This window comes from Cytobacillus horneckiae (assembly GCF_002835735.1).
GTDB lineage: Bacteria > Bacillota > Bacilli > Bacillales > Cytobacillaceae > Cytobacillus > Cytobacillus horneckiae.
Window position 1 is genome coordinate 115,343 of the sequence record NZ_PISD01000007.1, and the last position, 57,671, is coordinate 173,013.

The window sequence follows — 57,671 nt, forward strand, 5'->3', positions numbered from 1 at the left end:
TTATTAGCTAGTACTTCGGCTTGAACAGGCTGTTTGCTCTCTGCTTGTTGATTACTGTTTTGCCAGACTGATTGGAACGTTTTATGAAGATATTCAAGTTTATTGAAATCGCTCACTGGCAATTTGGATGTCGAAGTCACACCACTATGTTTATACCATTCATTCATTTTCGTTATAAACTGCTGCAGCTTTTCTCCGGCTACAAGCAAACCATTTTGATTGCGATTTAATAATTCGTATAATTTTAATATTTGGAGTGCTGCCTTCATTTCATTTTCAAGTTTCATTTCTTTATCTACTGGAATGGTTGTTATAAGATTAATAATTGAAGCCAATGATTGTTCACGCAATGATTCAATATTAGAGTCTTCCATTGTCTCATTTGTCATTGAATCTAGTTTTAATTCAGCCTTTTCATTGTTTTCTTTTTCATTTAAAAGTTTCGCGGCAAGCTGAATGAGCGATTCTTTTGCTTCACTTTTGCTCATTCCTAATAATTCGGCAACATTACTTAAAAACAAATCTTCATCTCGCAAATCAACAAAAATGAGAGGCTGAAACTTTTCATCCATTGTCAATAAATCGGGTGTCTCCAGCAATTGAATCAGTTCATCATCTAACTCCATTTCCAATGACGACTCACTATTTACAGGTTCTGCAGCTTGAATATCAGCAATATTGACAAGCTTAGTAAACGTCTTAGAAAAATCGCCGCTTTCCACCTGATCCCCTGACTTTTCCAATTTCGGATTAGCTGGTGGTTTCATGCCGAGAAATCCAGAAATCTCCATATTTCACCTCTTTTCTTCAGGTTAATTTGACTCATCTGCCTGATTATTTTCCAGCGAAGCAGTTAATAAGTTAGTGAACTTTGCAGCTGTATCAGCTTCCATTTTTTCAAGAATACTGGCTAATACATCTGGTTTCACATCTGCTAGAATGCGAAGTGCATCTTGTTCATTCATTCCAGCTAGTATCAGAGCTGCTTTTTTAGGGGACATCGTCTCATAAGTTCTAACAATATCCTTAAATGCTCGTTTATTTTCAGCGTTCATTGCAATTAATTCGTCCATTTCTTCTTCAAGACGGCCATTGTCTAATTGGGATCGCTTAAGTTCGTCATCCTTGCTTTTCATTTGTCCCTCAAGCTGTGCTATTCTCGCTTCCCTGTCCTTCACCTCAGCTTCCATCTCGATTAGCTGGGTTTCCATTTCTGCTACTTTCTTTGACTGGTCCTCTTGGAAAAGACTTGATATTACAGGGATATTCTGACCATATTTTTTTGTCATATCAAAGATGTTATAGCCACTAATTGTAAGGATCAGTAGGACGATTGCAATAATGCCAATTATTGATATGGCTCCAATCATAAAAAATTTAGATAATGGTTTGCTGTTCTGCTTTTCATTTACTTTGACCATTTAGACCACCTAATGTACCCTGTTCATAAATTGTTGAATAGAGATATCATCCATTTGCCTGCCTTCTGACAGCTTCTCGGCTGCCATGTACTGCAGCTTACTTTTTTCTTTCATTTTTTCAAACTTTTTAACTTCAGTGTTAGTCTCCATCAGTTTATCCTGATAATAATTCATTTGATTACGGGCATTGATAACCATCTTTTGATAATGATCAATTGTTTTTTCCAGATTATGTACAAATTGCTGATGATGTCTAATTTCCAGGACTGGAAGCCCCACAACAAGTCTCTCTGATTGATAACTTTCTAAATCTTCCTTTTTCTTCAAAATCTCGTATAATTTATTTGCTGTTTCCTCAAATCGTTTGACAGATTGGTTATACATATCCAATGCTTCTTCCTTCTGCCTTTCCCTAACAGCCAGTAGCTTATCAAATTTATAATTAAAGGGCATTAATTCATCTCCCCTCTTCCTACAAGTGCATACAATTGCTGAATACTTTCTTCTATTGAAATTTGCTCGTCTGTCCTTTGCTTTAAAAAGGATATTATTTTCGGATAGATGGCAACCGCTTCATCAATCTCCTTTGAAGATCCTTTTTTGTAAGCTCCAATATTTATTAAATCTTCAGATTGAATATAAGTACTTAATAGTTCCCGCAGTTTCTCAGCCGCATGTATATGTTCTTTAACAGAAATATTATTCATTACACGGCTGATGCTTTTTAACACATCAACAGCTGGATATTGCCCTTTATTTGCCAGATTCCTATCTAGTACAAAATGGCCATCGAGTATTCCCCGTACCGTATCAGCAATAGGCTCGTTCATATCATCGCCATCTACTAGCACCGTATAAAAGGCAGTGATTGCACCGGTCTCATTTGTACCTGTTCTTTCAAGTAGCTTTGGCAAGGTAGAAAAAACCGATGGAGTATACCCTTTTGTTGTAGGAGGCTCACCGATTGCCAGTCCTACTTCCCTTTGAGCCATAGCGACACGCGTAACAGAATCCATCAACATCATTACATTCAGACCTTTTGCACGAAAATATTCCGCGATAGAAGTAGCAGTATAAGCGCCTTTTATTCGCATTAAAGGCGGCTGGTCAGATGTTGCAACAATGACAATCGAGCGCTCCAACCCTTTTGGTCCGAGATCTCTTTCAATAAATTCGCGAACCTCCCTGCCTCTTTCTCCAATCAAAGCAATCACATTAAGGTCTGCCTTTGTGTTTCTGGCAATCATGCCGAGAAGCGTACTTTTACCAACACCGCTTCCTGCAAAGATACCTACGCGCTGTCCATTGCCAACGGTTAGCAAACTATCAATCAATCTAACTCCTACTTCAATCGGGCTTGAAATTGGCGGTCTTGACAAAGGGTTAGGCGGATTTTCCTCTGTTGGAACTGCAGTAAGTCCATGCGGAAGCTTTGATCCATCCAACGGTTCTCCAAGTGGATCAATCACTTGGCCGAGCAAGGATGACCCAACCTTTATTTCCAGGGGTTTGGAGGTTGTTTCCACAAGACTGCCGGAAGAAATATCAGCTACAGTCGTATAAGGCATTAAAATAACATCCTCATCTCTAAACCCAACTACTTCCGCCTTTATCATCCTTTTTCTTTTGCCTTTGATATGGATAAAACATACATCACCAATCGAACTTTCCGGCCCTTGCGATTCAATCATTAAGCCAACAACCCGTTTTACTCTGCCGTATCTTTTATAGCTGTCTGCTGCTTCGATTTCTTCTATCAATCGCTCAATATTCATGCTTCTTCGCTCTCCAGTATTTCTAAAAGCTTTGTTTTTATCTCTTCAATTTGACTTTTTACACTGGCATCTATTCTGCCGGTGTCCGATTCAATTAAACAATCTTCCTCGCCAATTTCATCGTTAGGAAAGATATATAACGATTGTTCCTTTGGAAAAACAGCCAAGAGTTCATTCTTGTAAGAAAGCAAGGATTCATATTGGCTTGGATGGACATGAAGCTGAATATTTTTATAATGGCGTGCTTCTTTTAACCCTTTTTTAATAAAAGAACGGAATTGTGTGTCATCTTGCAAAATTTGCTCGCCGATAATTTTTTCCGCTACTTTCATGCTAATCTGGATTATTTCATTATCAGCAGATTGAATATGGGATTTATAATCCTCCTTCGCTGATTGCACTATATCCATTGCTTCCTTTATGGTCTTAGAATATTCCTCAAAGCCAGTCTGCCTACCTTCCTCCAGCCCTTTAAGATAACCGTCCTCTTCAGCTTTACGGAGTGCTTCATCACACTCCTTTTTCAGGGCTTCTTTCGCTGCAGCAATTTCTTTGTTTAAGTTTTCAGCTTCATTTCTCGCTGCATTGATTATTTCTTGTGCTTTATCATTTGCTTCCTCAATGATGGCTGTTACTTTTTCTTGGCTGTACAACTGCTCATGCTGTGCTTCGTTGTCAGTTTGAATATATAATGGTCTAACAGAAATCACTCGCTTATTGCTTGGCTCATGTGAAGAAGGTGACTGATACTTATACAATCTAGACAATGATGTCATCTCCTCCACCCCGGGCAACAATGATTTCGCCGGACTCCTCAAGCCTTCTAACAATAGCAACAATGCGTGACTGAGCTTCCTCTACTTCGCGCAAGCGGACAGGTCCCATGAACTCCATTTCTTCTTTAAATGTGTCAACAGTTCTTGAAGACATATTATTGAAGATAATTTCTTTTACCTCATCACTAGAAACTTTAAGCGATAGCATAAGATCATCGCTTTCACAATCTCGAATCACTCTTTGTATCGCTTTATTATCAAGCGTTACAATATCCTCAAAGACAAACATCCGCTTCTTGATTTCCTCAGCTAATTCAGGATCCTGTATTTCAAGAGAATCAAGAATGGTTCTTTCAGTTGAACGGTCAACTCCATTCAACACTTCAACAACTGCTTCCAATCCGCCTGTCTGTGTGTAATCCTGAGTTACAGTAGCAGAAAGTTTGCGCTCAAGGATTTGTTCCACTTCATTGATAATCTCTGGTGAAGTGCTATCCATCACCGCAATCCTTCTAGCAATATCAGCTTGTACTGCTTGCGGCAATTCTGAGAGAATTTGACCCGCCTGAGGCGGATCCAAATAAGATAGAATAAGAGCAATCGTTTGCGGATGTTCATTTTGGATAAAGTTCAAAATTTGAGCAGGGTCTGCCTTTCTAGCAAAATCGAAAGGCCGTACCTGTAGGGAGGAAGTAAGCCTATTGATAATAACTGATGCCTGTTCATTGCCTAATGCTTTTTCAAGGACAGTTTTTGCGTAGCCTATTCCTCCTTGTGAAATATAATCTTGAGCCAGAGCAATTTGATGAAATTCTTCTAATATCTCCTCTTTTTCTTCCGCTTCAACTTTTCTTACACCGGAAATTTCCAGCGTTAACTTTTCTATTTCCTCTTCACTCAAATGTTTATACACATTTGAAGCAATATCTGGTCCCATCGAAATAAGTAAAATGGTTGCTTTCTGTTTTCCTGACAACCCTTTTTTTCTCTTTTTTAGCCAATCCTCATTCCTCCTAGTCTTCCGTAATCCATGTTCTTAGGAGTTTCGCAAAATCTTCAGGTTTTTCTTTTGCCATTTTTTCAAGCTGTTTCGTGCGCAAGCTCGCTTCTGTTTCCTTTTCTTCATTCACGTCAGGAATATCAAAGGTCTGCTCCCGGACATACTCATATTCTTCTTCCTCTTCCATCGATGAGGACCTTCTTGCACGAACAAAAAGAATAATTAATACAAGTATGATTGCAAGCAATATCGCACCGATCATATATACCCACCAAGGAATGCCAGCAGCTTCTTCACTAGGGAATTCAACTTTTCCATTAAACGGCTGAACAGATACTACTACTTTTTCCTGGATTTCCTCATTTGTCAGCTCATCTTCGAGTGTTCCTTTATCAATCGATGTCCGAACAATCGTGCCTAATATTTGTGTAATGTCATTAATTCTCTCTTGCGGCAATGAGTTTGGATTATCTGCCTCTGGCGGTTCAACCATAACTTGAATGCCTAAGTCTCTAATTTTATATGGACTTTCCACAATTTCTTTTCTAATTTTATTTACTTCATTATTTATCGTTTCTTCTATTCTTTCATAATCGCCATTGGCGTTGTTTCCTTCTAAGTACGAAGATCCTAGAGCATCTGCTGAATCTTCGCCTTGTGGGATACCGCCGGCTTCCTCACCATTTCCAGTGAACGTTTCAGTTAGCTTTTGTGCACTAATCGCTATTCCTTCCATATTTTCTTCATCAACAGGCTCAATAAGATTTTCTTCTCGATTTTCTTGGGTAAAGTCTATGTCAGCTGTAACAGATACGACAACTTTATCTTGACCCATTAATGTTGCTAACATTGTCTGTACTTGACGTTGAACATCACGTTCAATTTCTTTCTTTATTTCATGTTGAGCAGTAAATTGACTGGCTGTTGAAAAATTTTCGGAATTTTTTATATCAAAGTACTCAAAATTTTGATTAGTTATGACGATATTATCTGTAGGCAGATTAGGTACACTTTTGGAGACTAAATGATATAGTGATTGAACTTGCTCGTCTTTAAATTGATATCCTGGTTTTGTGTTTAAAACAATAGATGCAGATGCAGTTTCAGCTGTATCGTTAACGAAAACACCTTGTTTTGGTAAATTAATCATTACCTTTGCATCGTTTATTCCATCTATTCCTTTAATTAAATTCGCGAGCTCAGATTGCATCGCATCTAATTTAAGAACATCAAATTCATTTTCAGTCATTCCTATACCTGCATTTTGACTAAAGAAGGAATAATCAATATTCCCGGAATTAGGTATCCCTTCCGCAGCCAGTTCGACTTTTAATGTGTCTACAGACTCTTCAGGAACCTTAATTGTTTTACCGCCGTCTGAAATTTCTGATTTGATTCCTCGAGAATCAAGATTTTCCTTAATGGAGCCAGTTTCAGAAGGGGTTAGATTGCTATACAAAGGCACTAATGTTGTTTTAGTCGCAGCTATTACTATTACTGATAATAAGATGACTAAAAATAGGGGTGCACCAACTAATATCAATTTTTGGCTTTTTTTACGTGTTCTCCAAAACTCTTTTATTTTTGCTATATAAGATTGCAAAGATTCTTTCATCTTCATCCCCCGATGATTCTGGTTAATGATCATCCATCATGCATGAAAGTAAATGAATTGTACTTTCATGCAAATAGACATATCATAATATGGAATATTAATTTGTTTTAATAGACTTTAAACCTATTAAAGCAAACAACTTAAAATATAAAATAAACAAATAATCTTAAGGGCATGAGGTCTTTACACTTGCATTCTCATGACTTCCTGATAGGCTTCGACAGCTTTATTTCTAACTTCCATAGTTAGCTGGACGGAAACACTCGCTTTCTGTGAGGCAATCATAACATCGTGTAGATCTACATTTTCACCTCGTGCCAATTTTTCCGTCATTTGATCTGACTTTATTTGTGCGTCATTCACTGTCTCGATTGAATTTTTCAAGTATTCAGCAAAGCTTGTATGTACTTCATTTGGAGTGACTGTTTTACTTACTTCTGTCTGCTTGACTGGATCTAACTTTTGGATGACAGGTGAGAAGGTTACATTATTCATCGATTAACTCCTTACTTCCCAATTTCTAAAGCTTTCATTAACATGTTTTTATTCGCATTAAATACGGTAACATTTGCTTCATACGACCTTGTAGCACTCATCAAATCGACCATCTCTCTTAAAGGGTCTACATTCGGCATTTCCACATACCCTTCTTCATTTGCATCGGGATGTGTAGGATCAAATACCATCTTAAACGGAGTTTCATCCTCAACGATTCTGGACACTTTCACACCATTTCCCGGATTACTCGCTTGGTTCATTGCCGTATTTAAAAAATTTGAGAATTGACCTTCCTTTGGCTCCAGAACGATAGATTTTCTGCGATATGGGTCATTTCCAGTTACGCTTCTTGTTGAATCAACATTCGCCATATTTGAAGAAATTACATCCATTCTCAATCTTTGCGCTGTTAAAGCTGAAGCGGTGGTATTCATACTATGAAAGACAGACAAATTACCTACCTCCCTTTATTACATTTTGCAAGCTTGAAAACTTCCCGCTCATGCGATCAATTAATGCATTGTACTTAATTTGATTTGCAGCTAGTTCAGCCATTTCTTGATCCATATCGACGCTATTTCCACTTTCATTAAATGAAACGCCTCTTTTTGCATACACTTCTGCACCATTTGGTTCTTGTCGATTAAGCTCGTAATGCCTTGAGTCGGTTCTAAATGTCTGCATATTATTTGCCAGTGCAGACTCAAAGCTATCCTTGAATTTAACATCCTTTGCTTTATATCCAGGTGTATCAACATTCGCTACATTTTGAGAAATAACTTTTTGTTTTAGCGATGTTTGATTCAAAGCCGTTTCTATTGTCGACATGGATTGTGAGAAGATTTTCACAAAAGCCACCTCATTTTTCTAAAGATCTAGATTCATTAAATCATCTATTAAAATCAATCTACCATCATTGTAAAGAATATGAAATAATAAGTCTATGTCCAGCAGGATATTTTTAATAATCCTTTTGACCTATTTTCGACATTTTCCGTAAATGGGAGTTAAGGTTTATTTTTTTCGTTCCTTAATAATATTACCACATAAATTCGACTGTCAATCAACAAAACAAGGGATTGTCAACATGACAATTTACTCATTTATTATTTTATTCAGTTATATTGGGTATTATTAACTATTCGCCATTCGTTTTTTAATGCGCTATCTGTTCGTAATAAAGTTGTAATATTATATTTAACATGTAAAATTGGCAATCGTTAAGTAATAATCGTTGTAGTATACATAGATTGACTAATCTTTACTGATTGTCTACATCAATCAAGACATTCAGCTGTTTAGGAAAAGGAGGTTAATATAAAACAGAAATGACACGCTAAGGTCAGTTAATAACGGCCTTAGCGTGTCATCTTAATATGATTATTGATTTATTGCATTACGGATTAGTTAGATTTTAATTTTTCTAACTCAACTAAGAACTTATCGTTTAATACTTTGATATAAGTCCCTTTCATTCCTAATGATCTTGATTCAATTACACCAGCACTTTCGAGCTTTCTTAATGCATTAACGATTACTGAACGAGTAATCCCTACACGATCTGCAATTTTTGAAGCGACAAGCAAACCTTCTTTGCCATCCAACTCTTCAAAAATATGCTCAATTGCTTCAAGTTCACTGTAGGATAGCGAGCTGATAGCCATTTGAACTACAGCTTTGCTTCTTGCTTCTTCTTCAATTTCTTCTGCTTTTTCACGTAGAATTTCCATACCTACAACAGTCGCGCCGTATTCAGCAAGGATTAAATCATCGTCACGGAATTGATCTTCAACACGAGCAAGAATTAGAGTCCCAAGGCGCTCTCCGCCTCCAATAATTGGAACAATCGTTGTTAAACCTTCCATGAACAAATCTTTGTTTTCAACAGGGAATGCAGAGTATTCGCTGTTAACATCTAGATTTGAAGAAGTTTCTTGGATGTTGAAAAGGTTTTTTGTATAATCTTCAGGGAATTGGCGATCCTCTAGCATTTTTTTCATTCTTTCATTTTCAATCTGTTGATTTGCTGCATAACCAAGTAGTTTACCACGGCGGCTTACAACGTAAATATTTGCTTCAATAACACCGCTTAAAGTTTCTGCCATTTCCTTGAAATTAACCGGTTTTCCGGCTGCCTTTTGTAACATTGCATTAATCTTTCTTGTTTTTGTTAATAAATCCATTCTTTCTTCCTCCTATTTGCTAGAACAATATTGTCATTCATTTTTTTTGAGCAGATATTACTGTGTCAGGAGTAAAACTGTTATCCTCTGTACTAAAAACCGCTGTATTTCTTAAAGAATAAATTGACTTAAATCTTTATCTTTAGAAATCGCTCCAAGTTTTTCTTCTACATATTGAGGAGTAATTGTAATCTTCTCCATCGTTACTTCAGGTGCTTCAAAAGATAAATCCTCTAACATTTTTTCCATGATTGTATGGAGACGCCTTGCGCCAATATTATCTGTATTTTGGTTTACGTCATACGCAAATTCTGCAATCCTACGAATAGCATCGTCAGAAAATTCTATTTGTATACCTTCTGTTTCCAATAATGCTTGATATTGTTTAATTAATGCATTATCTGGCTCAATTAATATTTTTACAAAGTCATCAACTGTTAGTTTTGTTAACTCTACCCTAATTGGAAAACGACCTTGTAATTCAGGGATTAAATCAGATGGTTTGGCAATATGAAACGCACCGGCTGCAATAAACAAAACATGATCAGTTTGTACTGTCCCATATTTCGTAGTTACTGTCGATCCTTCTACGACTGGTAAAATATCTCTTTGCACGCCTTCTCTGGATACATCTGCTGATGAGCCTCCAGAATTTTTGCTCGCTATTTTATCAATCTCATCGATAAAGATGATTCCCGATTGTTCGGCGCGGAAAATAGCTTCAGACCCTACTTCATCCATATCAATCAATTTCCCGGCCTCTTCATTCGTTAGCACCTTTCTTGCTTCACTAACAGTTAATTTACGCTTTTTGCGCTTCTTGGGCATGAGGCCGCTTAAAGCATCTTGCATATTCATACCCATCTGTTCCATACCCGAACCTTGCAGCATATCAAACATCGATGGCTGCTGTTCCTCTACTTCAACAGTAATTACTTCGTTCTCAAGTTCTCCGAGCTCAAGCTTTGATTGTAACACTTTTCGCTTTTCTTGTATATTCATATCTTCACTCGAGTTTTTTTCTTCCTCAGATTGGTCATTACCGCCTCCAAAAAGCATTTCCAGCGGATTTTTATAATTTGATGATTTCTTACTGCTTGGTACTAGTAGTTCAACAATTCTACGGTTAGCATTTTTTTCTGCTAACTCTTTCACACTCGCCATCTTATCTTCTTTCACAAGGCGAACAGAGGTCTCCACAAGATCTCTAACCATCGATTCAACGTCCCTGCCTACATAACCTACCTCAGTAAATTTTGTAGCTTCAACCTTTATGAATGGAGCGCCAACAAGTTTAGCAATTCTTCGTGCAATTTCCGTTTTACCAACGCCGGTTGGACCAATCATTAAAATATTTTTCGGATTAATTTCATCGCGCAATTTTTCATCGAGCAGGGCGCGGCGATATCTGTTTCTTAATGCAACAGCGACTGCCTTCTTTGCATCTTTTTGACCGATAATGAATTGGTCAAGCCGTTCTACAATTTGACGTGGTGTTAGATTTGTACCTTTGACCATTGATCAGCACTCCCTTTATAATTCTTCCACAATAATATTATGGTTTGTATATACACATATTTCAGCGGCCATTTCTAACGATGCTTTTGCAATCTCTTTAGCAGATAAATGTTCGCCAGCAAATCGCTTTAAAGAGCGCCCAGCAGCTAATGCATAATTCCCGCCAGATCCGATAGCAAGAATACCATCATCCGGTTCAATCACTTCACCGGTACCGGATATTAACAATAAGGTATCTTCGTTCATAACAATTAACAAAGCCTCAAGCTTGCGGAGAACTTTATCACTTCTCCATTCTTTAGCAAGTTCTACAGCTGTTCTTTGCAAATTCCCATTAAATTCTTCAAGTTTTCCTTCAAACATTTCAAATAATGTAAAGGCATCCGCAACTGAACCTGCAAAACCCGCAATCACCTTACCGTTCGATAGTTTCCTCACTTTTCTTGCAGTATGCTTCATAACAACTGATTCTCCAAATGTTACTTGACCATCACCAGCCATCGCGCATTGACCATTATGCTGTACCGCAAAAATTGTTGTTGCATGAAATTGTGACATTTTTTATTTCCTCCTTTAGGAGTCATTATTCTATCTACATACTGACTATATATGAATATAGCTTAATATTTATCCTTATTAACTATCTTTTATCCTTTTTTAACAAAGGTTTTTATATAGCCGCATTTTTTCATCATCTATGCACGCGGATGATGATTCATATAAGATTTCCTTAAATATTCGTTTGTCACATGTGTATATACTTGTGTGGAAGATAGGAATGCATGCCCTAGCAGCTCTTGAACAGTTCTAATATCAGCGCCGTTTGCCATCATGTGGGTTGCAAAAGAGTGGCGAATCATATGAGGATGTATTTTTCCAGATAAAGATGACTTTTCAATCATTTTATCTAATATCCCCCTAATCCCTCGCTCTGTAAGCGGTCCGCCTCGATGGTTAACAAACAGGTGGTGATGTGCATCGCCTTTGGACAAAAGTGCTTTACGGCCGTCATTCATATACATTGTTAAGCTATCATGTGCAAAGCTGCCAAAAGGAATATATCTCTCCTTATTGCCTTTCCCATGTATGAGGACAATCGATACATCCATATCTAAATCCTTTAATACAATTTTTGCACATTCACCCACTCGAATCCCCGTTGCATACAGTAACTCAAGCAATGCTTTATTCCTCTGCCCTAATGGAGTGTTTATTTCACACACATCAAAAAGCTGCGCGATTTCTTCCTCATAAAAAAACTGAGGAAGTTTTTTTTCTCCCTTCGGAATAGAAGCTAATGAGAAAGGATTTTCTTCTACTCGCCCTTCTCTTAGAAGTAATTTGTAAAAACTGCGTAAACATGAAATTTTTCTTGCAACTGTCTTTCTTGCATAACCTTGTTCATAAAGCTTTGTTAAATAAATTCGGACATCAACATATTCGACTTCTTCTAAGCATTTTAAACTTTGTTCAGACATGAACATAAAGAATTCCCTGATATCCTTTTGATAATGCTCAATTGTATATTGTGAATAATTTTTCTCTATTTGTAAATATTCGATAAATAACTTTAAAGAAATGTTCACATTTTCATCCAAAATTGTACTCACCTCACAAGGGCTACTAAATATTATCATATTAGTGTAGCCCTTGCAAGAAACTTTACATATTTTTCACAAAGTTCTGAATTGTTCTTAATGCTCGCTCAGCATGATGCTCGTTTCTTTCCTGCTTACCTTTAATTTTTACAGGTAAATCTGGAAATAAACCAAAGTTTGCATTCATAGGTTGAAAATTCTTTGGATTTGCAGTAGAAATATATCGCGCCATGCTCCCTAGTGCTGTTTCGTGAGGAAATTCAACCGGATCTTGTCCACTTACTAATCTGGCTGCATTTATACCAGCGATTAATCCGCTTGCTGCAGATTCAACATATCCTTCAACACCCGTCATTTGACCAGCAAAGAATAGATTATCCCTGTTTTTAAATTGATAAGTCGCATTTAAAACTTTAGGAGAATTAATAAATGTGTTTCTATGCATAACACCATATCGGACAATTTCAGCATTTTCTAAGCCTGGAATCAGCTTAAGTACTTCTTTTTGCGGTCCCCATTTTAAATGTGTCTGAAAACCAACAATATTATAAAGTGTGCCCGCCGCATCATCTTGACGAAGCTGAACTACTGCATACGGCCTTTTCCCTGTTCTCGGGTCTTCTAAACCAACAGGTTTCATTGGGCCAAAAAGCATCGTCTTTTTACCGCGCGATGCCATTACTTCAATCGGCATACACCCTTCAAAAAAGATTTCCTTTTCAAATTCTTTTAACGGTACTGTCTCAGCAGCAATCAACGCTTCATAAAAAGTATTAAACTCCTCTTCAGACATTGGGCAGTTTAGATAGGCAGCCTCCCCTTTATCATAGCGGGATTTCAAGTAAACTTTATCCATATCAATTGAATCTTTTTCTATAATCGGAGCAGCAGCATCATAGAAATATAGATAATCTTCCCCTGATAGCTCCTTTAACTTCACTGATAATGCTTCACTTGTTAATGGGCCTGTAGCAATTACAGTCGTTCCTTCAGGAATTTCACTAACCTCTTCATTTATAACGGTCACATTGGGATGATGTTTAACTCTTTCCGTAACTTTCCCTGCAAAATCATGGCGGTCAACCGCTAATGCGCCACCCGCAGGTACAGCGCTTTCATCCGCAGAACTAATAATGACAGAGTCCAAGCTCCTCATTTCTTCTTTTAACACACCAACAGCATTTGTTAGTGTATTCGCTCTTAAGGAATTGCTGCATACGAGCTCTGCAAATTTATCTGTATGATGGGCTGGCGTTTGTTTAACCGGTCTCATTTCATATAAATTCACTTTTATTCCGCGCTTTGCTATTTGCCATGCAGCTTCGCTTCCTGCTAAGCCTGCCCCTACTACATTAACTACTTGTTCACTCATCCGATTATCTCCTTACTATACTAAAAATATTCAGAAAAAACGTCGGTTTTGTTTATCTTAACTAAATCAATTATTAATTCAATAAATATTACCCAAAATGCATTGTACAATATAACGAAAAAAGAAGAAAGCATAAAGCGTTATTATATACAAAATGTCCTATGACTAATCAAGATTTGATATCTGTAAGGATGTGAATCTGTCACATTACGTTCACAATGATTAGCTATTACGGCATTAGAAAAGAGTGAGCCTTATGCTCACCCTTCATTAGCTTTGTTTTTCTTCCTTGTAGTCACATTCTACGCATTGTACTTGAATGCCTTTTTTCAGTTTTTTCTCAACTAAAAGTTTATCACATTTCGGACAGCTGCGGGCAATTGGTTTATCCCAGGAAATAAATTCGCATTGAGGGAATCGATCACAGCCATAGAAAATACGACGTTTTTTACTTTTTCTCTCAATAATATTCCCTTCTTTACATGTTGGGCATTTCACTCCAATTTCCTTCACAATTGCTTTCGTATTCCTGCAATCTGGGAAGTTGCTGCATGCCATAAACTTCCCGTAGCGTCCCATTTTAAACACCATTGGGCTGCCGCATTGTTCACAATCCTCGCCTGCAGGCTCATCCTTTATTTCTATCTTTTCCATTTCCTGTTCCGCTATTTTCAGATAGGATTCGAACTCTATATAAAATTCATCAATGAGTTTTATCCAAGTCATTTCTCCATCTTCAATGTGGTCTAATCCTTTTTCCAATCTCGCTGTAAATTCTACATCTATTATTTCTGGGAAGAATTCCACCATCACCTCATGAACAATTTCTCCGAGCTCCGTTGGAATAAAGCGCTTATTATCCAATGAGACATAGCCGCGTTTTTGAATCGTGTCCAAAGTAGGAGCAAATGTTGATGGTCTGCCAATACCTAATTCTTCCAGTGTTTTAACTAGCCGAGCCTCTGTATATCTTGGTGGCGGTTGAGTAAAATGCTGTTTCGGTTCAATATCTTTCTTCAGCACTTCATCGCCTTCCTTTAAATTAGGAAGCATATTGTTTTTTTCTTCAGTTTGGTCATCTGAGCCCTCTACGTATACCTTCATAAACCCTGCAAATTTTACTTTTGAGCCATTCGCTCTAAAAATAACAGGTCCATTTTTCAGATCAACACTCATTGTATCCATGACTGCCGGCGCCATTTGACTTGCTGTAAAGCGTTCCCAAATCAGCTTGTAAAGCCTTAATTGATCTCGTGATAGGAACTCCTTCACTGTATTAGGCTCGCGCATAATACTAGTCGGCCTTACTGCTTCATGGGCATCCTGGCTCTTGCTGTTCTTTTTCTCATTTTTTTTCGCACCAGATAGATATTCTTTGCCATAGTTATTTTCAATGTATTGTGATGCTTCATTTAAAGCGACTTCAGAGATTCGAGTGGAATCAGTTCTCATATAGGTAATTAAACCAACTGTTCCTTCCTTACCTAAGTCAATCCCTTCATACAATTGCTGTGCAAGCATCATCGTTTTCTTTGCTCTGAAGTTTAATTTCCTAGCTGCTTCCTGTTGAAGGGAAGAGGTTGTAAAAGGTGCGGCAGGATTGCGGCGTCTTTCCTTCTTGGTCACAGTCTTTACTTGAAATTTATTACCCTTCATTTGTTTTAATATTTTTTGTACATCTTCTTCAGTCTTTAATTCAACTTTTTCATTTTCCAGACCGAAAAAACTTGCTTCAAATGCTGATTTGCCTTTAAGGAATTCACCATCTATACTCCAGTATTCTTCAGGTACAAAATCATTTATCTCTTTTTCACGTTCAATGATGAGGCGTACGGCAACCGATTGAACCCGACCAGCGCTTAGGCCTTTTTTTACTTTTTTCCAAAGCAGAGGGCTGATATTATAGCCTACAAGGCGGTCAAGAAGTCTCCTAGCCTGCTGCGCATCAACTAAATCCATATTGATTGCACGCGGGTGCTTAAAGGACTCTTTAATGGCGTCTTTAGTAATCTCATTAAAAACGACACGGCATTCCGAGTAAACATCCATATCCAAACTGTGGGCTAAATGCCACGCAATTGCCTCCCCTTCACGATCCGGGTCAGCTGCGAGATAGATTTTTTTTGCTTTTTTTGCAGCAGTCTTCAATTCTTTTAAAACAGGGCCCTTTCCTCTTATCGTTATATACTTTGGATCATAATTATTCTCAACATCTACACCCATTTGGCTTTTAGGCAAATCTCTGACATGGCCCATTGAAGCCTTCACTTTATATTTCTTCCCCAAATAGCGTTCAATTGTCTTTGCTTTTGCGGGGGATTCAACAATAACTAGAAACTCTGACATCCATTAGTCCTCCTCAAGAGGGAATTATTAGTATTTAGAAAAACTTGGCGTTCTCCAGTCCTTTCGGCGAATGCCTTCGTTTTACTTATGCGATATTTTAACTAGAAGCAAAATTTTTTCAGAAATATTTACTTTAATACGTTAATTAAGTTAAACTTTCCTACTAGCCAAAAAAGCAGGCTATTGCATCGGTATTTGTTCTCCTTTATCCACTTAAAATATCTATACATAAAGAGAAATAATACTTCATTTGCCCTTTAATTACTTGTTTTTTTACAGTGGCACATTTTTACAATGCGCTCATCCTTGAAATATCCACTATTATTAATCAATATATTCAAGTTTGTCAAATATAAGCTTAAGAAAAACGTGGCTCTCCCCAAGTTTTTTCGGCGAATATCCTTTATTTAATGAAGTGAAAATTAGTGTTAAAAGCTTCACCTTTATCAATTAAGATATTTTTTTAAAATAACATCTCATTTCACACTTCTGATGCAAAATGTATAATAGTTTACCGCGAATTTCAACCTTTTTATTAAAATTCCTGTAAATTTTATGATTTTTCCCCCTAATATACCAATTCTTCAATGATATCCTCCGCATTTCGGATTAGTTTCGCCCCTTGTTGAATTAATTCATTCGCTCCATCTGAATGAGGACTGAGCACACTTCCAGGGACGGCAAATACTTCTCTCCCCTCTTGTACAGCAAAATTAGCGGTAATAAGAGACCCGCTCCTTCTCTTTGCCTGAATGATTAATGTACCTCTGCTAATTCCGCTTATAATGCGATTTCTCATTGGAAAGTGCCACCTTGCAGGCTTCGTATTGGGTGGGTATTCAGATATTAAAAGGTGCTGATTCATTATACTGCAGGCAAGCTGTTTATTTGACTCAGGGTAAATATGATAAAAGCCCCCTCCAATTACTGCAATGGTCCGACCGCCATATTTGATCGCACCTTCATGAGCGAGCGTATCTACCCCTTTAGCCAAACCGCTTGCTATTACTATATCTTTTTCAATCAGCTGCGGAAACAAATGCTGAATGACCTGATAGCTATATGCAGTTGACTCTCTTGAGCCGACAACTGCAAGTATAGTAGCATTTTTTAGTAAAGTTAAATCACCTTTTGTATATAATATCCACGGTGGTTCATAAATTTCTTTTAATAATGGAGGATATTCATCATCAAATATACTAATTATCCTAATATGATCGTATTTATACTGCTGAATTTGTTCATCAATCTTATTAGAGCGCAATTCTTCCTTAATGGTTTTGAATTTAGAATGATTTAAAGGAAAATCAATAGGGGTGTATACAGAAGAATAATTGGGGGAGATTGAATTTAACATAGGGTCGATTTTCAACAATTGATATATTATTTTCCAGCTTGCACTTTTGCAATGATGTAATTTTACCAGACGTGAAGTAAATTCATCCATAAAGCTACCTCCTAAAATCAATATACCATGTTATTTTTCTTAATTTTCAAACATAAATATTCAATAAATAGCCCCCTTCTCAAAGGGGACTATTTCACCTTATAGATTAATGTGTTTTACATTTATCATAAAGTCCTTTTTCTTTCAGAACTTTAATTAATGTTTCACCCATTACAGATGGAGTATCAGCTACTTCAATGCCACACTCGTTCATGACACGGATTTTTTCGTCAGCTGTTCCTTTACCTCCGGAAATGATCGCACCTGCATGTCCCATACGTTTTCCTGGAGGAGCTGTACGCCCGCCAATGAAGCCAACAACAGGTTTAGTCATGTTCGCTTTTACCCATTCAGCAGCTTCCTCTTCAGCAGTTCCACCGATTTCACCAATCATGATTACTGCATACGTTTCCGGATCTTCATTAAATGCTTTTAGAACATCGATAAAGTTTGTTCCGTTGACAGGGTCTCCACCAATACCAACAGCTGTTGTTTGACCGATGCCAGCTTGAGTTAATTGATGAACAGCTTCATAAGTTAGTGTACCAGAGCGGGAAACTACACCTACATGACCTTTTGTATGAATGTATCCTGGCATAATACCGATCTTACACTCATCAGCCGTGATAACACCTGGGCAGTTTGGCCCTACTAGGCGAGTCTTCTTGCCTTCCATATAACGTTTTACTTTCACCATATCCAACACTGGAATATGCTCAGTAATACAGATGGCAAGCTCTAGCTCTGCATCAACTGCTTCAAGGATTGAATCTGCAGCAAATGGAGCAGGTACATAAATAACTGATGCTGTTGCTCCTGTTGCTTCAACAGCTTCTTTTACTGTATTAAATACAGGTACACCTTCCACTTCCATGCCACCTTTTCCAGGTGTCACTCCGCCGACAATTTTTGTACCGTATTCAAGCATCTGCTTTGTGTGGAAAAGAGCTGTTGAACCAGTGATTCCTTGCACAATAACTTTTGTATCTTTATTGATAAATACGCTCACGTTAATTCTCCTTCCTGATTTCCAAATATACCAATCATAAAAAATATGACTTTTCGCATGCAACCTTGCATGCGAACGATTGCAAATACTTTAATTCAGATGATAATTAGCCTACTAATGAAACGATTTTTTCTGCGCCATCTGCCATAGAGCTTGCAGCAACGATTTCTACATCTGATTCAGCAAGAATTTTCTTACCAAGTTCTACATTTGTACCTTCTAAGCGTACAACAAGAGGAACTTTCAAGCCTACTTGCTTTGCAGCTTCTACAACACCAGTTGCGATGACGTCACATTTCATAATTCCGCCAAAAATATTTACAAAGATTCCTTTAACATGTTCATCAGAAAGGATGATTTTAAATGCTTCTGTAACTTTTTCAGCTGTAGCGCCGCCCCCAACATCAAGGAAGTTAGCAGGGTCTCCGCCATAATGCTTAACGATGTCCATAGTGGCCATTGCAAGCCCTGCACCGTTAACCATGCAGCCAATATTTCCATCTAGTGCAATGTAGCTTAAATCATACTTAGATGCTTCGATTTCTTTTGAATCTTCTTCTTCAAGGTCACGCATATCAACGATGTCTTTTTGACGATAAAGAGCGCTTCCATCAAAGTTAAATTTAGCGTCTAACGCCATAACTTTTCCGTCTCCAGTTACAACAAGAGGGTTGATTTCTGCAATTGAACAATCTTTTTCGATATATGCTGTATATAAGCCCATCATAAATTTAACTGCTTGATTCACCAATTTCACAGGAATATTGATGTTGAATGCAACACGACGAGCTTGGAAAGCTGTTAAACCAACAACCGGATCAATTTCTTCTTTAAAGATTTTTTCCGGAGTTTTTTCAGCTACTTCTTCAATTTCTGTTCCGCCTTCTTCAGATGCCATTAAAGTAACGCGAGAAGTGGCGCGATCTAATACTAGTCCAATATAGTATTCTTTTTGGATATCGCAGCCTTCTTCAATTAAAAGACGCTTTACTTCTTTTCCTTCTGGACCTGTTTGGTGGGTAACAAGTGTCTTGCCTAGAATTTCTTCTGCATATGTACGAACCTCATCCAAGTTTTTGGCAACCTTTACCCCGCCTGCTTTACCGCGGCCACCTGCATGGATTTGCGCCTTAACAACACAAACTTCAGTGCCTAATTCTTTAGCTGCTTCTACTGCTTCTTCCACTGTAAAAGCAACTTTTCCGTTTGGAACTGATACCCCGTATTGTCTGAGGATTTCTTTACTTTGATACTCATGTATATTCATTTCCCATCCTCCTATCTTACTTTTCAAAAATAGACTGCGTTTCCATTTTATAAAATGACTCATTAGTTGTCTACAGTATTAAAAGAAATATTATATTAATTAAGACAAATTTGTATATAAAAATAGTGAATATAGCGCGATAGTTCAAGGTTTTAGTGATAGACAAAATAATTTAAAAATTAATCCACCTCAATACCCTTTATATACCATAAAGGGACAGTTTTACTAGTTTTTAGTTTGTTTTTCCAATCGCTTCCCTGCTTCCTGATCTAGTTTGTAAACAAAAGCAAACACTTCAGCAACTGCCTGATATAATTCTTCTGGTATCGTTTCGTTCAAATCTAGCTTGCTTAAAATATCCATGAGCGAAGGATCCTCTTGAACCGGCACCCCATGTTCCCGTGCTGAAGCTATTATATTTTCTGCTATGATTCCATTTCCCTTAGCTGTTATTTGAGGTGCCTGCATTTTTGAATTGTATGAGAGGGCTACTGCTTTACTTTGCAAATTTTTATTCATATTCTCATATCCACCCCATTGCTAGAAATCTCATGTATAACTGCTGTTTTTGGCTCGTTCACCATTTTCTTCTCTTTAAAAAAACGGATGGACGATAACTTATAATTTTGATTATTCAATTGCTCTTTTAACTGTTGTATATAGGGTGGTGCCAACGTTTCAATCCATTCATGTTTATTTATAATCGTTATGTTCACAACTCTGCTTTGAATATGTAAATCTACAATTGTTTCATCCAATTTACTCATATTTAAGTAAAACAATATTCTACAATGGCTTGAATCAATTTGACCTTTTTCCGTTCTCCGCCCGCTCCACTGTATGGATAGGTCTGTCGCTCTGTTATGTAAAGAAAACGGAATTTGCATAGCGAGCTGCTGTATCGGACCTATTTCCTGTGAGAGAAGCTGGAACCCCGTCAATTTATTTAATAGAGCCGATGCTGTGTCTTTTACCCCTGAAGGTATTTCATCGGCAAGCAGGGCGATCAGAAGCGGTTTAAGTGCCTCTTGTCTGCTATGCTGAATGTTATCTGCTAATCCGTGTTCATAAGAAAGCCCCAACGAAGTCATCATATTTTTCAAATAATCTTTAAGCTGAGATGAATTTATTTCCTGACTCATTATATTTTGATGTAAATGATTGAATAGTTTTGCCTCTTCTGAAGTTAAACCCGTTTGTTTTACGATGAAATCATTTGCAGTGATTGCTAATGCCGCTCCTTCGTTTATATTTATCGAGTTTATTTTGCCTGCAGATGACATATATTCTCTTATGAATTGATTTAATCGCTGTTCATCTACCGGAAAAGCGGTCATTGAAGTGCGGATTGATTGCAGCAAAGACTGGACATTCGTTAACTTTCCGCTGCTCGATTCTCCTACTGCACGCTCCAAATCTACGAGTGCTTTTAAAAAGGATGGCAGCGAGCTATTCTGATTCTTTGCGATAACATCAAGCAGCGCATTTCCGATAGACTCAGACAATTGATTGGCTTTCATGCTGCTTTTTATCATATTAACTATTATATTTGTTTCCGTAGTATCTGTCGGAAAAGCTCCGATTTTTTGCAGGAGACTAAAGGCAGTTGTTGAATCTGAAGCACTGCCCTGCAGCCAGTTGTGCAAAAGGCTTTTCTGCAGCTGACTACGATCAGAATTAAACAACTGGTCGATTTTATTTGACAAAGCTTTTGCTTCGTTCAGGTGTTGCAGGTCTGTTAATTGCGTACGGAGTTTATTCAATAGCGGTGAGATAGGCTCTTCTGATTGAACGGAAACGACTGCTTTAAATATCGCTTCGTTCAAAGGCCAACCGCGTTCAAAAATCATTTTTATTGCTTTCATGCCCTCTTCTATGGATTGTCCGTCTTGAACCCAATGAGCGGCGATTTGAAGCGTTTTGGCATTGATAGGGATTTGCTCTTTGAGAAAGAACTGAACTAGATTTTGATTTTCCTTCGTGATTGGTAGATTCAATTGCTGTAATAGCCCTGAAAGCGCTCCATCCTGCTTGCCGTTCAAATCTTGAGTTAAAACTTTTAATTGAATAGTGCCTTCGCTATTTTGCACTTCAAACCAGTAGCTTTCGTTTGCTGTTAGCGGCAAGTTTAATTGCGCTATGATCCTTTGGTTGCCGATTTGCACCTCAGCAATATCGTGCGGAAAAAAGCGCATCACCCTGCCATTTAAAATCTGGCCTTGACGAAACTGGACTGATTCATGACCAGCCCTAACTAATTTGTTAAACGTCTCTGATAAAACTTTCATGAATCTCACTCCTTTACCGTAGCTAACAAACTACTATATGTGAGAGCGGACTGGAGCAAAACTTTTTCGGTGAATAGGTAAAATGCCATAAATATTAATTGCTTCCAGATGTTCCTTTGTTCCGTATCCCATATTTTTTGCAAATGAATATCGCGGGAATTCTTTATCATATTCCATCATGATACGATCTCTAGTCACTTTTGCTACAATCGATGCAGCAGCTATGCTAATGCTCTTTGCATCTCCTTTTATAATCGCTTCATAAGGATATGGTGTATGTAATTTCACGGCGTCCACCAATAAAAAATCGGGGCTCGTTTTCAATGCTGCGACAGCTGTCAACATTGCCTTTTTTGATGCTTCTAATATATTTATTTGATCAATCTCATCCGGTTCAATGATGCCTACCTCCGCTGCAACTGCTGATTGCATGATCTTTTGGTAGTACTCTTCCCTCTTGCGCTCTGATAATTTTTTAGAATCATCAATTCCAGGCAAATAAAAATCATCTGGCAGTATCACCGCCGCTGCTACGACAGGACCTGCCAACGGCCCACGCCCTACCTCATCAACGCCTGCAATAAAATCAAACCCTTCCCTGCGATATTTTTTTTCATATTTTTGCATTTCGTCATACTTTTGTTGAAGAAGTCTAGTCTGTTCCAAGTTTCTCTCCCATTTTTTAACCGCCGCTTGTACACCCTTTCTCTCATCCTGCAGCAATTCATCAATCAATGGATGATGCTCATTAATTTGTAATAGCAGCATTTCTACTTCCTTTATCGAACGTTTCACATCATCTACTCCTAATCACTCAATATCATCATCTTTCATTTGTGGTATTCGGCGTTTACCAGTTACTTCGGCAAATTTCCTTCTTTTTTCAGATGTATAAGCAAATTCACATGAAAAACCACTAATTATGACTGTATTAAAATAATACTATCAAATAAAATAAAAAATAAAAGGCCTTCTAAAAAGAAAGGCCTTTCTGTCATTCTTCAATTGCTTTCGCTAAATCATCCGGATTCTCAAGTGAAATCCTTCCAAATTTCTCTGAGCGGAACTCCCTGATTACGAGTTCGGTTACTTTATCATAGTCAACCTCTCCTCCGCCCATCAGACAGCCCCTCCGTTTTCCGATTTCATCAAACAGCAAAACGATGTCTTCTGGTAATTCTTCGATACCATAGCGTTCTTTCAGCTTATCAGGGTAGTTTGCAGATAAGAAGCGCAGCGCATAGACAGCAACATCCTGCAAATTTAAAATCGTATCTTTAATTGCGCCCGTCAACGCTAGTTTTAATCCAACCTGCTGGTCTTCAAATTTTGGCCACAGTATACCTGGAGTATCTAATAATTCCATTTCTTTTCCGACTTTAATCCATGCTTGAGCTTTTGTAACACCAGGAGTATTGCCTGTTTTCGCAATGTTTTTCTTCGCTAATCTGTTAATTAACGTCGATTTACCGGCATTGGGAATTCCAACGATCATCGCCCGGATTGCTCTCGGCCTTACCCCCTTAGCTTTCATGCGGTTAAACTTTTCCTCAAGCAGAGATTTTGCTGCTGCCGTAATTTCCTTCATCCCTTGACCAGCTTGCGAATTAATTGCCAACGCTTTAATTCCTTGTTCCTCAAAATAGGCAATCCATTGCTTTGTTAATTCCGCATCAGCCATATCCGCTTTATTCAATAGGACAATGCGCGGTTTCTGTTGAATAATTTCTTCAATCATAGGATTTCTTGATGAATAAGGAATTCTTGCATCAACAAGTTCAAAAATAATATCCACTAATTTTAGCTTTTCCGTGACCTGTCTGCGCGCTTTAGCCATATGGCCAGGAAACCATTGTATAGTCAAGGTTCCCACCTCACTTTTTTCTTTTATTAAACTTTAAAGTTGTATGCTATTTAAATTAAAGTTCCCTTTTAGCCAGAAAATAATAAAAGAAATCACCACATCTTGTGATTTCTTTTATCTTTATAAATACTAAATTCAAGTTATTTTACAAGACGTACATCTTCGAGCGGCCAATAAATCACACCAGCGCTCCCTAATACTTCTTCCATAGGGACAGGACCAATGTGGCGGCTATCCTTACTGAATCGACGATTATCTCCCATTACGAAAAGATGGCCTTCAGGTACCGTTTCCTGGCCGATTTTTTCTTCTAAAGTAAAAGGCTCAGTTAATGGACCATCAACAACTTGCTGCTTATACTCGTCAAGATAAGGCTCTTCATAAGCTTTTCCATTTACATAGAGAGTATCGTCCTTATATTCAATTCTATCACCAGGCAAGCCGATGATTCGTTTAATATAATCTTTATTCTCCGGAGCATGGAAGACAATAATATCAAACCTGTCTGGCTCTCCAATCGTATAACTGAATTTATTAACAATCATTCGATCTTGGTCCTTCAGCGTCGGCATCATCGATAATCCGTCAACAACAATTGGCGCAAATAAGAAGTATCTAATAACCGCAGCGAGTAGTACCGCTATGATTAACGCTTTAGTCCATTCCCATAGTTCATTTTTCTTTTTTGCCATCGTTTCCCCACCATTCTTCTGTTAAAAGATGAAACATGTTCTGTATCACATATTGTATGCATGAATATAAGTATGTACAACTCTACTTCTTATTTTACATAAATTTTGCCTAATACACACGATGGGATTGTGATTTAACTAATTTTTTAATAATTATGTAATAATACTATCATAAAAATGGAAAATGTATAGAAAAGGAGCTTGTTAATTACAAGCTCCCCTTCTCAAGCATACTAGCTGGCTAATAATGTTTTGTACTCATTATTAGTCATGCTTATTATCTTATCGAATTTCTTTAATACGAGCTTTTTTACCACGTAGGTTACGTAGGTAGTAAAGTTTCGCACGGCGTACTTTACCGCGACGGATTACTTCAAGCTTCGCAATTTTTGGTGTGTGTACAGGGAATGTACGCTCAACGCCTACACCGTAAGAAATCTTACGAACTGTAAAAGTTTCGCTGATTCCACCACCACGACGCTTAATCACAACTCCTTCGTATACTTGGATACGCTCGCGAGTTCCCTCAACAATACTTACGTGTACACGTACAGTATCACCAGGACGAAACGCAGGAAGATCCGTACGAAGTTGATCTTGAGTGATTTCTTGAATTAATTTATGCATCGTTTTCAACTCCTCCCAGGATGCTCTTACAAAGGCAAACCCTTATATTGCAGCGGAACATCGTTATCAGACACAGTACTAAATCGCTTTAGCCTAAGTCACAAAAATTATCATAACATAATTAGTTTACGACATCAATGTTATTTAGCGTCTTTTTTTATTTCTTCTAGCCATTTTTTTTGCTGGCTTGTAAGTTCAGTACCTTCGAGTAAATCAGGTCGCCTCATATACGTCCTTCTCAATGATTCTTTGTCTCTCCACTCATTAATTAAGCGGTGATTACCAGAGGTAAGGACTTCTGGAACCTTCATCCCTCGAAAATCCGCAGGTCTTGTATAATGGGGATGCTCCAGTACTCCCGTGCTGAATGAGTCCTTCATATGTGATTCTTCGTTGCCAAGCACTTCTGGCAAAAGACGGACCACACTGTCTATGACAACCATTGCACCTAGCTCACCGCCGGTCAATACATAATCGCCAATTGAAATTTCATCTGTGACAATATGCTCTCGAATTCTTTCGTCATAACCTTCATAATGACCGCAAATAAAAATTAAATGATCACTTGCTGCCAATTCTTCCGCTTTATTCTGAGTATAGCGTTCACCTTGAGGACATAGCAGAATAACACGAGGGGAAGAGCTTGATTTATCTTGCAGATCCTTTACCGCATCAAAGATAGGCTGAGGCTTGAGTACCATCCCGGCACCGCCGCCATAAGGATAATCATCAACTGTTTGGTGCTTATTGTCAGCATAGCTTCTAAAGTTTACGACATTATATTGAACAGCATGCTGATCTTCAGCTTTTTTTAAGATGGAATGACCAAACACTCCTTCAAACATTTCGGGAAAGAGAGTCAATACATCAATTTTCATCATGAGAGCAGACCTTCCATCGGGTCAATCATAATAACTTTTTCTGCTGTATTTACTTCTTTCACAACAGCTTCAATGTATGGGATCAATATATCCTTGCCGCTCTTACCTTTTACAACCCACACATCATTTGCACCAGGAGATAGTATTTCCTTCACTTTGCCCACCTCTTCTCCATCAAGGGTTTTTACTAAACAGCCAATGATTTCATGATAATAATACTCATCTTCTTCAAGCTCTAAAAGCTGACTTTCAGGAACTTTTAAAATTCCGCCTTTCATTTTTTCGATTTCGTTCATATTATTTATACCTTCAAAGGTCAGTAAATTAAATGATTTATGAAGGCGATGTGTTGCCACCGTTAATTCTACTGGGTCTTTCGCATCTGGCATAAATAAATATAACTTATTTCCTGGTGAATAACGTTCGTCTGCAAAGTCCGTTTTTGAAATGACTCTTGCTTCCCCTCTTACACCATGCGTATTTACGATTTTTCCAACATTAAACCATTTTTCCATACTTACATTCACCTCTAGCGGATTTCATCTATGATACCGTCTTTAATTATGATTGTTTTTCCATTTTCTATTGAATCCCAGCGATCGCCTTTTTCTATCATAACAAGCGCCTGGACTTCTTTTTCTTTTAGCTCACTACCTAATGGTAGCATATGTAATTGTTCTATTTGAAAGTCAAGCAATTTGATTTTTTCATTTCTTGATTGTATTTCTTTATCAAAATATGTTTTCAAATTGGACTGAGCTTTTTTGGCTTTTTCCCATTTCTTCATTTCAAATTTAAATTGATCGCATTCCTTTTGAAGCTGCTGTTTCTTCCATTCATAATTAGACAGCAATTTGCTTTTGCTGTTTTCCGTTAACACTTGCTTTACTGTTACCGTTTGAATAATTTGCATGGTGGCAGCCCTCCATCATTTATCTTTTATACTTGAGAAATGCTTAGTTTTTCTTTTGTGATTTTTGTATTCTATCTATTGAAGTGTGTTACATTCACATAAGACAAATTTTAATTTCACATTAGCCAAAAAAAGGAGGGGAACCCCCTCCTTTTCAAATTGTTTATTCAGCTTTGCATAAATGAATGTGCACCTGATAGGCTGTTCTACCTTCAAAGCGCCCGGACACCGCCTATCCCTTCGCAGCTTTAAGCTCGTCAAGGCAAGCGGTTCCTTTTTTCATTTAATTTCTAAGAAAATCTTTTTTTCTTCAGATGTTCCTGCTGCATAAACAACAGTTCTAATCGCTTTCGCAACGCGCCCTTGCTTCCCTATTACCTTCCCCATGTCATTCTTGTTGACGGAGAGCAAGTAGGTCACTGCTCGGTTCTCTTCACGAACATTCACTTGAATATCTTCCGGAAAATCAACCAGGGGCTTCACAATCGTTTCGATAAGCTCTTTCATAGGAGTAAGAATTACTTCCCGTGTTTAGCGTTATGGAATTTTTCCATAATGCCAACGTTTGAGAATAAGTTACGAACTGTATCAGATGGTTTCGCACCTGTTTGTAACCATTTAAGCGCTAATTCTTCGTTGATATCAACGATTGCTGGATTTGCAACAGGGTTGTAAGTTCCAACTGTTTCAATGAAACGTCCATCACGTGGTGAACGAGAATCAGCTACTACAATACGATAAAAAGGAGATTTTTTTGCTCCCATACGTTTTAAACGAATTTTTACTGCCATTTTATAAAGCACCTCCGAATAGTTTCACACAAGATAGTATATTATCAGATAGTCAGTTAGTTTGTAAAGGTTTTTTTCTTTACATAGATCAAAAAACTGTTTTCAATCCTTAAAACGGATTAAATGGAAGCTTAAAGCCACCTTTTTTCTTGCCTTTTTGTTGCATGCCTGTCATCTGCTTCATCATTTTTTTCATATCTTCAAACTGTTTAAGCAAACGATTTACTTCAGGGACTGTTCTTCCGCTTCCCTTGGCAATTCTTTTACGACGGCTTGCATTAATTGTTTCAGGATGAATTTTCTCTTCCTTCGTCATCGATTGAATAATGGCTTCAACATGAGCAATTTGTTTATCATCGATTTTGAGGTTATTTAAACCCTTCATCTTATTCGCGCCAGGCATCATTTTTAAAAGTTCATCAAGCGGTCCCATTGTTTTCACTTGACCGAGCTGTTCTAAAAAGTCATCTAAAGTGAAAGAAGCTGTGCGCATTTTCTTCTCCAGCTCTTTCGCCTTCTCTTCATCAACATTGGCTTGTGCTTTTTCAATAAGCGAAAGCACGTCCCCCATGCCTAGAATGCGCGAAGCCATTCTTTCCGGGTGAAAAGCCTCTAATGCATCCAGTTTCTCACCTAGCCCGATAAACTTAATTGGCGTGTTGGTTACAGAGCGGATAGAAAGCGCGGCACCACCGCGCGTATCACCATCAAGCTTTGTTAAAACAACCCCTGTTAATCCAAGCTGCTCATTAAAGCTTTGGGCTACATTTACTGCATCCTGACCAGTCATCGCATCGACAACTAAGAAAATCTCATCAGGATTTGAGAGCTCTTTAATGTCTTTAAGCTCATCCATCAGCGCTTCGTCTACATGAAGTCGACCTGCAGTATCAATTAAAACATAGTCATTATGATCTTCTTTAGCCTTTGCGATTGCCTGCTTGGCAATTTCTACAGGGCTTACTTGGTCGCCCAATGAGAAAACCGGCATACTCAATTGCTTTCCAAGCGTCTCCAGCTGTTTAATTGCTGCTGGACGATAAATATCAGCTGCAACAAGCATAGGGTTACGATTGTATTTTTTGCGCAACAGATTAGCAAGCTTTCCAGTTGTTGTTGTTTTACCCGCCCCTTGCAGACCTACCATCATAATGACAGTAGGCGGACGATTGCTGACAGCGATCTTACTTTGCTCTCCACCCATTAATTCCGTTAATTCTTCTTTTACGACCTTAATGACCTGCTGCCCAGGTGTTAAGCTTTTCATAACCTCCTGGCCGACAGCACGCTCACTGACTTTTTTCACAAATTCTTTAACAACCTTAAAGTTTACGTCTGCTTCAAGAAGAGCCAAACGAACCTCACGCATCATTTCCTTCACGTCAGCTTCGCTAATCTTCCCCTTGCCGCGAATCTTTTGGATTGTATTCTGCAGTCGGTCGGCTAAACCTTCAAATGCCATGTATGCCGCCTCCTAATCTAATTTCTCAAGCTCTTCAAGCAATTTTTCCATTTCCCCGTTTGAGGAATCAGCTTTAAGCAGTTGCTTCATCTCTTCTATCAACTTGAAGCGCTCTTGAAATTTATGAAATAATAACAGCTTTTCTTCATATTCCTCAAGCATCGCTTCTGTTCGCTTAATGTTATCATACACCGCTTGACGGCTAACATCATACTCTTCTGCGATTTCTCCAAGTGAAAAATCGTCGAGGTAGTACAGGGACATATAGCTGCTTTGTTTAGGTGTTAACAAAGATTGGTAAAAGTCATAGAGGTAATTCATCCTCGTTGTCTTTTCAAGCATCCCTATTCCCCCTTGTTAAGTGAAAAGCCTTTACAAAGTAAGTTTACCTATATGAAGTGTCCATGTCAAGGAAATATCCTTTCATCACTTGTATAGCTTTTCATTCAACTAGCTCCTACGCTTTTTAGCCTCCAGTAGCCTCTTCATCCTGTCTGCTCTCTCTTCTTCAGTTATTGGATTCTCTTTTATCTTCTTCTTTTTGTTCACTGTTTTTTCCTTTATTACTTGATTATCTTTTTGCTCTTCAGCATCTAGCTTGTTTTGATTGGATGAAATTGTTGAATATCCTTTTTGGGTATTGGCGGTTTGATTCAATTTCTCCCCTTTTGATACTTGTTTGCTTTTTCTTGAGGCAGGAAAGCCAAACCGTCTGATCGCAATCTCGATAAAATAAAGTATAAAAGCTAAGGAAACTAACATAATGCTAATTTCTTGTTGGTTGTACGCCCTTTGTTGAAGCGGCCGAAATGCATCAGCTTCGTTATCTAGCTTCTTTCCATTTGTAATAGTGGCAAGTTCTTTAAGCAAATCGAGATTTGTCCCTTCTAGTAAATACTCATCTGAATAAGGAATAGCAAACCCTGTTTGATACGAAATCATTTCCCCATGCTCATTCGCTTGCTTAATACTTAAAAAATACATCCCTTCCTTTTCCGGAACAATTACTTCATATTTTCCTGGAGCAACGAGCTTAGCATTCGTTTTTACTTCGCTGCCATCCTCAGAGAGGACGGTCGCCTCAATTGGCAAGGATTGATTTGCGATAGATTCAAGATGGACAGTTGCTTGCTCTACTCCCTTTGAAACCGATACTCGAAATGGTTCGCTATCATATTGAGGCAATGTAGAAGTGACTAGCTGATTAATAAAATCCGGCCACCTTCCCCATCTAGCCCAATCCCCTGACCACCCGCCAGTAAAATCAGATGTAAACGCAATCGTGCGTCCAATCCCATATTGCCATTGCGCTAGAACGGGGTCCTCCTTTTCACTTAAGATGGGCACTTGCGCTCTCGGTTTTGCTGTGACCGCAATATAGGCATTCATCTTCGGGACGCCTTCAGTAAACAGACTTGTCCATTCAGGATAATTTTGAACAAGCGGAAAAAAAGGCTGATCTTCAATATACGTCCTTGTTGCCATCACAGTCTCACGGGATAAAATACTTGGAATCACCGAAGCATCAGTCACATCATAATATCTGCCGGAACCTTGTTCCGCTAAATCCTCCAGCAACGCCCTATCTGCATCTTGCCCAATTGCTACTGTAGATAGTGTAATGTTGTTTTCCTTCCCGTTTTCTATAATTAATTCATAATCACCATTTCCTGAAGATTGTCCATCTGTCAGAAGAATGATATGCTTTCGCTGCAGCTTTAAATCTTCTAATTCTGCATAGGCTTTTTCTAGAGAGGTGAAAATTTCAGTTCCGCCGCCTGGAGTAACAGATAGAATTTTTTCCACTGCCGCTTCTTTATCCTTTAAAGGACCCGTTTCAACGATCTCCCATGGTTGATCATCAAACGCGATAAACCCTAGCGTATCTTCTTCCCGCAATAACTCAACAGACCTGGCAGCTGCTTCCTTCGCTAATTCTAGCTTTTGTCCATCCATACTGCCTGATCTGTCCATTACAATCATTAAACCAAGAGAAGGCATTTCCTCTTTCCCTTTTATCTCCATATCAACAGGAAGAAGCTTTTCTATTGGTGTTTTAAAGTAACCGCCAAGACCGAAACTTTCTTCGCCACCTCCCATGATAAACCCTACACCAAACTCCCTTACAGCTTGTTCAATCAGCTCCATCTGCTTCTGTGTGATGCCGGTTGCTTGAACGTTGTTAAATATAATCGACTGGTACTGTAGGTAGCCAGATAAATTAGTTGGCAACTTTTCTGGCACAATTGTATCCAATTCTATACCGGAGCTTTGCAGAGCCTTTTGCAGTTGATCAGATTCATGACTTTGTACAATAAGCAGCTTAGGTTTTCCTTTTACATTCGTAGTTGCTTGAAGAGCGTTATTTTCGATAAATGTATCGCCTTCAGCTTCTATTTCAGCCTTTAAAACCTGCAGACCGCTGCCCTGGGCTTCATAACTAAATGAGAACTCATTCTTCCCTTCTTTTACCTCAACTTTTTCCTGCAATATTTCTTTATTATTCAAATATAAACGAACTTGAGCAGATTGGTTCATATTGCTATTCACGCTTAATGAGACAGAAGCCGCTTCCCCTTCATAGAGAGAAGGGGATACCTTTAAATCAGCTAATGCCATATCCTTTTCTACTTTGCTGTTAACTTGAACATAATCAAGCTCAATTCCTCTATTTTTTAAAAGCTTGGCTGCTTCCGCACCGTTTCCTGCTGTTTCATTACCATCGGTAAAGACAACGACTCTACCGCTAGAATCTCTAGGGATAAGGGTGGAGGCAAACTGAAGCCCGGATTCTATGTTCGTTTCTGTTTCATTTACAGCACCATTAAACTCTGGTAATGATTCTGATTGATTTCCTAAATTTTGATCTATCACAATGTTTTCCGCAAATGAAGCGATCGCAAATTCATCTTTGATGCCCTTATGCTTCACGCTTTCTTCAATCCAGCCGAGCGTTTCCGCTTCTGTTCCATTTACACTTGCTGAACGGTCAACTAAAAAAACTACTTTTTCGCCTTTTATAGGCAAATTTAATTGCGGAATAGCCAATGCAAAAATAAGCAAAATAAAAACGGAGATTCTAATTGCTGAGATGATTCGTGCTTCTCTATTTTTATACTTGTTTCCATTCTTTAAATATAAATAAACGAAAAAGAAAGCCGGAAGTAATAGAAATAAAGCAAGCGGATATTTAAATTCGATGCCCACGTCGGTATACCTCCCATTCAAGGAAACAAAGACATAGAGCAATCAGTGTTAGCCAATACCAAGTATAGCCCACTGGCCTATTCGTCCCTTCTTCACTTAACGATTTCTCATTGATTGTAAATGCTTCTTCCAAAGCAGGCTGCTTTTCTCTTTCATCTAACAAAACTGAGAAGTAGTTAATATGCTCATTTATAACAGCTTGATAAACACCTGGCTGTGCAGGTGCAATAAAACTCTCTTTCTTCAAATTAAGTGAATATAGATTTTCGTCCTTCTGGTTAAAAATCTCAACTACGTGCACATCTTCACCGCTTGAAATCCATCTTTCTTCATTTGCACTAAAGTATCCTAAAAACTCATTTGTTTGTGACAGATATTGATAGGCATTATACAAAAAAATTGGAAAGCCCGGCTGCAGCGGCCAATCGGACTCAGCGAGGGAAAAGTTAATCACAATAACAGGATAGCCATTTTTCATCCCCTTTTGAATGATTGGGACATCACCGCTTATAAGCACCGGCTCAAGATTCTCTTCAGGAGATGTTACAACCGCATCAATATAAACATTTTTAAAATCTACATATTGAAGAAGCTTTTCGTCTTTCACAACAAGCTGCTCTGTTACTTTTTGCTTTTCTCCATTCGTTCTGAAAAAGAGGGCAGGCTGTTTAGGGAGATCTTGTAAAGATTCTCCTTCTGCGATAAATATTCCGCTCATATTGTCGCGCTTCTCTTCCACTTGAACGATATCTGTACCGATTATTTGGAACCCTTTGATTGTAAACGGATTGATTTCATCGAGCGCATACACAGCAGGTTTGTTTTCAGTAAATATAGCTGTTGCGGTATTATCGGCATGATAGCCATCATCCACTTCAACTATCGCTTCATAATAAGACTGTGGAGGAAGGTCCTCTATATTGACAATTAATTGTTCATTGCCAGGAATAGTAACTTCTTCATTAAACCATTCGCTATTCTCAGTTCGTACTGAAAAGCTTGCTTTCATTTCTGAAGCGGTTTGATTTTCTATAACAGCCACTCCAGCAATTTTTCCATCAATGGCCGCAACACCAAAGGATTGCAGAGAAATATTTTGAGTTTTGCCACCCGTGTTATGCACTTCTGCATATTGATCATTAAGAAGCTCTCTCACCTCTTGTTTTTTTACACCATCAGAAAAAATATGTATAGCTGTATCCTTACTATCTGCAATAGAAGCAGCCAGATTTAAAGTTTTATCGATGTTTTCATGATTGTAATTAACTTCAAGACTTTTAATCTTCTCGTTAATAACCGCCTTATCGTCTTCTCTATTTAACAGAATGGAAGGCTTATCACCTGCTTGAATAAGCGTTACATCTTGCCCATTCATCTTTTTAATTAATTCGCTCATCATTTCTTTCGCTTTATCAAACCTTGTCCCATCCTCAGATACTACAGACATCGACGCTGAAGTATCTACGATAAAGATTAAATGCTCCCCCTTTACTTGCTGTCCGAGAAAAATAGGACGCACAAGCGCAAACATTAATAATAGGAGCGCCAAAATTTGAAGCCAAAAAATCAAGTTTTGCTGCAGCTGCTTAAGCCACGGCGAAGCCTGCCATTCATTTAAGACCTGCTGCCACAGCATATTTGAAGCGACCGCTTGCTCCTTATACTGTTTTCGAAAAAAATAAAAGAGTATAACCGCAGCAATAAAGATGCTGAATACGAAAAAATAAGGGTTTAAAAACTGCATCGCTCCACCTCTCTGTTCACTTAACATTCAAATGGAATAATCCCCCCAATTGAATACTACTATGCTATTTTATTATTGAATTAATCCCTTTTTCACCATATCCCGTAATAAAAAAGCGTGCAGCTCCTTCTCTTCTGTCAATTGCAAAAAAGTGCCGCCATAGCGAAGGCATAGCAGCTCTAATTGCTCTGTATGCTCAACCATACGCCTCTGATAATCTCTTAAAATAGTATCATTCATGCTTACATTCACGGCAGTGTCTTTCTCGCTATCTATTAACTTCACATCTCCGCTATAAGTAGGTGTTATTTCTTCAGCTGCCAGCACTTGAAACATCCAAATCTCCTGTTTAAATGCCTTCATTTTTCTAAATACCGTTTCAAGATAGCCAATCTCTTCCATTCCATCTGTAATGAGAATGGACAATTGATGCTTTTTGGCAAGGGATTGTTCAAGTATTTTTACAAAGCCACCGGATTTTACCTCAGTATCAAGGCTGATTATATCTAAAAAAGTTTTTTTGCTATATATAGCACCTTTTCTCTTCAAAGGATGAGTGTTGCTTGTAGGAATTAGTGAAAAAAACAGCCGGTCTTCTTCTTTAAGAACGAGATAGCTTAAGGCAGCAGCCAGTTTCTTTGCCAAATGCCACTTTGCAGCAATATGTCTCATTGAAGCCGTTCCATCTAGGTAAATGGCGATTGATATTTCCTGTTCATCTAAAAATCTTTTAATATAATGCTTCTGTGTTCTTCCATAAACATTCCAATCAATCAGCCTGACATCATCACCAGGCTGATATACTCGATAATCGGAAAACTCTAATGATGAACCGAATTTACTTGATTGCCTCGACCCGTTATGAACCCCTCTTTTTTTTGAGCGTACAACTAGTCTTCTTTGCTGTAAGTTGCGCAAATACCCCTCCGACCGATTCATTTTGTTAAAGCCCCCACTTCTTCAATCAGTCGATCAATGATGATATCTGCTGTCATACCGTTTGCTTCCGCTTCAAAATTCAAGATAATGCGATGTCTTAATACCGCTTTAACTGTTTGCTTTAAATCGCCGATGGAAACATGATATCGACCAAGACAAAGCGCACGCGCCTTTGCCAGACTAATTAAACTTTGCAGACCACGGGGGCCACTGCCATATTGAACATATTGTTTTACTATTTCCGGTGCATCAGTGGCACCTGGGTGGGTATAGGCAATGAGATCAACTGCATATTCTATCAAGTCTTCAGAAATAATAATTTCTTTTGCCAGATTTTGCAGAAAGACAACATCTTGAACTCGGGCGACTTTTTCTAGCGATCTGCCAGAAGTTCCAGTCGTTCTCTTCACTATTTCTTTTAACTCAGCTTTCGTAGGATAGGTTACATCAACTTTGCAAATAAACCGGTCCGTCTGGGCCTCTGGCAATGGATATGTCCCTTCCATGTCAATCGGGTTTTGCGTTGCCAGAACAAAGAAAGGCTTTGCCATTTCTTTCGTTTCGCCCATGATAGTTACTGTTTTTTCCCCCATTGCTTCAAGCAATGCACTCTGTGTTTTTGGTGTCGCTCTATTAATTTCATCAGCTAAGACCATGTTGGCAAACAGCGGACCTTCATGAAAAATAAAGCTTTGTTTCCCTTTGTCATCAGGCTGCAAGAGCATCGTTCCTGTAATATCTGAAGGCATTATATCAGGTGTGAATTGAATTCGTGAAAATTTCAAATCAAGACATTCGGATATCGTTTTTACTAGCATTGTTTTACCGAGTCCAGGTAGTCCTTCTAATAGTACATGTCCACCTGCTAACATGCTCCACAAAACTTGGTCAATTACCTCTTCCTGCCCGACTATAAAGGTTTGCACTTCCTCTTTTACATTTAATATTAATTCAGCTGCTTGTGAAAACTCCCGTGCTTTTTCTTCTAAAACAGACATGTTGGTCACTCCTTATTCGGGTCGATATTTGTGAAATATAATTGGACGATTTCTTCTAAATCTGATGGCAATCTGTAGCGGTCAGTACTTTTGCGATAGGCTTCCTCATACTCTCGATACACTTCCTCATAAGGTCTGCTATTGCCTTTCATTACTGGACCTTCACTTTCATAAGATTCAACAGATTGCCCATTTCCTAATTCTCCGTTCTCTGTTTCTACATTTTCCTTACCTTTGATCCGCTCTGGAATCGTCAGCAGCTCCCTTGAGCCCTGTCCAACACCAGCGCCACCGCCTGAACCATTCCCTGATCCTGAACCACTCCCAGAACCTGAGCCACTGCCTGAGCCTGAGCCATTGCCTTGGCCGCTTCCACTACCTGAACCCTCACCCTCTCCTTCAGATTCACCATCATTTCCACTGCTATCATCAGATGTATCCGGTGGTGACTGGTTGGATTGGTTTCCTTGGCTATTTTGATTAGAGGACGGTGCAAAAGCTAGGTTTTTTGCAGGATTTCCAATAGCTGCCATTTGACTTTGCATAGAATTCCCAGCGCTTTGGATTGCATTTTGCGCGGCCGCTAATTGTTTTAATAATTCCTCTGAATTAAGCGCATCTTCTAATTGTAGAACGAGTTTTTCCAAATCTTCTTCAGATAATTGTCCTTTTGATTCTGCCATTTCGCTCAACAGATCCTTTTGCTCTTTGGTTAATTTCTCCCAATCCTTGTTTAAGGCAGCCAGCTCCTTCTTAAAATCATCCAGCTGTTTTTCATTAAGAAGTTTTGCTAAGTTCCCCATATCCTGTTCATTAAGCTCTGTCTTCCGCTGTTCCAATAATTCGAGTTTTTCTTTTTCCTTCATCTGTTGAAGCTCGATGTTCTTCATTTCTTTTGCCAGTTCCTCAAGCGCAGCTTCAGCAGTTTTTTGCTGTGACATTTTTTTCTTTGCTTCTTCAATTTTTTTCTTTACTTCAGGATTTTCTTCTTCCTTTACTTTCTCAGCTAGCTTTTTTTCCGCTTCTTCAATAAGTGCTTTTTCATTTTCAAGCTGACCAGCGAGCTTCATCGTTTCATTTGGGAAACTATATAGCAGAACACTTCCAGCAGCAAAGGCTGCGAATAATAGCAGTAATCTTGGATGGAACCACTTCTTTTTTCTTTTTAAGACATGTTCTGATTCACGTTTCATAAACTGAACAGCATCATCAAGCTGCAGCTCAGCCATCAAGCTCTCTTCATTCATAAATGACGCAGCGGTTATTACGCGGTCATCTGATACATAGCGATTATAAATAAGAGCAGCTTGTTTCAATGTTGGCCGTGCTCTCCATATTCGAATGAAAAACAAGACTGTCGCAGCTAAAAAGACACCAATTACATAATTAAGCAAATACGGTATCACTATGAATCTTGAAAGCAGCAAAAGAAAAAGCGTGGCCGCCCCAAAAATAAACAGGAGCAGCTGCAGCTCTTTCAAGATGACTTCTAATAAAAGCTGGCGTTTGACCGGTTTTAAAAGCTTAATGAATCTATTCTTATTAGTCATTAAGTTCATTCCTTTTTAGATTGAATAAAGTAAAGCTTCAATCAGTGTGGTTTTCCTCTACCGCACTAAATAGTTAGTCTGTGCCCGGAGGATGCGGGTCACTTAGACGATACCGCGAGCCGTGGCGTATTTAGTCTAAGTTTTAATAATCCGGACTTTCACAGGCAGTTATCCACCACCTAAGCTTCTTTGTAAAAACTATTTTCCTTTTTTCATATTTGGACGAAGCTTCTTAATACTGAAAAGAATCGCTCCGATAAAAATAACTGTATAAGAAAGCGTATAGGATACCCAAAGCGGTGTTTTAATACCTGTGATTCGATAAATTTCATCATGTATACCCGGTTCAAATGATCCTGCCAGCACGATAACTGGATTTAGCATTGCTGTAAAATATGCATATGGCACTGTCGGCGGCGTGCTTGCTGTGGATGTATTATAATAACCTTGGCCAAATTGAAGCAATATTAACGTTAAGAAAGCTGTTCCGCCTACAAGAAAAAGCGTGACCGCATAAGTTGTAACCATTGAAACAATCGTCTTCCTAATCAAGGTGGAGAAAAGCACACCTAAACTTCCAAACCCAAGAATGGTAAAAGAATAATAAACAACAGTTGTTAACACTTGTTGAGGTGAAATCCCTCCATATAAGAATACAAAGCTATACAGTGGCAGGCTTGCAATAATTAAGAGCATTAAAAATGATATAGACGAAATCAGTTTTGATAATATAATACTTGCTGAACTTTGAGCCGTCGTTAGCATAATATTCAACGTTTGTCTTTCTCTTTCACTTGAAATTACACCAGCAGTTAATCCCGGCGTGATAAAAAGAATTAAAATGAGCTGTAAAACGGAGAGCATCATAAACATCATTCGGCTTTGTTCCGGTTTAAAAAAGCCTTGTGAGCTAGTTAAAGATTCAATAAAGACAAAACCAACGATTAAAATTGCCAGGGCAAGCAAATAAAATAACAGGCCAAGAAAGCTCTTATACGAGCGGAACCTTAACTTAAATTCTTTATTTAATACCGGATTGATGACAAAGTTTTTCAAGACAGCTCCACTCCTTTCGTGATTTCCATAAAGATATCTTCAAGGTCAACCTGCGCTTCTGCAAAGCTTCTGATCGCCAGACCATAATTGATTGCACTGCGCAGCAGCTCGACCTGCTCTTGCTCAGTTCCTTTGAATGTAAACTCAATTGCGTGCTGTTCAGGCAAATACTGTAGTCTTGCTACTAACGGGTCATCCTCAAAAAAAGCAATCGCATTTTCTGCACGTCCAGTGAGGATGACTGTTATCACTTTTTCACCTTTTAGCTGCGCTTGGATTTCTGCTACCCCACCTTCAGCAACAAGCTTTCCTTGGTCAATGATGCCGATACGATCACACATTTCCGCAAGCTCAGGCAAAATATGTGAAGAAATTAAAATGGTTTTCCCCATTTCCTTTAACTCTTTTAAAATCTCGCGCATTTCAATTCTCGCTCTCGGATCTAACCCTGACGCAGGTTCATCTAATATCAGCACCTCTGGGTCATGGATTAAACTTCTTGCTAAACATAAACGCTGTTTCATGCCACGCGAAAGCAAATCCACATATGCGTCCCGCTTATGCGTTAAATTCACTAAATCTAACAGTTGAGGAATTAATTTTTCTCTTTCTGTTAAAGGGATGCCATAGCTCGCTCCATAAAAATGAAGGTATTCACTTGCCTTCAGCTGGTCATAAACGCCGAAAAAGTCAGGCATGTAGCCAATCTGTCTGCGAACCATCTTCGCTTCGTTTTGCACATTATAGCCGTTCACAAAGGCTGTTCCGGATGTTGGTGCAAGTAAAGTTGCCAAAATCGAGAACGTTGTCGATTTACCTGCACCATTTTGTCCAACAAACCCAAATACCGTTCCTTTTTCAATTTTTAAACTCAATGAATCAAGCGCAGTAAATTTCCCATAACGTTTTGTTAACTCTATCGTTTCTATCATGGTGTCACTTCCCCTTTAATCGTAATATTCGGCAATTGGGTATAAGGATCTCCGTTTGAATTTTTGTTAAACTTAATGATTAATTCACCTTTTTCGGATATATATTCATCGATTGAGTCCTTTTCTTTAAGGTGGAAAGAATTGTTTTTGCTAAGATCAATGTCAATCCATTCATTTTCCCTTTGATGATAAATTGAATATTTAACACCGTAACTATTCATCGTAAGCTTTATTTCATCTAATCTATAATTCTTTCCAATCATCTCTGTCGGCAATTGATAAATATAATCATATTCGCCGTCATCTAAAAGTGCTTCATTATTTGCAGTGCTGTACCAATCCTCATGAACTTGGCCATCAATTATTTTAAAGCGGGCATTTAGATGATCATTTTTCAAAGTGAACTTCCCGGTAATTTCTTGTTTAGCATCCGTTTTTTCAATAATAAGGTTAAGATTATGCTGCTTTTCTTTGTTGTCTTCCATTTTTATATCAATGACCGGTTCTGTTAATACGCCTGCAAGCACAGGCTTGTTGTCTTTGTATGTTTGATCAAGCAGGAAGGTGGATGCCGCAGAGAATAACCTTTCTTGCTTCATCTCATTGATGTCCTGTTGGTTAGATCCTCCGTAGCCATTTGAATATGGACGGGTAAGAAAGCTCGATTTTACTTCTGCTTTGACAGATATCGTTTCTCCCTTGTTCACCGGTCCTAGCTTTACTTGACGGTTTCCAGTCCATAGATAAAGCTCGGCAAAATCATAACCATATAGATTTTCCACCGTTCCCGTCAATTGGCCATTCTTAAAGGTTAAATCGGCTTTAAACGAGCCAGCAGACTCGTGCTGTGCAGGGCCATATACCGTTTTAGCAGACCAGTATTCTATACTAGGAAATATGACACGATCCCTCTTCGTTTTGTTCTCCATCACAGCACCTCTTAATGGTTCAAAGCTGGTCGTATTCATTGTACTCATTACTGGCGTAAATTCATTCTTCGGATAGCTTACTGTATAAGCTCCCTGTTTATTTGCGAGCGTTGTCACTGATTGATAGCCTTTCAGCTGTTGTTGATCTTGAATATAAAATCCCATTTGATTCATTTGCGGATTTCCTAATCTATCCTTCGCACCAATCGCGAAGATGACAACTGCCATAACAAGCGAAATGGATGGAATAATCCACCATGTTTGCTCCCTTTTATCTAGCTTTCGAAGAATAAAATATAGAATAGGTACAACAAGGATAATATAGCCTGTTAACAGAGCGATTAATACGCCAATTGAAAAGCTTGATGACGGAAAATATTCATTTACTTCTGCAAAATCCCAATAAAGCTGATCCAGCATATCTGAGCCATAATAGCCACTTGTAATATTGCTTATATCCGCATGTTTTAATAACTCATCAAACCAATCACTATAATTGGGCCATGAAGATAACGGCTCATCCCCTAATGAGAATGCCGTTTGCAAAATAATGCCCTGTCCATGCGCTTTCTTAACGACTGCTGGCGTTTCACCGCTCTCTGTCAGTACGGCCGCATCTTTTCCAAGGTCTCCAGTAAATAATTGCAATTCCTTTAACGGAAAATCTTTATCTTTATTTATATTTAAAAAGGATGCATCACCCTTTGTTTCATTATTTGTATGTAGCGGCAGTATTGAATAAAGCGAACCATAAAACTGGCTTGCATTTGGCGTTCCACCAGCAATTAATACGCCTCCGCCAGCAATCCATTCGCTTATTGCCGTTTGCTGCTCTTCTGATAGAGCGGAAACAGCAAATTTATCAATTAGTAAAACATCAAGCGATTGTAAACTTAATGCATGTTTCGGAACTTGCTCTTCTTTTATATGCACCATTTGCGTCTGTGCTTTTGGAAGAACCCTTAACTCTTTTAAGCGATCGTATTGTACACTTAAAACGCCAATTACGTTATCGCCCATATCAATAAATTTCGGTTTAATTGTTTTGTCGCCTTTATAGGCAACTGCCTTTCCATCTCGCCAATCACCTTTATACAAATGAATGGTTGGTTCATTTTGATAATAGGACTGGTGATCTTCCGTGACACCAGGTATGGCGACTTCAAATTCTTTCGAGCTGTTGGCAGGCAGTTCTATTTTAACTGGTACTGCGCCACCAGCATTATATGTAGGATAAAACTCTACAAGCAGATAACCGCTAAAATCTCCTCCTGAATTTTCTGCTGTAATTTTTAACGGAAAACCTTCTCCTCTTTTTACTTTCCCGTCAAAACCCGCATCGACAGATATTTTTATTTTTTCTGCCGAAGCAGCAGCGGGCTGTGTCCAATTGAAGCAAAGCAGGACAGTAAATAATGTTATAATGGCTATTTTTACTCTTTTCCGCACGAAATCTCCCCCTGATTTTCATTCCACACATCAATAGACGAAATATAATTTAAAAAGTTCTGCATTTTAAGAAATATTTCTATATAATAGACGATTAATTTCCTATCCTCCCTACACATAATCTAGATATTCTTTAGTAAAATTCTCTATTTTACAAATTAATTCCTTTTATTTATAAACTTCAGTCCAAACAAAAAAGATGAGCCATCATGGCTCACCCCTTTTTTAAGCTATTTTTCATCTGCTTCTATTGTATCTGCAAACAATCCATATACATATTGCTCTGCATTAAATTCTTGTAAATCGTCCATTTTCTCGCCAAGCCCTACAAGCTTAACAGGAATATCGAGCTCATTTCGTATCGCTAGAACGATTCCGCCTTTTGCTGTGCCATCAAGCTTAGTCAGAACAATTCCGCTGACATTAGTAGCTTCCTTGAAGGTTTTTGCCTGTACCATTGCATTTTGACCTGTCGTTGCATCTAACGCAAGTAGAACTTCATGAGGGGCGCCTGGCACTTCACGCTCAATAACGCGCTTTACTTTTTCCAGCTCTTTCATTAGGTTTACTTTATTCTGCAGCCTGCCTGCTGTATCACATATAAGGATATCTGCCTGACGAGATTTTGCCGCTTGCACTGCATCAAACATTACGGCTGCTGGATCAGAGCCTGCACCCTGCTTAATCACATCTACACCAACTCTATCTCCCCATACTTCCAGCTGTTCAATCGCACCTGCACGAAAGGTGTCTCCTGCCGCAAGCAAGACTTTCTTGCCGTCACTTTTCAATTTATGTGCAAGTTTACCAATGGTTGTCGTTTTTCCAACCCCGTTAACGCCGACAAATAATATAACGGTTAAGCCTTCATTCTGAATATTTAATGCTGACGATGAAATTCCACCTTTTTCATAAATCTCTATGAGCTTCTCAGAAATTACACTATGCACTTCTGCCGGATCTTGAATATTCCTTCTCTTCACTTCCATTTTCAATTCTTCTACTAAAGTCATTACCGTATCAAAGCCGACATCTGCTTGAATAAGAATTTCCTCTAATTCTTCAAAGAAATCCTCATCGACCTTTCGATAGCGGGCTACTAAGTCATTGACCTTACCTGAAAAGTTATCGCGTGTTTTCGATAATCCATCTTTAAACTTCTCTGTTACACTGTCTGTTTGCTGGGTAATTTTCTCTTTTAGCTTCTTAAAAAAACTCATTTTTTTCACTTCCTACACTAAAAATTGTTATGTATAGAAGATGCGTAATCCGCATCCTCTTGTCTAGCTTAGTGCCATTTCCTTTGTTTCTTCTAATCTCACTGAAACCATTTTCGATACGCCGGATTCCTGCATTGTCACTCCGTAAAGCACGTCTGCCTCTTCCATTGTTCCTTTACGATGTGTGATGACAATAAACTGAGTTTCATGGCTGTAACGCTTCAAGTACTGGGCATAGCGATGAACATTCGCTTCATCCAACGCTGCTTCTACTTCATCTAGGATGCAGAATGGGACAGGCCTTACCTTTAAAATCGAGAATAGTAAAGCAATGGCGGTTAGCGCTCTTTCTCCGCCTGACAGCAGGCCAAGATTTTGCAGCTTCTTCCCTGGAGGCTGAGCGACAATATCAATTCCCGTATTTAATAAATCATCGGGATCGGTAAACCTCAAATCTGCTCTCCCTCCACCAAATAATGATTGAAAAACAGATTCAAAATGAAAGCGAATGCCTTCGAAGGTATCCTGAAATCTTCTTTTCATCTCTACGTCCATTTCATCAATAACTTGGAAAAGCGTATCCTTTGCTTCTTGAAGATCATTTTTCTGTTCAAGTAGGAATTCATAGCGTTCAGAAACACGCTCATATTCTTCAATGGCCCCTAGGTTGACTGTGCCTAACTCATCAATCGCCAATTTAATGAGTTTTACTTTTTTCCGGGCTTCGTCCACTTCAATTGTTAACGGATACTCTTCCTTCGCTGCTTCGAATGACAACAAATATTCTTCACGCAGATGTGTAAGTCTCGATTCCAGCTCTACATCCAAACGGTTTATTTTTACTTCCTCGTCCTTTAAGCCTTCTGTCATCCCTTTATGCTGACGCTTTAATTCCTTCACTTCAAGTTCAAGATCTTCAAGCTCAGTTTGCATTTTTAACCTTTCATCGCGTCTTGCAGAAATTAAATTTAACGTTTCATTTTTATCTTGCAGCTTCCGTTTCGCAGCTTCTTCTAAATGATGCTCCCCTGAAGAATTATTTGTCATTTCTGATGACAATAGTTCAAGGTCTTCCTTTACAACTTTTAGCCGCTCCTCGTTTTCATTGATTTCTGCAAATGTCGACTTGTATTTATCAACTGCAGATTTTAGCTGTTCATTTTTGGAAACTAGTTTTATTTTTAATTCATTTATTTCTTCAAGCAGGCTTTCTTTTGACGTTTGCTGCGTATTCTTCAACTTTGTGAGCTTTTGAATTTTGTCATCAAGCGTTGTGATTTGATTTTGGTAATCTCCTAATACATCCTGGAGCTCTTTGCTTCTTGTTATCAGTCTTTCTTTTTCTTCAGTGAATTGCGATTTATCCATGTCATAAAGCGCTAAACGTTCATTAACCCGCTTTTCTTCATACTCTATTTCGCGAAGCTCGCTCATCATAGATTGTTCCAGCTCTCTTAACTCGTTGCCTTTAGATTTAAGATTTTCTAAATGGAGCGTTTGTTTTTGGAGATCCGCTTTTATTTGCTTGACTTGCTTCTCCATATTTTCAGTTTTTTGATTCATTCCTACAATTTTCTGCTTTAGTTCTTCCAGCTCAGTTTTTCGGCTAAGGATGGACGATTTATTTTGCTTAACGGCTCCCCCTGTCATCGAACCGCCCGGATTAACTACATCACCCTCAAGTGTGACGATGCGAACGCGATATTGAAGAATCTTCGCCAGTTCATTTGCACCTTTTATATCCTTTGCTACTAAAACATTTCCCAACAGGCTTTCAATTGCTACGCTATATTTCGTATCAAATTGCAAAAGTGAAGAAGCAACGCCAATAAATGCTCCATGTTGTTTAACCAATTGCAATTGTGCTTCATTGATAAACTTTTTCTTAATAGCACTTAAAGGTAAAAAAGTCGCGCGTCCATAACCATTCTTTTTTAAATATTGAATGGCTTGTCTACCATCGGCTTCCGTATCAACCACAATATGCTGCATCGCTCCACCAAGTGCAATTTCAATCGCTGTTTCAAATTCTTTTGGTACGGTTATGAGTTCAGCAACTGCTCCTTGTATGCCATTTAGCTTTGTTTCTCTTGCCTTCAGGACTTCTTTCACACCTTGGAAAAAACCGGAATAATCCTCATCTAGCTCTTCTAGCATTTCCTGGCGCGATTTAGCTTGCTGAAGATACTGAAAGGCCTGATAAAGTGTTTTTTCCTGTTTTTCATATGCCCCTTTTAATGATTCAAGCTTGCGCTCTTCTTTGCGGTACAGATGCACATGTTCTTCTAATTTTTCATTTATCTCTTTAAAGCGATGCTGAATACTGTCCTTCTGGCTTTCAATTTGTTTTCGTTCATCGATATATTTTGCATTGTCGGATTCTAATTTAGAATGACGAGTTTCCTGCTGGTTTGATTGCCGATCAATCATCTGCTTTTCATTTTTAGCAGCTGCTTGGCGGTTAAGCAAATCGATATATTCACTCTTTAAATTTTCAATTTGCTCCTCCGTATTCTGACTATACAGCTTAAGCTTCTCTTGCTTTACTTCTAATTGCTGTTTTAGCGCTTTAGCCGCTTTTTCTAAAAGTTCTTTCGCCTGTTCGTGATTAACTTTATCTTTTTTCAATCCTATTGAAGAAGATGTAAGCTTCTCAAGACTTCTTTTTAATTGCTCTTTGTTTTGTGAGGCATTTTTCTTTCTTTCTTTTAAGACTTCTTTCCTGCCTTCAAGCTTTTCCAATTCTTCACTCGCATGTAAAAGTACATTTTGCAGATCATTTACTGATTCATCTAACGCTGTCACATGGTCTCTGAACGCCTGGATTTTCGCTTCCTTACCATGCAAAACTGTCGAGAGTTCCATCTCTCGCTGCTGATGATTTTCGAATAAGCTAGTAAGCTTTTCCCATTTTTCATGGAGTTCTTCAATTTCATATACAGTTAAAGCGACTTCAAATTTTTCTAATTCCTCTTTTTGCTCTAAATAATCCTTTGCAATCGAAGCTTGAATTTTTAATGGTTCCACTTGTGTTTCTAATTCATGAAGAATATCATTTACCCTGTTTAGATTCTCTTTTGTTTCTGTTAATTTAACTTCAGCCTTCTTTTTTCTTGTTTTATATTTCAAGACACCGGCTGCTTCTTCAAAGATTGTTCGTCTTTCTTCCGGCTTGCTATTTAGTATTTCTTCCACACGCCCTTGGCTGATGATGGAGAAAGCTTCACGGCCAAGTCCTGAATCCATAAACAAGTCGATGATATCTTTTAGACGGCATGGCTGCTTATTAATTAAGTATTCACTATCTCCCGAACGAAACACACGTCTAGTTACACTGACTTCATTATAGTCAATCGGAAGAAATTGATCATTATTATCCAAGGTTAACGTTACCTCTGCGAAGTTTAATGCCTTTCTTGAATCACTGCCGGCAAAAATAATATCACCCATCTTTGCACCTCGGAGCGATTTTGCCGATTGTTCGCCAAGCACCCACCGTATTGCATCAGTTATATTGCTTTTCCCGCTGCCATTAGGCCCAACGACTGCAGTCACTCCAGTGACAAAGTCTACCGTTACACGCTCGGCAAACGATTTAAATCCGACGATATCGAGCTGTTTTAAAAACAAGTTATGCTCCTCCCTTACCTTCTTACTGTTCAATCATATCTGGTTGTTTAGGGTTTATCGCGCATTAACGAGCAGAAGAACCACCACTTCAAGTTTTCCTGTGGAATCATAAAGGATGAGCGGGGTCAACTGCCTGTAAAATCCCGATTATTAGAACTCAGACTAAATACACCTTCCTGTGGCAACGTCTGAGTGACCCGCATCCTGCGGGCAAGTACTAATCATCAGTGGGGATAAAGAAATCCCTCTAATGATGGAGGTTTCACTTACTGCACATGGTTTTTTAATACTTCCAGAGCCATTTGAGCAGCATGTTGCTCCGCTTGCTTTTTGGAGCGGCCTGTTCCTGTGCCTAGTTCCTTTCCGTTAAGCATGACGATTGAGACGAACTCGCGATTATGGGCTGGCCCTTTTTCTTGAAGTATTTTATACTCAATTACTCCAGCAGAATCTCTTTGCACAAGTTCCTGTAATTGGCTCTTGAAATCCATCACATGTGAAAAAGCACCTGAATCTATTTTCGGAAAAACAACATTTTCTAAAAATTTGACGACGGTATCCAAATCTTGATCCAAATATAAAGCGCCTATAAACGCTTCAAATACATCAGCAAGCAACGCCGGGCGCATTCTACCGCCCGTCATTTCTTCACCTTTACCAAGCAAAACAAGCTCACCGAATGAAAGCTCATTTGCAAACGAAACTAAAGAAGGCTCACATACGACGGCTGCTCGTAGTTTAGTTAATTCCCCTTCACTCATCATCGGATACTTTATATATAAAAACTTTGATACCGTAAGCTCTAACACAGCATCACCGAGAAATTCCAAGCGCTCATTATCTTCATACGGCTTCCTTCTATGCTCATTCACATAAGATGAATGGGTAAAAGCCTGTTTAAGGAGTTTTTCATTTTTAAATTCTATTCCAAGTCTTTGTTGAAAGTCTTTAAACTTTCGTTCGTTCGCGCGTCCTTTTTTTTCTTTTTCTTTATAATTGTGCATATTAACATCCACCTTGCTTAAATAATTTCAGATTACACTCATGTTCTTATCTTTCATCAGTTTACGCAATTTCTGCAAAAAACACAAAGAAACTTGGCAGAGTTCCCATCCAAGCTTTGAAAAACTTGGCCTTTGCCAAGTCTGTAGGCGAAAGCCTTAGTTTTTCTTATGCGGCTTTATAATTGATATCTTTCCAGAAGGTTGATATCCCTTTAATCGCAAATAATTTATACTTTCCTATCAGCCAAGTTAAAACTGCAATGAGCCTGAAAGATAACAGGTGTACTTACTGTCCGTAATTACCTGAAAAATTTTTCAAGTCCCAACGGACAACAAGCACATGAAGATCACACATAAATAAAGAAATCATTCTCATAGAATTAGTGAGGACGAAAGCCGCCCTCACTAAGAAAAAATTCCAACGATTATTGTTTTGCTTGTATGTAATTAACAGCATCACCGACTGTTGCAATCTTTTCAGCATCATCGTCAGAGATTTCCATATCAAACTCATCTTCTAATTCCATTACTAGTTCAACAACATCTAGTGAATCAGCACCAAGATCATCTTTGAATGAAGCCTCTACTTTTACTTCAGACTCTTCAACACCTAAACGGTCAACGATAATTTTCGTTACACGCTCTAATACTTCTGCCATGCTTGTTCACCTCCCCTCAAGATATTATAGATGAATATCCGAAAATGTGAAAGTATTATTACATTACCATGCCGCCATCAACATGAAGTGTTTGCCCTGTCATATACTTGCTATCCTCTGATGCCAGAAAGCTGACGACTTTAGCAATATCTGATGGTTCACCAAATTTTGCTAATGGGATTTGCTGCAGCATTTGTCCCTTTAAATCATCATTTAACTCATCTGTCATTTCAGTCGTAATAAATCCAGGCGCAATCGCATTTACTGTAATCCCGCGTGATGCTAGCTCTTTCGCAGTTGTTTTTGTTAAGCCGATTACACCAGATTTAGCTGCTACATAGTTGGCTTGTCCAGGATTTCCGCTTACACCTACGATTGAAGAAATATTGATAATTCTTCCGCTGCGCTGCTTCATCATTTGTCTAGTTACACCTTTTGTACAAAGGAATACACCTTTCAAATTTGTATTAATAACAGCATCCCATTCGTCTTCCTTCATGCGCATTAGCAAATTATCTTTTGTTATTCCTGCATTATTTACAAGAATGTCAATCTGTCCAAATTCTTCAATAACCTCTTTTATCATTGCAGAAACAGATTCACTGCTGCTTACATCACATTGAACGGAAAAAGCAGCTACACCTAGTGCTTTAATTTCATCAACCACTGCATTCGCTTTTGCCTCACTGCCCGCATAGTTTACAGCCACGCTTGCTCCCTGCCTTGCCAGTTCAAGCGCAATCTCTCTACCGATACCGCGTGAAGCACCGGTAACTATGGCTGTTTTACCTGTTAGTTTCATAAGCTTCCCTCCTTAAGTCCTTCTACTGCTGCTTGGATTGATTGCTCATCAGAAATAGCATAAATTTTTGCCGAACGATCGACTTTTTTTACTAGCCCTGACAGCACTTTACCTGGTCCGATTTCAATGAATGTATCCACACCTAACTCAAGCATTCTTTTTACAGTATCTTCCCATAACACCGGAGAATATAACTGCTCAATTAAGCGTGTTTTTATTTCTGCTGCGGTAGTCATTTCATCAGCCGTAACATTTGCTATCACAGGGACTTTTGCATCCTGCAAATTTATTTCTTCAAGAACCTCGCTCAGCCGCTCTGCTGCCGGCTTCATTAACTGCGAATGAAACGGTCCGCTTACTTCAAGCGGAAGGACTCGCTTTGCTCCAGCAGCCTTTGCTTCTGCTCCGGCTAACTCCACGCCTTTTTTCGTTCCTGAAATAACGATTTGTCCAGGGCAATTCAAGTTGGCCAACTGAACAGAGTGGCCATCATTTGTAATCTTTTCCGTCACTGCCCTCAGTTCATCTCTGCCCATACCAAGAACAGCTGCCATTGTTCCTTCACCATTAGGAACAGCAGCTTCCATAAATTCCCCTCTTTTACGGACAGCATAGACGCCATCTTCAAACGAGATTGCGCCAGCAGCCACCAATGCAGTATACTCTCCTAAACTGTGACCTGCAACATAATCAGGCTGAATGCCAGCATGTTTAAACGCGTCTAAAACCGCAATGCTAGTCGTGAGCAAAGCAGGCTGTGCATTCGTCGTTAAAGTCAATTCACTTTGCGGACCATTAAAGATTAAATTAGATAGTGAATAACCTAATCGTTGATCGGCACTATCAAAGAGTGATTGAATATGTTTATTTCCATCAGCAAGCTGTTTTCCCATGCCTACTGTCTGTGAACCTTGACCCGGAAACATAAAAGCGATTTTCCCCATAATAATTCCCCCTTATTCATGTAATTATTTTTCGACAGCGTCCTTTATCTTTTCAGAAACTCGATGCTCAACCATTATCCTCGTTTGCTTCACTGCACTATACAGTGTATTCGCATTAGAAGAGCCATGTGCTTTTATAACCGGTGCTTTCAGGCCGAATAATCCGGCACCACCATACTCAGAGTAATCCATCTTCCCTTTTAACTCTTTTAAATCAGGTTTTAGGACTGCTGCTGCAAGCTTGCTCTTAAGACTGCTTGTTAATGCACCCTTCAGCATTTTAAATACAGACATTGCTGTTCCCTCAATCGTTTTTAACACCATATTCCCAGTGAATCCGTCTGTCACAACTACATCGGCTACACCGTCAAGCAAATCTCTCGCTTCAACATTACCTATAAAATTTATATTTGCTTCTTGTAGTAATGTGAAGGTGTTCCTTGTAAGCTCGTTACCTTTTTTATCCTCTGTTCCAATATTCAATAATCCAACCCTTGGGTTTTGAATGCCTCTTACTTTTTCTGCATAGATTGAACCCATTAATGCATATTGTAATAGATGTTCCGGCTTCGCATCGACATTAGCACCAACATCAAGCAAAAGAAAGCCCTTTCCATCAATTGTAGGCAGCGTTGGTGAAAGCGCGGGACGTTCGATGCCCTCTATTCGACCAACAACAAACAATCCAGCGGCCATTAAAGCTCCTGTATTACCCGCGGAGATGCATGCATCTGCTTCTCCATCTGAAACCAATTGGGAGGCCAGCACCATGGAAGCAGTTTTCTTCCTTCTGACAGCTCTCACTGGCTCATCTGTCCCTAAAATGACTTCATCAGTATGTAAAACTTTTATTCTATTATGAGCCGTTAAATATTCATTAATTTTCTCTTCATTTCCAACCAATGTAATTTCAAGATCAGGGAAATCCTCAGCTGCTTTCATTGCGCCGAGTACGATTTCCTTTGGCGCATGATCTCCGCCCATAGCATCAATTGCTATTTTCATGTTGCTTCATCCTTTTACTTTAAAATTCTTGGAAAAGCTTAGCTTAGAAACAGAAAAATAGCAGCCCCCTTTTACGCTGTTACTTATATAGAAGCATCAGTGTTTTAGGTTGACGTTGCTACATATTTCTGGGATGCATAACTTTATTTTATTGTTCCGGTGAATGGGAACGGAACATATCAAATTCGCCTTTAAATACACATTCGTTATTGACAGAGCTAATGACTTCCACTTTTGTGCGGTCGTTTTCAATTGATATTACCCGCGCTTTCGCAATGACGCGTTCACCTTGTTTCACGGAACGAGTAAAGTGGATATTCGCTTTTGCCGTCAAGGCAAGTTCATCATTGATTACTGCAACAGCAAGTGAATTTGCTTGTGCAAATAAATGGTGTCCTCTGGCAATTTTATTCCTTTTAAAAACATGTTCCTCTTTCACATCAAAAATCGAAATAGCGGTCGAATCTAGTTGTATATCGATCATTTCGCCAATAACTTCATCAATAGGTAAAGATTTGACCTCATCTTCAAAATTCTTTTCTGCTACATGTTTAATTCGTTCGCGCAGCTCTGGAATAGAGAGCTCTAATCGATCTAGTCGAATCGTTTGTACACTGACTGAAAACTTTTCAGCAAGATCTTCATCAGTGATAAACGGATTATCCTGAATCGTTTCAATTAATAATGATTGCCGTTCTTTTTTATTCCTTTTCATATCATTTACACCGTCCACAGTAATTAAGACTAGGTACTAATAGTAGTATATAGTTAAAAAAATGATATTGCAAGAAGGAATTCTCCTTCATTTCAAAGAAAAACTTTGCGTTTTTCGATTACTTTTTTTATTTTTTTTGCAATAATTTTCCTTGTTTAAGATGGATGAAAATCATACTTAAATTTCTTATTACTATGGGATTTACCTGTCCAATAAACTTCTTTTCTAATCTAATTTTTCTCCCTCTAACACGCCTGCACTCTGTAGGTAGTTTCTTAACAGCAAATATTCGTCCTCTTTCCAAAACTTTTCAGACTGAATTAATTGTGCAGCATCATTTCTGGCAGTTTCTAGCGCACGGTAATCGTGAACCATATCAGCGACTTTAAATTCAGGTAAACCGCTCTGCTTCCGACCGAAAAAGTCCCCTGGACCGCGAAGCTCGAGATCTTTTTCACTAAGCAAAAAGCCGTCATTCGTTTCCGTCATAATCTTCATGCGCTCTTTGCCGACCTCTGACTTAGGATCAGCTAATAATATACAATAGGATTGCTTGTCCCCCCTGCCCACGCGACCTCTGAGCTGATGAAGCTGGGCAAGACCGAACCGCTCCGCGTCATAAATGACCATCATTGTCGCATTTGGTACATTCACACCAACTTCAACAACAGTGGTAGAGACAAGCACTTGGATACTGTTTTGACTGAAATCAGACATAACTGTTTCCTTTTCCTCGGCATGCAACCGCCCATGCATAAGACCCACATGATATCGACCAGCAAAATGGTGGGATAAAATGCTGTGTACATCAATTGCATTTTGCACATCAAGTTTATCCGATTCCTCAATTAAAGGACAAATAACATAAACCTGCTGCCCCGCTACCAGTTCCTTTTCCATAAAGCCTAGCACGCGATCAAGCATGTCTGGCTTAGCCCAATACGTCTCAATGGCTTTTCTGCCCGCTGGCATTTCATCAATGATCGATACATCCATTTCTCCAAACACGGTAATAGCAAGTGTCCTTGGTATCGGTGTAGCTGTCATAAATAAAACATCGGGGCTTTCCCCTTTTTGCCTCAATACTCTGCGCTGATTTACACCAAAACGATGCTGTTCATCTGTTATGACAAGACCAAGATGATTGAACTCAACTTCCTCTTGAATAAGCGCATGTGTTCCAATCAGTATGTCGATCTCGCCTTCATGTAATTGCTGAAGAATCTCCCTCCTTCTTTTTCCTTTCACAGAGCTTGTTAATAGCTCTGTCCGAATATTGAAGGACGCAAGCATTGATTCCATCGATTGCGCATGCTGTTCAGCTAATATTTCAGTAGGAACCATCAAAGCTCCTTGATAGCCAGCCGTTCTTGCCGCAAACAACGCAATGGCAGCAACAGCAGTTTTCCCTGAGCCAACATCCCCTTGGAGAAGGCGGTTCATGCGATAAGGCGATTTCATATCTGCCAATATCTCATTTACAACTCTTTTTTGCGCGTCTGTTAATGAAAACGGGAGGCTGTCTATGAAGTTCATCAATTCTTGCAATACATAATGAATTCCGATTCCTCGGGAATTCTCCCGTTCAATTTTACGAAGCGCCTGCATTTTCAATTGAAAATAGAAAAATTCCTCATAAACAAACCTGCGCCTTGCTTGTTTTAAATCATTAGGACCTGTTGGAAAATGCAAGATTTTCATCGCATCTTTACGATTCATTAATCTATATGCCTGTAAATATTCCACTGGCAGTGTTTCCTCAATTTGGTCACCATATTGTGAAAAGGCAAGATTGATAAATCGGCGAATCCCCTTTACAGTCAGCTTGCCCTTTACAGCATAAACCGGTTCAAAATCATGGGCTCTATTCGCTTCACCAACATGAAGCTGACTGACCGTTATTATCTGACGGTGCTGATCCCATTTGCCCGTTATTGTGACCGTATCATTTAGGGTTATTTTATTTTTTAAATAAGGCTGATTAAAAACAACCGCCTGGATTAAATAGCGTCCGGCAAGCACTCTAAGTGTCAGCCTTGACCGCTTCCTACCATAATAGACAAGAGAAGGCTCGCTATGAACCTTCCCTTCTACTGTCACTCTCTCTTCATGCTTAATTTCTTCGAGGTCTTTTAAACGGTAGTCTTCGTATCTAAATGGGAAGTGCTCTAATAAATCCCGGACGGTCAGTATATTCATCTCCGCTAAGCTTGCGGCTGTTTCTTCACCAATCCCTTTCACAGCAGTAATTGACTCATTTAACATATTCACATACTTTTGCGGCAATATGCTTTAATGACCGCAAACCTCCTTATATTGTTGATTCTTTACTCATCCTATCACATTTTTATCATGAAGTACTATTGATAAAGAAGAGTCCAGGATTAAATGATGGAATTGTCGTTTTTCAATCAAGAAAATAAATAACGTGCATCTAAACGGATTGGTTATTCTCCATTTAAATGCATCAAAAAAAACCATGAAAAGCGCTCTGCACGCTCATCATGGTTCTTTGAAACGGTTATTCTATTGAGAAAATAAATGCATAGAGAGGCTGCTTTCCATTATGGACTTCAACTTCTATCTCTTCATACTTTTCTTCAATAAAAGCGACTAAAGATTCAACTTCTTCATCTGTTGCATCTTCACCTTTAATAATTGTTAAGATTTCTGCTTCTTCATCTATCATACTCGATAACAGATTGATTGCAGATTGCACTTTATCTTTATCTTTAACAACAATTTTACCTTCGTCAATTCCCATGAAATCGCCTTTTTCAATTTCAAGGCCATCAATGCTTGTGTCACGCACTGCGTAAGTGATTTGACCTGTTTTCACATGTGCAAGTGCTTCAGACATACTTTCCTCATTTTCAGAAAGGTCAGCTCCAGGATTGAAAGCCAATAAAGCTGACATTCCTTGAGGGACAGTTTTTGACGGAATGACAATTGCTTCTTCTTCTGTTACTTCCGCTGCCTGCTGTGCTGCCATAATAATGTTTTTATTATTAGGCAAAATAATGACCTTTTCTGCATTAACTTCTTTAATTGCTTTAACAATATCTTCAGTGCTTGGATTCATTGTCTGTCCGCCTTCGATGACAGCATGGGCACCAATACTGCGGAATAAGTCAGCTACTCCGCTTCCCATTGAAACAGTAACAATTCCGTATTCAAGCTTTTCCGCTGGTTTTTCTGCTTGAGTATTTACCGCATGCGAGCTGTCTTCATCAAGAATATTCGTATGCTGCAATCTCATGTTTTCAATCTTCATATTAATCAAGTTCCCATAGCGTTGGCCGTAGGATAAGCAGTCGCCAGGTTGCTCTGAATGGATATGCACTTTAACTAAATCTTCATCTGCAATGACAAGCAGAGAATCTCCAAGCTTACTTAAATCTTGGCGGAATTGCTCCTCAGAGAAAGGATGATCAGCAATTTTTTCTGATTCAAAACGAACCATAAATTCTGTGCAATAGCCGAAAACAATATCCTCAGTGTTCATATGGCTTTGTATACTTTTATGATGTTCTGCATTTACAAGGTCATCCATTTTTGGAAGCGTTTGCGCTGAATCAGGTAGCTTCTCTCCTTTTAATTCAGCAAGGAACCCTTCATATACGAAAAGCAATCCTTGCCCGCCGCTATCAACAACTCCTACTTCTTTTAAAACAGGCAGTAAATCAGGTGTGCGATCAAGAGAAGCCTTCGCCTCTTTTACAATCGCTTCCATAATAACAATAATGTCATCCTCATTTTGAGCTGCTTGAACTGCTTTTTTTCCAGCGTCCTTTGCAACTGTAAGGATTGTACCTTCTACTGGTTTCATAACTGCCTTATAGGCTGTTTCCACACCTGCTTCAAAAGCAGCTGCAAATTCACTGCCATTTAAGCTTTCTTTATGTTCGATAGATTTGGAAAATCCTCTAAAAAGCTGTGAAAGAATAACACCTGAGTTACCGCGCGCCCCCATCAGCAAGCCCTTCGATAAAGCGACACCCACTTTTCCAATATGCGAATTCGCATGATTCTTTACTTCCTTCGCACCGGAAGTCATAGACAAATTCATGTTTGTTCCAGTGTCTCCATCAGGAACAGGGAAAACATTCAATGCGTCTACATATTTAGCATTTGCAGACAGATGATTGGCACCTTGTACAATCATTCGTGCAAATTGTTTTCCATCTAAAACTTTAATTGACACAGATCTTTCCTCCTCATTACGGGTTCGTTACACGAACACCTTGAACAAATATATTAACCGAGTCCGTACTGAGACCGACTGTTTGATCCAAGGTGTATTTTACTTTTGATTGCACATTATGCGCTACTTCTGAAATTTTAGTTCCATAGCTAACAATAATGTACATGTCAATATGTACTTCGTCTTCTTCCTGGCGAACGACGACTCCTCTAGTAAAATTCTCTTTACGTAGAATTTCAGTCAAGCCATCCTTAATTTGATTTTTAGAAGCCATGCCTACAATTCCGTAGCAGTCGACTGCTGCGCCACCCGCAATTGTTGCAATCACATCGTTTGAGATATCGATTTGCCCGTAATTCGTTTTTAATTCGATGGACATAGTTCGTTCCCCCTTTTGGAAAATAGCATTTTAGTATAGCACGTCTGCCAAATGTATGAAGTTTAATGATTACTTGCTCACTTGCTTATCCTTGGCAATCATGCGGGTACGTATATATATCATATATACTTTACTGCTTTTCATAAAGAATATTTTACTATATGAGCGAAGAATTTAAAAGCCATACTTCCTTCACCTTATTATAGCTTATAAATACATATCATATGTCAAGGAATTTTTCTTGATAGATTTAACAGCAACTATTGCATTGTCACAGCTAGTATGATAAATTATTAAGGTATCTTTTTAGTATGAAAGCAGTGCGGACTGTTTTCTTATTAAATCAGATGTAACTGACAATTGTAATCGAAAGCATGAAAATAGTTGATGTCATGTTTTAGTAAGGAGGGAATATACATGCCACGCAAATGTGTTGTAACAGGAAAAAAGACAACTTCAGGTAATGCTCGTTCTCACGCAATGAACGCTAACAAACGTACTTGGGGAGCTAACCTTCAAAAGGTACGTATTCTTGTAGACGGTAAACCAAAACGTGTTTGGGTATCTGCAAGAGCACTAAGATCAGGTAAAGTTGAACGCGTATAATGAATAAGAGGGATATCCACAATGGATTCCCTCTTTTTTATTGGAAAAATAAAAGCACCTGAATAGGTGCTTAATCAAGTATTTCTTGCTGAATTCATCTATCCCTTCTTAAATGTTCCCAACATGGCGCGGACAATCCCGCCTAGAAATTTGGGCAGTTTAATTGTATAAAACCTCATTTAAGTCCCTCCTCAAAATCTCACACATCTGGCTATTTGGCAGCCTATTTCTATACTATTCATATTAAGAAAATAAGTACTGCGAACAATTTGTCTTACTTAATCCTTGCTCCTTACCACCATTAATATGCCTTCTGTAAAAGAAAAAGTACCATTATCATCAAGAAGTTCATTACT

At 38.7% G+C, this 57,671-nt stretch carries 54 protein-coding genes (2 of these 54 running past the window's edge); 1 reads left to right on the top strand and 53 read right to left on the bottom strand.

The window, feature by feature from the left end; translation table 11 throughout:
- The 51 genes from CWS20_RS02775 to CWS20_RS03025 form a co-directional block, all read right to left on the bottom strand.
- On the bottom strand, positions 1-791 hold the 5' portion of the coding sequence (locus CWS20_RS02775) for a flagellar hook-length control protein FliK (protein WP_066197137.1). The gene continues 532 nt to the left of window position 1, outside the view; the window shows 791 of its 1,323 coding nt (coding positions 1-791); the start codon lies at positions 789-791; its stop codon lies off the left edge, out of view.
- Positions 792-812: 21 nt separating this feature from the next.
- On the bottom strand, positions 813-1,421 hold the full coding sequence (locus CWS20_RS02780) for a MotE family protein (protein ID WP_066197135.1): 609 nt from the start codon (positions 1,419-1,421) through the stop codon (positions 813-815).
- 9 nt (positions 1,422-1,430) lie between these two features.
- Positions 1,431-1,874, bottom strand: a complete 444-nt coding sequence (fliJ, locus tag CWS20_RS02785) for a flagellar export protein FliJ (RefSeq protein WP_066197134.1) — start codon at positions 1,872-1,874, stop codon at positions 1,431-1,433.
- Entirely contained in the window at positions 1,874-3,196 is a 1,323-nt protein-coding gene (gene fliI, locus CWS20_RS02790) for a flagellar protein export ATPase FliI (protein WP_066197132.1), read from the bottom strand. Before fliI ends, fliJ begins: the two co-directional genes overlap by 1 nt.
- Positions 3,193-3,963 (bottom strand): flagellar assembly protein FliH, encoded by a 771-nt coding sequence (gene fliH / locus CWS20_RS02795; RefSeq protein ID WP_158236991.1) that lies wholly within the window; start codon positions 3,961-3,963, stop codon positions 3,193-3,195. Before fliH ends, fliI begins: the two co-directional genes overlap by 4 nt.
- Positions 3,956-4,948 carry a flagellar motor switch protein FliG gene (fliG, locus tag CWS20_RS02800; RefSeq protein ID WP_101226232.1) on the bottom strand — a complete coding sequence of 331 codons (993 nt, stop codon included), beginning with the start codon at positions 4,946-4,948 and terminating at the stop codon, positions 3,956-3,958. Before fliG ends, fliH begins: the two co-directional genes overlap by 8 nt.
- 37 nt (positions 4,949-4,985) lie before the next feature.
- Positions 4,986-6,587: a flagellar basal-body MS-ring/collar protein FliF gene (gene fliF, locus CWS20_RS02805; protein WP_066197127.1), complete on the bottom strand. Its 1,602-nt coding sequence runs from the start codon at positions 6,585-6,587 to the stop codon at positions 4,986-4,988.
- Between the two features lie 183 nt (positions 6,588-6,770).
- A complete protein-coding gene (gene fliE, locus CWS20_RS02810; protein ID WP_066197126.1) occupies positions 6,771-7,082 on the bottom strand; it encodes a flagellar hook-basal body complex protein FliE in 312 nt (103 codons plus the stop codon).
- An 11-nt stretch (positions 7,083-7,093) separates the two neighbouring features.
- On the bottom strand, positions 7,094-7,537 hold the full coding sequence (gene flgC / locus CWS20_RS02815; protein WP_066197124.1) for a flagellar basal body rod protein FlgC: 444 nt from the start codon (positions 7,535-7,537) through the stop codon (positions 7,094-7,096).
- Position 7,538: 1 nt separating this feature from the next.
- Positions 7,539-7,934 carry a flagellar basal body rod protein FlgB gene (flgB, locus tag CWS20_RS02820; RefSeq protein WP_066197122.1) on the bottom strand — a complete coding sequence of 132 codons (396 nt, stop codon included), beginning with the start codon at positions 7,932-7,934 and terminating at the stop codon, positions 7,539-7,541.
- 554 nt (positions 7,935-8,488) lie between these two features.
- On the bottom strand, positions 8,489-9,268 hold the full coding sequence (gene codY / locus CWS20_RS02825; RefSeq protein ID WP_066197120.1) for a GTP-sensing pleiotropic transcriptional regulator CodY: 780 nt from the start codon (positions 9,266-9,268) through the stop codon (positions 8,489-8,491).
- A 111-nt stretch (positions 9,269-9,379) separates the two neighbouring features.
- Positions 9,380-10,786 (bottom strand): ATP-dependent protease ATPase subunit HslU, encoded by a 1,407-nt coding sequence (gene hslU, locus CWS20_RS02830; RefSeq protein ID WP_066197119.1) that lies wholly within the window; start codon positions 10,784-10,786, stop codon positions 9,380-9,382.
- Positions 10,787-10,801: 15 nt separating this feature from the next.
- Positions 10,802-11,344: an ATP-dependent protease subunit HslV gene (gene hslV / locus CWS20_RS02835; RefSeq protein WP_066197113.1), complete on the bottom strand. Its 543-nt coding sequence runs from the start codon at positions 11,342-11,344 to the stop codon at positions 10,802-10,804.
- 137 nt (positions 11,345-11,481) lie between these two features.
- A complete protein-coding gene (gene xerC / locus CWS20_RS02840) occupies positions 11,482-12,384 on the bottom strand; it encodes a tyrosine recombinase XerC (protein WP_066197111.1) in 903 nt (300 codons plus the stop codon).
- A gap of 64 nt (positions 12,385-12,448) precedes the next feature.
- A complete protein-coding gene (gene trmFO, locus CWS20_RS02845; RefSeq protein ID WP_066197109.1) occupies positions 12,449-13,756 on the bottom strand; it encodes an FADH(2)-oxidizing methylenetetrahydrofolate--tRNA-(uracil(54)-C(5))-methyltransferase TrmFO in 1,308 nt (435 codons plus the stop codon).
- Positions 13,757-14,026: 270 nt separating this feature from the next.
- Complete coding sequence (topA, locus tag CWS20_RS02850; RefSeq protein WP_066197107.1) at positions 14,027-16,102, bottom strand: type I DNA topoisomerase; 2,076 nt, start codon at positions 16,100-16,102, stop codon at positions 14,027-14,029.
- A gap of 568 nt (positions 16,103-16,670) precedes the next feature.
- The gene (dprA, locus tag CWS20_RS02855) at positions 16,671-17,549 is read right to left on the bottom strand and encodes a DNA-processing protein DprA (protein ID WP_066197106.1); all 879 of its coding nucleotides are present in this window, start codon (positions 17,547-17,549) and stop codon (positions 16,671-16,673) included.
- 106 nt (positions 17,550-17,655) lie between these two features.
- Positions 17,656-18,558 carry a succinate--CoA ligase subunit alpha gene (gene sucD, locus CWS20_RS02860; protein ID WP_066197103.1) on the bottom strand — a complete coding sequence of 301 codons (903 nt, stop codon included), beginning with the start codon at positions 18,556-18,558 and terminating at the stop codon, positions 17,656-17,658.
- A 106-nt stretch (positions 18,559-18,664) separates the two neighbouring features.
- Positions 18,665-19,825, bottom strand: a complete 1,161-nt coding sequence (gene sucC / locus CWS20_RS02865; protein WP_066197102.1) for an ADP-forming succinate--CoA ligase subunit beta — start codon at positions 19,823-19,825, stop codon at positions 18,665-18,667.
- A gap of 225 nt (positions 19,826-20,050) precedes the next feature.
- Entirely contained in the window at positions 20,051-20,344 is a 294-nt protein-coding gene (locus tag CWS20_RS02870; protein ID WP_066197099.1) for an EscU/YscU/HrcU family type III secretion system export apparatus switch protein, read from the bottom strand.
- Positions 20,341-22,113 carry a TP0910 N-terminal domain-containing protein gene (locus CWS20_RS02875; protein WP_066197097.1) on the bottom strand — a complete coding sequence of 591 codons (1,773 nt, stop codon included), beginning with the start codon at positions 22,111-22,113 and terminating at the stop codon, positions 20,341-20,343. Before CWS20_RS02875 ends, CWS20_RS02870 begins: the two co-directional genes overlap by 4 nt.
- Positions 22,114-22,146: 33 nt before the next feature.
- Positions 22,147-22,908, bottom strand: a complete 762-nt coding sequence (gene rnhB / locus CWS20_RS02880) for a ribonuclease HII (protein WP_101226233.1) — start codon at positions 22,906-22,908, stop codon at positions 22,147-22,149.
- Positions 22,909-23,107: 199 nt separating this feature from the next.
- On the bottom strand, positions 23,108-23,977 hold the full coding sequence (gene ylqF / locus CWS20_RS02885) for a ribosome biogenesis GTPase YlqF (protein WP_066197094.1): 870 nt from the start codon (positions 23,975-23,977) through the stop codon (positions 23,108-23,110).
- Positions 23,978-24,117: 140 nt separating this feature from the next.
- Entirely contained in the window at positions 24,118-24,669 is a 552-nt protein-coding gene (gene lepB, locus CWS20_RS02890) for a signal peptidase I (RefSeq protein WP_066197092.1), read from the bottom strand.
- Between the two features lie 282 nt (positions 24,670-24,951).
- A complete protein-coding gene (gene rplS / locus CWS20_RS02895) occupies positions 24,952-25,296 on the bottom strand; it encodes a 50S ribosomal protein L19 (protein WP_066197090.1) in 345 nt (114 codons plus the stop codon).
- Positions 25,297-25,436: 140 nt separating this feature from the next.
- Complete coding sequence (gene trmD / locus CWS20_RS02900; RefSeq protein ID WP_162840991.1) at positions 25,437-26,174, bottom strand: tRNA (guanosine(37)-N1)-methyltransferase TrmD; 738 nt, start codon at positions 26,172-26,174, stop codon at positions 25,437-25,439.
- Complete coding sequence (gene rimM / locus CWS20_RS02905) at positions 26,174-26,692, bottom strand: ribosome maturation factor RimM (protein WP_066197087.1); 519 nt, start codon at positions 26,690-26,692, stop codon at positions 26,174-26,176. The genes trmD and rimM overlap by 1 nt, the downstream gene beginning before the upstream one ends.
- A 14-nt stretch (positions 26,693-26,706) precedes the next feature.
- Complete coding sequence (locus CWS20_RS02910) at positions 26,707-27,090, bottom strand: YlqD family protein (protein WP_066197085.1); 384 nt, start codon at positions 27,088-27,090, stop codon at positions 26,707-26,709.
- Between the two features lie 279 nt (positions 27,091-27,369).
- Positions 27,370-27,597 (bottom strand): KH domain-containing protein, encoded by a 228-nt coding sequence (locus CWS20_RS02915; protein WP_066197083.1) that lies wholly within the window; start codon positions 27,595-27,597, stop codon positions 27,370-27,372.
- An 11-nt stretch (positions 27,598-27,608) separates the two neighbouring features.
- Positions 27,609-27,881, bottom strand: a complete 273-nt coding sequence (gene rpsP, locus CWS20_RS02920) for a 30S ribosomal protein S16 (RefSeq protein WP_066197081.1) — start codon at positions 27,879-27,881, stop codon at positions 27,609-27,611.
- A 109-nt stretch (positions 27,882-27,990) separates the two neighbouring features.
- The gene (gene ffh, locus CWS20_RS02925; RefSeq protein ID WP_066197078.1) at positions 27,991-29,343 is read right to left on the bottom strand and encodes a signal recognition particle protein; all 1,353 of its coding nucleotides are present in this window, start codon (positions 29,341-29,343) and stop codon (positions 27,991-27,993) included.
- A gap of 12 nt (positions 29,344-29,355) precedes the next feature.
- Entirely contained in the window at positions 29,356-29,685 is a 330-nt protein-coding gene (locus CWS20_RS02930; RefSeq protein ID WP_066197076.1) for a putative DNA-binding protein, read from the bottom strand.
- Between the two features lie 108 nt (positions 29,686-29,793).
- Positions 29,794-32,550: a VWA domain-containing protein gene (locus CWS20_RS02935; protein WP_066197074.1), complete on the bottom strand. Its 2,757-nt coding sequence runs from the start codon at positions 32,548-32,550 to the stop codon at positions 29,794-29,796.
- Positions 32,534-34,321 (bottom strand): vWA domain-containing protein, encoded by a 1,788-nt coding sequence (locus tag CWS20_RS02940; RefSeq protein WP_241504130.1) that lies wholly within the window; start codon positions 34,319-34,321, stop codon positions 32,534-32,536. Before CWS20_RS02940 ends, CWS20_RS02935 begins: the two co-directional genes overlap by 17 nt.
- Positions 34,322-34,366: 45 nt before the next feature.
- Positions 34,367-35,233 carry a DUF58 domain-containing protein gene (locus tag CWS20_RS02945; RefSeq protein ID WP_066197073.1) on the bottom strand — a complete coding sequence of 289 codons (867 nt, stop codon included), beginning with the start codon at positions 35,231-35,233 and terminating at the stop codon, positions 34,367-34,369.
- Entirely contained in the window at positions 35,230-36,231 is a 1,002-nt protein-coding gene (locus tag CWS20_RS02950) for an AAA family ATPase (RefSeq protein ID WP_066197072.1), read from the bottom strand. Before CWS20_RS02950 ends, CWS20_RS02945 begins: the two co-directional genes overlap by 4 nt.
- Positions 36,232-36,236: 5 nt before the next feature.
- A complete protein-coding gene (locus CWS20_RS27685) occupies positions 36,237-37,781 on the bottom strand; it encodes a DUF8809 domain-containing protein (protein ID WP_083957357.1) in 1,545 nt (514 codons plus the stop codon).
- A 198-nt stretch (positions 37,782-37,979) separates the two neighbouring features.
- Complete coding sequence (locus CWS20_RS02960) at positions 37,980-38,837, bottom strand: ABC transporter permease (RefSeq protein ID WP_066197068.1); 858 nt, start codon at positions 38,835-38,837, stop codon at positions 37,980-37,982.
- Entirely contained in the window at positions 38,834-39,769 is a 936-nt protein-coding gene (locus CWS20_RS02965) for an ABC transporter ATP-binding protein (protein ID WP_066197066.1), read from the bottom strand. Before CWS20_RS02965 ends, CWS20_RS02960 begins: the two co-directional genes overlap by 4 nt.
- Positions 39,766-42,147 carry a DUF8725 domain-containing protein gene (locus CWS20_RS02970; RefSeq protein WP_066197064.1) on the bottom strand — a complete coding sequence of 794 codons (2,382 nt, stop codon included), beginning with the start codon at positions 42,145-42,147 and terminating at the stop codon, positions 39,766-39,768. Before CWS20_RS02970 ends, CWS20_RS02965 begins: the two co-directional genes overlap by 4 nt.
- 230 nt (positions 42,148-42,377) lie before the next feature.
- On the bottom strand, positions 42,378-43,367 hold the full coding sequence (gene ftsY / locus CWS20_RS02975; RefSeq protein ID WP_066197062.1) for a signal recognition particle-docking protein FtsY: 990 nt from the start codon (positions 43,365-43,367) through the stop codon (positions 42,378-42,380).
- Positions 43,368-43,430: 63 nt separating this feature from the next.
- Entirely contained in the window at positions 43,431-46,997 is a 3,567-nt protein-coding gene (gene smc, locus CWS20_RS02980) for a chromosome segregation protein SMC (RefSeq protein ID WP_066197060.1), read from the bottom strand.
- 266 nt (positions 46,998-47,263) lie between these two features.
- Entirely contained in the window at positions 47,264-48,001 is a 738-nt protein-coding gene (gene rnc / locus CWS20_RS02985) for a ribonuclease III (RefSeq protein ID WP_066197058.1), read from the bottom strand.
- Between the two features lie 425 nt (positions 48,002-48,426).
- Positions 48,427-48,660 carry an acyl carrier protein gene (locus CWS20_RS02990; protein ID WP_066197056.1) on the bottom strand — a complete coding sequence of 78 codons (234 nt, stop codon included), beginning with the start codon at positions 48,658-48,660 and terminating at the stop codon, positions 48,427-48,429.
- A gap of 58 nt (positions 48,661-48,718) precedes the next feature.
- Entirely contained in the window at positions 48,719-49,462 is a 744-nt protein-coding gene (fabG, locus tag CWS20_RS02995) for a 3-oxoacyl-[acyl-carrier-protein] reductase (protein WP_066197054.1), read from the bottom strand.
- The gene (fabD, locus tag CWS20_RS03000) at positions 49,459-50,406 is read right to left on the bottom strand and encodes an ACP S-malonyltransferase (RefSeq protein WP_066197052.1); all 948 of its coding nucleotides are present in this window, start codon (positions 50,404-50,406) and stop codon (positions 49,459-49,461) included. Before fabD ends, fabG begins: the two co-directional genes overlap by 4 nt.
- Positions 50,407-50,430: 24 nt before the next feature.
- Complete coding sequence (gene plsX / locus CWS20_RS03005) at positions 50,431-51,411, bottom strand: phosphate acyltransferase PlsX (protein WP_066197050.1); 981 nt, start codon at positions 51,409-51,411, stop codon at positions 50,431-50,433.
- A 148-nt stretch (positions 51,412-51,559) separates the two neighbouring features.
- Positions 51,560-52,126 carry a transcription factor FapR gene (fapR, locus tag CWS20_RS03010; RefSeq protein ID WP_066197049.1) on the bottom strand — a complete coding sequence of 189 codons (567 nt, stop codon included), beginning with the start codon at positions 52,124-52,126 and terminating at the stop codon, positions 51,560-51,562.
- A gap of 225 nt (positions 52,127-52,351) precedes the next feature.
- A complete protein-coding gene (gene recG, locus CWS20_RS03015) occupies positions 52,352-54,391 on the bottom strand; it encodes an ATP-dependent DNA helicase RecG (RefSeq protein WP_066201528.1) in 2,040 nt (679 codons plus the stop codon).
- Between the two features lie 256 nt (positions 54,392-54,647).
- Complete coding sequence (locus CWS20_RS03020; protein WP_066197047.1) at positions 54,648-56,330, bottom strand: DAK2 domain-containing protein; 1,683 nt, start codon at positions 56,328-56,330, stop codon at positions 54,648-54,650.
- A gap of 16 nt (positions 56,331-56,346) precedes the next feature.
- Entirely contained in the window at positions 56,347-56,709 is a 363-nt protein-coding gene (locus CWS20_RS03025; protein WP_066197045.1) for an Asp23/Gls24 family envelope stress response protein, read from the bottom strand.
- Positions 56,710-57,126: 417 nt separating this feature from the next.
- Here CWS20_RS03025 and rpmB point away from each other — a divergent pair, with 417 nt between their 5' ends.
- Positions 57,127-57,315, top strand: a complete 189-nt coding sequence (rpmB, locus tag CWS20_RS03030; RefSeq protein WP_066197044.1) for a 50S ribosomal protein L28 — start codon at positions 57,127-57,129, stop codon at positions 57,313-57,315.
- Positions 57,316-57,413: 98 nt separating this feature from the next.
- Here the strand turns inward: rpmB and spoVM are convergent, their stop codons facing one another.
- Together spoVM and CWS20_RS03040 are read right to left on the bottom strand one after the other, a co-directional pair.
- Positions 57,414-57,494: a stage V sporulation protein SpoVM gene (spoVM, locus tag CWS20_RS03035; RefSeq protein WP_019381739.1), complete on the bottom strand. Its 81-nt coding sequence runs from the start codon at positions 57,492-57,494 to the stop codon at positions 57,414-57,416.
- Between the two features lie 99 nt (positions 57,495-57,593).
- Positions 57,594-57,671: the final stretch of a thiamine diphosphokinase gene (locus CWS20_RS03040; RefSeq protein ID WP_066197043.1), read on the bottom strand. It continues 570 nt past the right edge of the window; the window shows 78 of its 648 coding nt (coding positions 571-648); its start codon lies beyond the right edge, outside the window — the gene reads right to left on this strand; its stop codon occupies positions 57,594-57,596.

Excerpts from the sequence above, each read along its gene's own strand:
- CWS20_RS02780 (WP_066197135.1), bottom strand. The coding sequence starts at position 1,421 with ATGGTCAAAGTAAATGAAAAGCAGAACAGCAAACCATTATCTAAATTT.
- fliJ (WP_066197134.1), bottom strand. The coding sequence starts at position 1,874 with ATGCCCTTTAATTATAAATTTGATAAGCTACTGGCTGTTAGGGAAAGG.
- fliI (WP_066197132.1), bottom strand. The coding sequence starts at position 3,196 with ATGAATATTGAGCGATTGATAGAAGAAATCGAAGCAGCAGACAGCTAT.
- fliF (WP_066197127.1), bottom strand. The coding sequence starts at position 6,587 with ATGAAAGAATCTTTGCAATCTTATATAGCAAAAATAAAAGAGTTTTGG.
- fliE (WP_066197126.1), bottom strand. The coding sequence starts at position 7,082 with ATGAATAATGTAACCTTCTCACCTGTCATCCAAAAGTTAGATCCAGTC.
- codY (WP_066197120.1), bottom strand. The coding sequence starts at position 9,268 with ATGGATTTATTAACAAAAACAAGAAAGATTAATGCAATGTTACAAAAG.
- hslU (WP_066197119.1), bottom strand. The coding sequence starts at position 10,786 with ATGGTCAAAGGTACAAATCTAACACCACGTCAAATTGTAGAACGGCTT.
- hslV (WP_066197113.1), bottom strand. The coding sequence starts at position 11,344 with ATGTCACAATTTCATGCAACAACAATTTTTGCGGTACAGCATAATGGT.
- trmFO (WP_066197109.1), bottom strand. The coding sequence starts at position 13,756 with ATGAGTGAACAAGTAGTTAATGTAGTAGGGGCAGGCTTAGCAGGAAGC.
- topA (WP_066197107.1), bottom strand. The coding sequence starts at position 16,102 with ATGTCAGAGTTTCTAGTTATTGTTGAATCCCCCGCAAAAGCAAAGACA.
- dprA (WP_066197106.1), bottom strand. The coding sequence starts at position 17,549 with ATGGATGAATTTACTTCACGTCTGGTAAAATTACATCATTGCAAAAGT.
- sucC (WP_066197102.1), bottom strand. The coding sequence starts at position 19,825 with ATGAATATACATGAGTATCAAAGTAAAGAAATCCTCAGACAATACGGG.
- CWS20_RS02870 (WP_066197099.1), bottom strand. The coding sequence starts at position 20,344 with ATGAATAAAAATTTGCAAAGTAAAGCAGTAGCCCTCTCATACAATTCA.
- CWS20_RS02875 (WP_066197097.1), bottom strand. The coding sequence starts at position 22,113 with ATGAAAGTTTTATCAGAGACGTTTAACAAATTAGTTAGGGCTGGTCAT.
- lepB (WP_066197092.1), bottom strand. The coding sequence starts at position 24,669 with ATGGCAAAAAAGAAAAATGAACTATGGGAATGGACTAAAGCGTTAATC.
- rplS (WP_066197090.1), bottom strand. The coding sequence starts at position 25,296 with ATGCATAAATTAATTCAAGAAATCACTCAAGATCAACTTCGTACGGAT.
- trmD (WP_162840991.1), bottom strand. The coding sequence starts at position 26,174 with ATGAAAATTGATGTATTGACTCTCTTTCCCGAAATGTTTGAAGGAGTG.
- rimM (WP_066197087.1), bottom strand. The coding sequence starts at position 26,692 with ATGGAAAAATGGTTTAATGTTGGAAAAATCGTAAATACGCATGGTGTA.
- CWS20_RS02910 (WP_066197085.1), bottom strand. The coding sequence starts at position 27,090 with ATGCAAATTATTCAAACGGTAACAGTAAAGCAAGTGTTAACGGAAAAC.
- CWS20_RS02915 (WP_066197083.1), bottom strand. The coding sequence starts at position 27,597 with ATGAAAGAGCTTATCGAAACGATTGTGAAGCCCCTGGTTGATTTTCCG.
- rpsP (WP_066197081.1), bottom strand. The coding sequence starts at position 27,881 with ATGGCAGTAAAAATTCGTTTAAAACGTATGGGAGCAAAAAAATCTCCT.
- ffh (WP_066197078.1), bottom strand. The coding sequence starts at position 29,343 with ATGGCATTTGAAGGTTTAGCCGACCGACTGCAGAATACAATCCAAAAG.
- CWS20_RS02930 (WP_066197076.1), bottom strand. The coding sequence starts at position 29,685 with ATGCTTGAAAAGACAACGAGGATGAATTACCTCTATGACTTTTACCAA.
- CWS20_RS02940 (WP_241504130.1), bottom strand. The coding sequence starts at position 34,321 with ATGTTAAGTGAACAGAGAGGTGGAGCGATGCAGTTTTTAAACCCTTAT.
- CWS20_RS02945 (WP_066197073.1), bottom strand. The coding sequence starts at position 35,233 with ATGAATCGGTCGGAGGGGTATTTGCGCAACTTACAGCAAAGAAGACTA.
- CWS20_RS02950 (WP_066197072.1), bottom strand. The coding sequence starts at position 36,231 with ATGTCTGTTTTAGAAGAAAAAGCACGGGAGTTTTCACAAGCAGCTGAA.
- CWS20_RS27685 (WP_083957357.1), bottom strand. The coding sequence starts at position 37,781 with ATGACTAATAAGAATAGATTCATTAAGCTTTTAAAACCGGTCAAACGC.
- CWS20_RS02965 (WP_066197066.1), bottom strand. The coding sequence starts at position 39,769 with ATGATAGAAACGATAGAGTTAACAAAACGTTATGGGAAATTTACTGCG.
- ftsY (WP_066197062.1), bottom strand. The coding sequence starts at position 43,367 with ATGAGTTTTTTTAAGAAGCTAAAAGAGAAAATTACCCAGCAAACAGAC.
- rnc (WP_066197058.1), bottom strand. The coding sequence starts at position 48,001 with ATGCACAATTATAAAGAAAAAGAAAAAAAAGGACGCGCGAACGAACGA.
- CWS20_RS02990 (WP_066197056.1), bottom strand. The coding sequence starts at position 48,660 with ATGGCAGAAGTATTAGAGCGTGTAACGAAAATTATCGTTGACCGTTTA.
- fabG (WP_066197054.1), bottom strand. The coding sequence starts at position 49,462 with ATGAAACTAACAGGTAAAACAGCCATAGTTACCGGTGCTTCACGCGGT.
- fabD (WP_066197052.1), bottom strand. The coding sequence starts at position 50,406 with ATGGGGAAAATCGCTTTTATGTTTCCGGGTCAAGGTTCACAGACAGTA.
- plsX (WP_066197050.1), bottom strand. The coding sequence starts at position 51,411 with ATGAAAATAGCAATTGATGCTATGGGCGGAGATCATGCGCCAAAGGAA.
- fapR (WP_066197049.1), bottom strand. The coding sequence starts at position 52,126 with ATGAAAAGGAATAAAAAAGAACGGCAATCATTATTAATTGAAACGATT.
- recG (WP_066201528.1), bottom strand. The coding sequence starts at position 54,391 with ATGTTAAATGAGTCAATTACTGCTGTGAAAGGGATTGGTGAAGAAACA.
- CWS20_RS03025 (WP_066197045.1), bottom strand. The coding sequence starts at position 56,709 with ATGTCCATCGAATTAAAAACGAATTACGGGCAAATCGATATCTCAAAC.
- rpmB (WP_066197044.1), top strand. The coding sequence starts at position 57,127 with ATGCCACGCAAATGTGTTGTAACAGGAAAAAAGACAACTTCAGGTAAT.
- spoVM (WP_019381739.1), bottom strand. The coding sequence starts at position 57,494 with ATGAGGTTTTATACAATTAAACTGCCCAAATTTCTAGGCGGGATTGTC.